This is a genomic window from Staphylococcus pettenkoferi (assembly GCF_002902685.1).
GTDB lineage: Bacteria > Bacillota > Bacilli > Staphylococcales > Staphylococcaceae > Staphylococcus > Staphylococcus pettenkoferi.
Genome location: NZ_PPRN01000033.1, coordinates 1 through 56414, shown reverse-complemented (window position 1 = coordinate 56414; position 56414 = coordinate 1). Strand labels below are relative to the sequence as shown.

The 56414-nt window shown below is 39.5% G+C and carries 73 protein-coding genes (1 of these 73 running past the window's edge); 14 read left to right on the top strand and 59 right to left on the bottom strand.

The genetic code is table 11. From position 1 onward, the window contains the following. From CD126_RS06765 to rpsJ, 30 genes are all read right to left on the bottom strand, one after another. Window positions 1-377, bottom strand: partial view of an energy-coupling factor transporter ATPase gene (locus CD126_RS06765; RefSeq protein ID WP_103370226.1) — the beginning only. It extends 433 nt beyond the left edge of the window; the window shows 377 of its 810 coding nt (coding positions 1-377); its start codon is at window positions 375-377; its stop codon lies off the left edge, out of view. 480 nt (window positions 378-857) lie between these two features. Then, window positions 858-1226, bottom strand: a complete 369-nt coding sequence (rplQ, locus tag CD126_RS06760; protein ID WP_002471309.1) for a 50S ribosomal protein L17 — start codon at window positions 1224-1226, stop codon at window positions 858-860. 23 nt (window positions 1227-1249) lie between these two features. Further along, complete coding sequence (locus CD126_RS06755; RefSeq protein ID WP_049407669.1) at window positions 1250-2194, bottom strand: DNA-directed RNA polymerase subunit alpha; 945 nt, start codon at window positions 2192-2194, stop codon at window positions 1250-1252. 76 nt (window positions 2195-2270) lie between these two features. Then, the gene (gene rpsK / locus CD126_RS06750) at window positions 2271-2660 is read right to left on the bottom strand and encodes a 30S ribosomal protein S11 (protein ID WP_002471279.1); all 390 of its coding nucleotides are present in this window, start codon (window positions 2658-2660) and stop codon (window positions 2271-2273) included. Window positions 2661-2683: 23 nt separating this feature from the next. Then, window positions 2684-3049 carry a 30S ribosomal protein S13 gene (rpsM, locus tag CD126_RS06745; protein ID WP_002471272.1) on the bottom strand — a complete coding sequence of 122 codons (366 nt, stop codon included), beginning with the start codon at window positions 3047-3049 and terminating at the stop codon, window positions 2684-2686. A 22-nt stretch (window positions 3050-3071) separates the two neighbouring features. Further along, the gene (rpmJ, locus tag CD126_RS06740) at window positions 3072-3185 is read right to left on the bottom strand and encodes a 50S ribosomal protein L36 (protein WP_002471372.1); all 114 of its coding nucleotides are present in this window, start codon (window positions 3183-3185) and stop codon (window positions 3072-3074) included. A gap of 31 nt (window positions 3186-3216) precedes the next feature. Next, window positions 3217-3435 (bottom strand): translation initiation factor IF-1, encoded by a 219-nt coding sequence (infA, locus tag CD126_RS06735; protein WP_002471350.1) that lies wholly within the window; start codon window positions 3433-3435, stop codon window positions 3217-3219. Window positions 3436-3600: 165 nt separating this feature from the next. Beyond that, window positions 3601-4251, bottom strand: coding sequence for an adenylate kinase (locus CD126_RS06730; RefSeq protein ID WP_002471357.1), 651 nt, complete (start codon window positions 4249-4251; stop codon window positions 3601-3603). A gap of 17 nt (window positions 4252-4268) precedes the next feature. Further along, window positions 4269-5561 carry a preprotein translocase subunit SecY gene (gene secY / locus CD126_RS06725; RefSeq protein ID WP_103370225.1) on the bottom strand — a complete coding sequence of 431 codons (1293 nt, stop codon included), beginning with the start codon at window positions 5559-5561 and terminating at the stop codon, window positions 4269-4271. Continuing rightward, a complete protein-coding gene (gene rplO / locus CD126_RS06720; protein ID WP_002471248.1) occupies window positions 5561-6001 on the bottom strand; it encodes a 50S ribosomal protein L15 in 441 nt (146 codons plus the stop codon). The genes secY and rplO overlap by 1 nt, the downstream gene beginning before the upstream one ends. Before the next feature lie 16 nt (window positions 6002-6017). Next, window positions 6018-6197, bottom strand: a complete 180-nt coding sequence (gene rpmD, locus CD126_RS06715) for a 50S ribosomal protein L30 (protein ID WP_002471339.1) — start codon at window positions 6195-6197, stop codon at window positions 6018-6020. Window positions 6198-6213: 16 nt separating this feature from the next. After that, window positions 6214-6714 (bottom strand): 30S ribosomal protein S5, encoded by a 501-nt coding sequence (rpsE, locus tag CD126_RS06710; protein WP_002471257.1) that lies wholly within the window; start codon window positions 6712-6714, stop codon window positions 6214-6216. 21 nt (window positions 6715-6735) lie between these two features. Then, a complete protein-coding gene (rplR, locus tag CD126_RS06705) occupies window positions 6736-7098 on the bottom strand; it encodes a 50S ribosomal protein L18 (protein ID WP_002471319.1) in 363 nt (120 codons plus the stop codon). 31 nt (window positions 7099-7129) lie between these two features. Continuing rightward, on the bottom strand, window positions 7130-7666 hold the full coding sequence (gene rplF, locus CD126_RS06700) for a 50S ribosomal protein L6 (protein ID WP_002471299.1): 537 nt from the start codon (window positions 7664-7666) through the stop codon (window positions 7130-7132). 24 nt (window positions 7667-7690) lie between these two features. Further along, the gene (gene rpsH, locus CD126_RS06695; RefSeq protein ID WP_002471330.1) at window positions 7691-8089 is read right to left on the bottom strand and encodes a 30S ribosomal protein S8; all 399 of its coding nucleotides are present in this window, start codon (window positions 8087-8089) and stop codon (window positions 7691-7693) included. A gap of 31 nt (window positions 8090-8120) precedes the next feature. Continuing rightward, window positions 8121-8306: a type Z 30S ribosomal protein S14 gene (locus tag CD126_RS06690; protein ID WP_002471303.1), complete on the bottom strand. Its 186-nt coding sequence runs from the start codon at window positions 8304-8306 to the stop codon at window positions 8121-8123. A 20-nt stretch (window positions 8307-8326) separates the two neighbouring features. After that, window positions 8327-8866, bottom strand: a complete 540-nt coding sequence (gene rplE / locus CD126_RS06685; RefSeq protein ID WP_002471285.1) for a 50S ribosomal protein L5 — start codon at window positions 8864-8866, stop codon at window positions 8327-8329. A gap of 24 nt (window positions 8867-8890) precedes the next feature. Next, window positions 8891-9208 carry a 50S ribosomal protein L24 gene (rplX, locus tag CD126_RS06680; protein ID WP_002471259.1) on the bottom strand — a complete coding sequence of 106 codons (318 nt, stop codon included), beginning with the start codon at window positions 9206-9208 and terminating at the stop codon, window positions 8891-8893. Window positions 9209-9245: 37 nt separating this feature from the next. Beyond that, window positions 9246-9614, bottom strand: a complete 369-nt coding sequence (gene rplN, locus CD126_RS06675; protein WP_002471341.1) for a 50S ribosomal protein L14 — start codon at window positions 9612-9614, stop codon at window positions 9246-9248. 29 nt (window positions 9615-9643) lie between these two features. Further along, window positions 9644-9907, bottom strand: coding sequence for a 30S ribosomal protein S17 (rpsQ, locus tag CD126_RS06670; protein WP_002471371.1), 264 nt, complete (start codon window positions 9905-9907; stop codon window positions 9644-9646). Between the two features lie 25 nt (window positions 9908-9932). Beyond that, complete coding sequence (gene rpmC, locus CD126_RS06665) at window positions 9933-10142, bottom strand: 50S ribosomal protein L29 (protein ID WP_000644737.1); 210 nt, start codon at window positions 10140-10142, stop codon at window positions 9933-9935. Beyond that, window positions 10132-10566 (bottom strand): 50S ribosomal protein L16, encoded by a 435-nt coding sequence (gene rplP, locus CD126_RS06660; protein ID WP_049407661.1) that lies wholly within the window; start codon window positions 10564-10566, stop codon window positions 10132-10134. The genes rpmC and rplP overlap by 11 nt, the downstream gene beginning before the upstream one ends. A 2-nt stretch (window positions 10567-10568) precedes the next feature. Next, window positions 10569-11222 (bottom strand): 30S ribosomal protein S3, encoded by a 654-nt coding sequence (rpsC, locus tag CD126_RS06655; RefSeq protein WP_002471267.1) that lies wholly within the window; start codon window positions 11220-11222, stop codon window positions 10569-10571. Between the two features lie 23 nt (window positions 11223-11245). Then, on the bottom strand, window positions 11246-11599 hold the full coding sequence (gene rplV, locus CD126_RS06650) for a 50S ribosomal protein L22 (protein WP_002471313.1): 354 nt from the start codon (window positions 11597-11599) through the stop codon (window positions 11246-11248). 28 nt (window positions 11600-11627) lie between these two features. After that, complete coding sequence (gene rpsS, locus CD126_RS06645) at window positions 11628-11906, bottom strand: 30S ribosomal protein S19 (RefSeq protein ID WP_002471283.1); 279 nt, start codon at window positions 11904-11906, stop codon at window positions 11628-11630. A 66-nt stretch (window positions 11907-11972) separates the two neighbouring features. After that, entirely contained in the window at window positions 11973-12812 is an 840-nt protein-coding gene (gene rplB, locus CD126_RS06640; RefSeq protein ID WP_103370224.1) for a 50S ribosomal protein L2, read from the bottom strand. Between the two features lie 31 nt (window positions 12813-12843). Further along, window positions 12844-13119, bottom strand: a complete 276-nt coding sequence (gene rplW, locus CD126_RS06635) for a 50S ribosomal protein L23 (protein WP_002471342.1) — start codon at window positions 13117-13119, stop codon at window positions 12844-12846. After that, entirely contained in the window at window positions 13119-13742 is a 624-nt protein-coding gene (gene rplD, locus CD126_RS06630) for a 50S ribosomal protein L4 (RefSeq protein ID WP_049407657.1), read from the bottom strand. Before rplD ends, rplW begins: the two co-directional genes overlap by 1 nt. Window positions 13743-13768: 26 nt before the next feature. After that, on the bottom strand, window positions 13769-14431 hold the full coding sequence (gene rplC, locus CD126_RS06625) for a 50S ribosomal protein L3 (RefSeq protein WP_049407656.1): 663 nt from the start codon (window positions 14429-14431) through the stop codon (window positions 13769-13771). Window positions 14432-14458: 27 nt separating this feature from the next. After that, window positions 14459-14767, bottom strand: a complete 309-nt coding sequence (gene rpsJ, locus CD126_RS06620; protein ID WP_002471362.1) for a 30S ribosomal protein S10 — start codon at window positions 14765-14767, stop codon at window positions 14459-14461. A 359-nt stretch (window positions 14768-15126) separates the two neighbouring features. Between rpsJ and CD126_RS06615 the strand changes: the two genes are divergently transcribed. Beyond that, entirely contained in the window at window positions 15127-15507 is a 381-nt protein-coding gene (locus CD126_RS06615) for a hypothetical protein (RefSeq protein WP_049407654.1), read from the top strand. A gap of 189 nt (window positions 15508-15696) precedes the next feature. Here the strand turns inward: CD126_RS06615 and CD126_RS06610 are convergent, their stop codons facing one another. Together CD126_RS06610 and CD126_RS06605 are read right to left on the bottom strand one after the other, a co-directional pair. Beyond that, window positions 15697-17031 carry an NCS2 family permease gene (locus CD126_RS06610; protein WP_049407652.1) on the bottom strand — a complete coding sequence of 445 codons (1335 nt, stop codon included), beginning with the start codon at window positions 17029-17031 and terminating at the stop codon, window positions 15697-15699. Window positions 17032-17136: 105 nt separating this feature from the next. Beyond that, window positions 17137-19275: a DNA topoisomerase III gene (locus CD126_RS06605; protein WP_103370223.1), complete on the bottom strand. Its 2139-nt coding sequence runs from the start codon at window positions 19273-19275 to the stop codon at window positions 17137-17139. Between the two features lie 131 nt (window positions 19276-19406). Between CD126_RS06605 and CD126_RS06600 the strand changes: the two genes are divergently transcribed. Continuing rightward, window positions 19407-20282, top strand: coding sequence for a GNAT family N-acetyltransferase (locus CD126_RS06600; protein WP_049407649.1), 876 nt, complete (start codon window positions 19407-19409; stop codon window positions 20280-20282). Window positions 20283-20345: 63 nt separating this feature from the next. Here the strand turns inward: CD126_RS06600 and CD126_RS06595 are convergent, their stop codons facing one another. After that, the gene (locus CD126_RS06595) at window positions 20346-21254 is read right to left on the bottom strand and encodes an AEC family transporter (RefSeq protein WP_002471359.1); all 909 of its coding nucleotides are present in this window, start codon (window positions 21252-21254) and stop codon (window positions 20346-20348) included. Between the two features lie 185 nt (window positions 21255-21439). On the opposite strand from CD126_RS06595, the gene CD126_RS12125 reads away from it, so the two are divergent. Together CD126_RS12125 and mspA are read left to right on the top strand one after the other, a co-directional pair. After that, the gene (locus CD126_RS12125; protein ID WP_002471302.1) at window positions 21440-21610 is read left to right on the top strand and encodes an SE1832 family protein; all 171 of its coding nucleotides are present in this window, start codon (window positions 21440-21442) and stop codon (window positions 21608-21610) included. A gap of 52 nt (window positions 21611-21662) precedes the next feature. Continuing rightward, on the top strand, window positions 21663-21980 hold the full coding sequence (mspA, locus tag CD126_RS06590; protein WP_049407648.1) for a membrane stabilizing protein MspA: 318 nt from the start codon (window positions 21663-21665) through the stop codon (window positions 21978-21980). 769 nt (window positions 21981-22749) lie between these two features. Here mspA and CD126_RS06585 read toward each other — a convergent pair. Both CD126_RS06585 and CD126_RS06580 read right to left on the bottom strand, forming a co-directional pair. Further along, window positions 22750-25845: an efflux RND transporter permease subunit gene (locus CD126_RS06585; protein ID WP_103370222.1), complete on the bottom strand. Its 3096-nt coding sequence runs from the start codon at window positions 25843-25845 to the stop codon at window positions 22750-22752. Window positions 25846-26187: 342 nt separating this feature from the next. Beyond that, on the bottom strand, window positions 26188-27441 hold the full coding sequence (locus tag CD126_RS06580) for a lipid II:glycine glycyltransferase FemX (protein ID WP_049407644.1): 1254 nt from the start codon (window positions 27439-27441) through the stop codon (window positions 26188-26190). A gap of 125 nt (window positions 27442-27566) precedes the next feature. Between CD126_RS06580 and CD126_RS06575 the strand changes: the two genes are divergently transcribed. Next, complete coding sequence (locus CD126_RS06575; RefSeq protein ID WP_049407642.1) at window positions 27567-27818, top strand: hypothetical protein; 252 nt, start codon at window positions 27567-27569, stop codon at window positions 27816-27818. Between the two features lie 3 nt (window positions 27819-27821). Here the strand turns inward: CD126_RS06575 and CD126_RS06570 are convergent, their stop codons facing one another. Next, window positions 27822-28574, bottom strand: a complete 753-nt coding sequence (locus CD126_RS06570; RefSeq protein WP_103370221.1) for a VOC family protein — start codon at window positions 28572-28574, stop codon at window positions 27822-27824. Between the two features lie 212 nt (window positions 28575-28786). Here CD126_RS06570 and CD126_RS06565 point away from each other — a divergent pair, with 212 nt between their 5' ends. Together CD126_RS06565 and CD126_RS06560 are read left to right on the top strand one after the other, a co-directional pair. Further along, window positions 28787-29224 carry a MarR family winged helix-turn-helix transcriptional regulator gene (locus CD126_RS06565; RefSeq protein WP_049407638.1) on the top strand — a complete coding sequence of 146 codons (438 nt, stop codon included), beginning with the start codon at window positions 28787-28789 and terminating at the stop codon, window positions 29222-29224. Then, a complete protein-coding gene (locus CD126_RS06560; protein WP_049407637.1) occupies window positions 29225-30439 on the top strand; it encodes an MFS transporter in 1215 nt (404 codons plus the stop codon). 320 nt (window positions 30440-30759) lie between these two features. Here the strand turns inward: CD126_RS06560 and moaA are convergent, their stop codons facing one another. The 6 genes from moaA to CD126_RS06530 are packed head-to-tail and all read right to left on the bottom strand — an operon-like array spanning window position 30760 to window position 34815. Further along, a complete protein-coding gene (moaA, locus tag CD126_RS06555) occupies window positions 30760-31782 on the bottom strand; it encodes a GTP 3',8-cyclase MoaA (protein WP_103370220.1) in 1023 nt (340 codons plus the stop codon). A 17-nt stretch (window positions 31783-31799) separates the two neighbouring features. After that, window positions 31800-32402 carry a molybdenum cofactor guanylyltransferase MobA gene (gene mobA, locus CD126_RS06550; protein WP_103370219.1) on the bottom strand — a complete coding sequence of 201 codons (603 nt, stop codon included), beginning with the start codon at window positions 32400-32402 and terminating at the stop codon, window positions 31800-31802. A gap of 3 nt (window positions 32403-32405) precedes the next feature. Next, complete coding sequence (gene moaD / locus CD126_RS06545) at window positions 32406-32639, bottom strand: molybdopterin converting factor subunit 1 (protein WP_002471294.1); 234 nt, start codon at window positions 32637-32639, stop codon at window positions 32406-32408. Beyond that, complete coding sequence (locus tag CD126_RS06540; protein WP_049407632.1) at window positions 32639-33088, bottom strand: molybdenum cofactor biosynthesis protein MoaE; 450 nt, start codon at window positions 33086-33088, stop codon at window positions 32639-32641. The genes moaD and CD126_RS06540 overlap by 1 nt, the downstream gene beginning before the upstream one ends. Beyond that, the gene (gene mobB, locus CD126_RS06535) at window positions 33089-33559 is read right to left on the bottom strand and encodes a molybdopterin-guanine dinucleotide biosynthesis protein B (RefSeq protein WP_049407631.1); all 471 of its coding nucleotides are present in this window, start codon (window positions 33557-33559) and stop codon (window positions 33089-33091) included. Further along, window positions 33556-34815 carry a molybdopterin molybdotransferase MoeA gene (locus tag CD126_RS06530; RefSeq protein WP_049407629.1) on the bottom strand — a complete coding sequence of 420 codons (1260 nt, stop codon included), beginning with the start codon at window positions 34813-34815 and terminating at the stop codon, window positions 33556-33558. The genes mobB and CD126_RS06530 overlap by 4 nt, the downstream gene beginning before the upstream one ends. A 61-nt stretch (window positions 34816-34876) precedes the next feature. On the opposite strand from CD126_RS06530, the gene moaC reads away from it, so the two are divergent. Continuing rightward, complete coding sequence (gene moaC, locus CD126_RS06525; protein WP_049407627.1) at window positions 34877-35365, top strand: cyclic pyranopterin monophosphate synthase MoaC; 489 nt, start codon at window positions 34877-34879, stop codon at window positions 35363-35365. Window positions 35366-35430: 65 nt separating this feature from the next. Here moaC and CD126_RS06520 read toward each other — a convergent pair whose 3' ends face one another. Beyond that, window positions 35431-35946, bottom strand: coding sequence for a MogA/MoaB family molybdenum cofactor biosynthesis protein (locus tag CD126_RS06520; protein ID WP_103370218.1), 516 nt, complete (start codon window positions 35944-35946; stop codon window positions 35431-35433). A gap of 22 nt (window positions 35947-35968) precedes the next feature. Further along, window positions 35969-36970 carry a ThiF family adenylyltransferase gene (locus CD126_RS06515; protein WP_049407623.1) on the bottom strand — a complete coding sequence of 334 codons (1002 nt, stop codon included), beginning with the start codon at window positions 36968-36970 and terminating at the stop codon, window positions 35969-35971. A gap of 209 nt (window positions 36971-37179) precedes the next feature. Here CD126_RS06515 and cudC point away from each other — a divergent pair, with 209 nt between their 5' ends. Next, complete coding sequence (cudC, locus tag CD126_RS06510; protein ID WP_049407622.1) at window positions 37180-37743, top strand: choline uptake/conversion transcriptional regulator CudC; 564 nt, start codon at window positions 37180-37182, stop codon at window positions 37741-37743. A 78-nt stretch (window positions 37744-37821) separates the two neighbouring features. Here cudC and CD126_RS06505 read toward each other — a convergent pair whose 3' ends face one another. The 8 genes from CD126_RS06505 to CD126_RS06470 all read right to left on the bottom strand — a co-directional run bounded on the left by CD126_RS06505 (window position 37822) and on the right by CD126_RS06470 (window position 45270). Continuing rightward, complete coding sequence (locus tag CD126_RS06505; RefSeq protein WP_049407620.1) at window positions 37822-38460, bottom strand: ATP-binding cassette domain-containing protein; 639 nt, start codon at window positions 38458-38460, stop codon at window positions 37822-37824. Beyond that, window positions 38461-39132: a molybdate ABC transporter permease subunit gene (gene modB, locus CD126_RS06500; RefSeq protein ID WP_103370217.1), complete on the bottom strand. Its 672-nt coding sequence runs from the start codon at window positions 39130-39132 to the stop codon at window positions 38461-38463. 12 nt (window positions 39133-39144) lie between these two features. After that, window positions 39145-39984 carry a molybdate ABC transporter substrate-binding protein gene (gene modA / locus CD126_RS06495; RefSeq protein ID WP_049407616.1) on the bottom strand — a complete coding sequence of 280 codons (840 nt, stop codon included), beginning with the start codon at window positions 39982-39984 and terminating at the stop codon, window positions 39145-39147. A gap of 230 nt (window positions 39985-40214) precedes the next feature. Next, window positions 40215-40856, bottom strand: a complete 642-nt coding sequence (locus CD126_RS06490) for a hypothetical protein (RefSeq protein WP_049407614.1) — start codon at window positions 40854-40856, stop codon at window positions 40215-40217. A 69-nt stretch (window positions 40857-40925) separates the two neighbouring features. After that, window positions 40926-41315, bottom strand: coding sequence for a helix-turn-helix domain-containing protein (locus tag CD126_RS06485; RefSeq protein WP_049407612.1), 390 nt, complete (start codon window positions 41313-41315; stop codon window positions 40926-40928). Window positions 41316-41509: 194 nt separating this feature from the next. After that, window positions 41510-43003 carry a UDP-glucose--hexose-1-phosphate uridylyltransferase gene (gene galT, locus CD126_RS06480; RefSeq protein ID WP_049407610.1) on the bottom strand — a complete coding sequence of 498 codons (1494 nt, stop codon included), beginning with the start codon at window positions 43001-43003 and terminating at the stop codon, window positions 41510-41512. Beyond that, window positions 43003-44010: a UDP-glucose 4-epimerase GalE gene (gene galE, locus CD126_RS06475; protein ID WP_049407608.1), complete on the bottom strand. Its 1008-nt coding sequence runs from the start codon at window positions 44008-44010 to the stop codon at window positions 43003-43005. Before galE ends, galT begins: the two co-directional genes overlap by 1 nt. 99 nt (window positions 44011-44109) lie before the next feature. After that, window positions 44110-45270: a galactokinase gene (locus CD126_RS06470; RefSeq protein ID WP_049407606.1), complete on the bottom strand. Its 1161-nt coding sequence runs from the start codon at window positions 45268-45270 to the stop codon at window positions 44110-44112. Window positions 45271-45521: 251 nt separating this feature from the next. Between CD126_RS06470 and fdhD the strand changes: the two genes are divergently transcribed. Further along, entirely contained in the window at window positions 45522-46319 is a 798-nt protein-coding gene (gene fdhD / locus CD126_RS06465; protein ID WP_049407604.1) for a formate dehydrogenase accessory sulfurtransferase FdhD, read from the top strand. 191 nt (window positions 46320-46510) lie between these two features. Here the strand turns inward: fdhD and CD126_RS06460 are convergent, their stop codons facing one another. The 4 genes from CD126_RS06460 to CD126_RS06445 all read right to left on the bottom strand — a co-directional run bounded on the left by CD126_RS06460 (window position 46511) and on the right by CD126_RS06445 (window position 50500). Next, window positions 46511-47275, bottom strand: a complete 765-nt coding sequence (locus CD126_RS06460; RefSeq protein WP_049407602.1) for a GNAT family N-acetyltransferase — start codon at window positions 47273-47275, stop codon at window positions 46511-46513. Window positions 47276-47295: 20 nt separating this feature from the next. After that, window positions 47296-47850, bottom strand: a complete 555-nt coding sequence (locus CD126_RS06455; RefSeq protein ID WP_049407601.1) for a biotin transporter BioY — start codon at window positions 47848-47850, stop codon at window positions 47296-47298. A gap of 161 nt (window positions 47851-48011) precedes the next feature. Beyond that, the gene (locus CD126_RS06450) at window positions 48012-48923 is read right to left on the bottom strand and encodes an ABC transporter substrate-binding protein (RefSeq protein ID WP_049407600.1); all 912 of its coding nucleotides are present in this window, start codon (window positions 48921-48923) and stop codon (window positions 48012-48014) included. 428 nt (window positions 48924-49351) lie between these two features. Beyond that, window positions 49352-50500 (bottom strand): acyl-CoA dehydrogenase family protein, encoded by a 1149-nt coding sequence (locus CD126_RS06445; RefSeq protein WP_049407598.1) that lies wholly within the window; start codon window positions 50498-50500, stop codon window positions 49352-49354. Between the two features lie 147 nt (window positions 50501-50647). On the opposite strand from CD126_RS06445, the gene CD126_RS06440 reads away from it, so the two are divergent. Genes CD126_RS06440 through CD126_RS06425 form a run of 4 tightly spaced genes read left to right on the top strand, consistent with a single transcriptional unit; the run spans window position 50648 to window position 53642 of the window. Further along, window positions 50648-51394, top strand: a complete 747-nt coding sequence (locus tag CD126_RS06440; protein ID WP_049407596.1) for an amino acid ABC transporter ATP-binding protein — start codon at window positions 50648-50650, stop codon at window positions 51392-51394. Window positions 51395-51438: 44 nt separating this feature from the next. Then, window positions 51439-52254 carry an amino acid ABC transporter substrate-binding protein gene (locus CD126_RS06435; protein WP_411912608.1) on the top strand — a complete coding sequence of 272 codons (816 nt, stop codon included), beginning with the start codon at window positions 51439-51441 and terminating at the stop codon, window positions 52252-52254. Further along, a complete protein-coding gene (locus CD126_RS06430; protein ID WP_103370216.1) occupies window positions 52254-52934 on the top strand; it encodes an amino acid ABC transporter permease in 681 nt (226 codons plus the stop codon). The genes CD126_RS06435 and CD126_RS06430 overlap by 1 nt, the downstream gene beginning before the upstream one ends. Window positions 52935-52946: 12 nt before the next feature. Beyond that, window positions 52947-53642, top strand: a complete 696-nt coding sequence (locus tag CD126_RS06425) for an amino acid ABC transporter permease (protein WP_049407590.1) — start codon at window positions 52947-52949, stop codon at window positions 53640-53642. 118 nt (window positions 53643-53760) lie between these two features. On the opposite strand, the gene CD126_RS06420 is transcribed toward CD126_RS06425, so the two are convergent. From CD126_RS06420 to CD126_RS06410, 3 genes are all read right to left on the bottom strand, one after another. Further along, window positions 53761-54111 carry a transcriptional regulator, SarA/Rot family gene (locus CD126_RS06420; RefSeq protein ID WP_049407589.1) on the bottom strand — a complete coding sequence of 117 codons (351 nt, stop codon included), beginning with the start codon at window positions 54109-54111 and terminating at the stop codon, window positions 53761-53763. Window positions 54112-54921: 810 nt separating this feature from the next. After that, a complete protein-coding gene (locus CD126_RS06415) occupies window positions 54922-55284 on the bottom strand; it encodes a DoxX family protein (protein WP_049407587.1) in 363 nt (120 codons plus the stop codon). Window positions 55285-55301: 17 nt separating this feature from the next. Beyond that, window positions 55302-56354, bottom strand: a complete 1053-nt coding sequence (locus CD126_RS06410) for an LLM class flavin-dependent oxidoreductase (protein ID WP_049407585.1) — start codon at window positions 56352-56354, stop codon at window positions 55302-55304. Window positions 56355-56414: the final 60 nt, after the last annotated feature.

The following is a 56414-nucleotide window of genomic DNA, read 5'->3' as shown; positions in this document are numbered from 1 at the left end:
ACCTGTGGAACGATTCGGTGCATCGTTTCGTAATCTGTCGAATGATTCTCCAAACCAAACGCAACATCAAATTCAACAGTGGAACCGACAAATTGGTTCTCAGGGTTCTGAAAGACAATTCCAATATGTTTACGCAACGTTTCTAATTCCATATCGGATATCGGTTGTTGATTGAAATAGATCTGTCCTTCTTGAGGATGTTCTATTCCCATCATTAGTTTAGTCAAAGTTGACTTGCCTGATCCATTATGTCCCACTATGGATGTCCATTTGCCACGTGGGATATCAAAGTTAATATATTCTAATATTGCGGGTCCTTCCTCTTGATATCGAAAGGAAATATCTTCAAACGTGATTACCGAATCGAAGCTTTCCATGCTTTGAACCTCCGTTTATCTTGCACTTGCTATATATTGTACACGAATTACCCTTTAGTGTATATGACTAGACGATGGACGAGTCTGTGTACGAACATGATGGGCTACATTCTGTCAGACTAGTTCACTTCCACTATCTTTAAAGTTTCCCAGTTTGAAACGATTTAACCCGCAGATGATGTTGTGAGTCATCCACGGGTTATGTCGATATGTTTCACTATGCCTAAATTATGTATGAATAAGCTCATTAAATAGATTGATGAGCTCATTACCTGACTGCTCTATAACGATAAAAGGGTTTCGTTATATATTGCTGAATATAAAAAAGCGCGCACCCCATCATGAGTTCACGCTTAGTTCAAATTTAGTTGGATGAGGTGCTCTGAGCTAGACAATATTTGTATGTGGCAAACATTATCATTGCACTCATTTGCTTTAAATATAGTAGTTAGTGTATTTAAAGAATCGTTTCTATCTTAATTATACGAGTTCGATGATTACTGATTCAGCACCATCACCACGACGAGGACCAACTTTAAGGATACGAGTGTACCCGCCTTGACGTTCAGTGTAACGTTCAGCGATTTCGCCGAATAATTTTTGAAGTGCAGTTTGAGTTGTTTCATCTTCGTTTAAGATTTTAACGTTGCGTAATGTTTTAGCAGCGTTACGACGAGATGCTAAATCACCTTTTTTACCTAAAGTGATTAATTTTTCTACGATTTTGCGTAATTCTTTTGCGCGAGCTTCTGTAGTTTCAACACGCTCACTTACGATTAATGAAGTCGCTAAGTCGCGAAGCATTGCTTTACGTTGATCAGAAGTGCGTCCTAGTTTTCTGTAAGCCATGAGTTAACCTCCTTTATTCTATATTAATCTTCTTTTCTGAGTCCAAGTCCTAAATCTTCGAGTTTGTATTTAACTTCTTCTAGAGATTTACGACCTAAGTTACGTACTTTCATCATATCTGCTTCAGATTTATCTGCTAACTCTTGAACAGTATTGATGCCTGCACGTTTAAGACAGTTATAAGAACGTACTGATAAGTCTAATTCTTCGATAGACATTTCAAGTACTTTTTCTTTTTGGTCTTCTTCTTTTTCAATCATGATTTCAGCATTTTGTGCTTCATCAGTTAATCCTACAAAGATGTTCAAGTGTTCAGTCATAATTTTTGCTGCTAATGAAACTGACTCTTGTGGCGTAATAGAACCGTTAGTCCAAACATCTAGTGTGAGTTTGTCGAAATCACTGCTTTGTCCAACACGTGTATTCTCTACTGTGTAGTTTACACGTTCAACTGGAGAATAAAGTGAATCAACAGGAATAACTCCAATTGGTAAATCACTAGTGTTGTTTTGTTCTGCTAATGCGTAACCTCTACCCTTGTTTGCAACTAGACGGATTTTTAAATGACCACCGTTAGAAACCGTTGCAATCTTAAGATCAGGATTTAGTATTTCAACATCACTATCGTGTGTAATGTCGCTTGCAGTTACTTCGCCTTCATTTTTAACATCGATTTCTAGCGTCTTATCTTCTTCAGAATAGATTTTTAAAGCTAGTTTCTTGATGTTCATAATAATTGTTGAAACATCTTCAACTACATTATCGATTGCTGAGAACTCGTGTAATACGCCTTCGATTTCGATATATTTAACGGCTGCACCTGGTAATGAAGATAGTAGGATACGACGTAAGGAGTTTCCTAGTGTAGTACCGTAGCCACGTTCAAGTGGTTCAACAACGAACTTACCGAATTTAGCATCTTCACTAATTTCAATTGTTTCAATTCTAGGTTTTTCGATTTCTATCATTTAATAATATCCTCCTCGAATACGTCGACTTATTATTTACTGTTGCTCAGTGCCCTCGGACAATAACAATCAAAAATTATACGCGACGACGTTTTGGTGGACGACAACCGTTATGTGGAACTGGAGTTACGTCACGGATAGCAGTAACTTCTAAACCAGCTGATTGTAACGCACGGATAGCTGATTCACGACCAGGTCCAGGACCTTTAACAGTTACTTCTACAGTTTTTAGACCATGTTCCATTGCAGATTTTGAAGCTGTTTCTGAAGCCATTTGTGCAGCAAATGGTGTTGATTTTTTAGAACCTTTGAAACCAAGTGCACCTGCTGATGACCATGATAATGCATTACCGAATTCGTCAGTAATAGTTACGATTGTGTTATTGAATGTTGAACGGATGTGCGCTACACCGTTCTCAATATTCTTTTTGACTTTACGTTTACGAGATACTTGTTTACGTGCCATTTATATTCTGCCTCCTTTACCTATTATTTTTTCTTATTAGCTACAGTCTTAACTGGGCCTTTACGTGTACGAGCATTGTTTTTAGTCTTTTGACCACGAACTGGTAAGCCACGACGGTGACGGATACCACGGTAAGAAGAGATTTCCATTAAACGTTTAATGTTTAAGTTTTTCTCACGACGTAAGTCACCTTCAACTTTGTAACCGTCTACTACTTCACGGATACGACCTAATTCGTCATCTGTTAAATCTTTTACACGAGTATCTGCTGAAACGTTAGCTTCTTCAACAATTTTGTTAGCAGTTGAAGTACCGATACCGTATATATAAGTTAATGAAATAACAACTCGTTTTTCACGAGGAATATCGATTCCTGCAATACGTGCCATATTTGATTACACCTCTCTTTTATTATCCTTGTTTTTGTTTGTGCTTAGGATTGCTACAAATTACCATTACTTTACCTTTACGTTTAATGACTTTACATTTTTCGCAAATTGGTTTTACTGATGGTCTTACTTTCATTTTTATACCTCCCTATATTATGGAGTGACGATTATTTATAACGGTAAGTGATTCTACCTTTAGATAAATCGTACGGAGACATTTCAACAGTTACTTTGTCACCAGGTAGAATACGAATATAATTCATTCTAATTTTACCACTCACATGTGCTAAAATTTCATGACCATTTTCTAATTCTACTTTAAACATTGCATTTGGTAAAGTATCTAATACTGTACCTTCAAGTTCGATTACATCTTGTTTTGCCATCGGTTACTTCCTCCTTTTGCAATAGTTCATGATCTTGGATGGATAATACTGTGTTAATGAAATTTCTTTCATTTTAAAAGTGCTAAGTGTCAGCACTTAAACATCAAGAATGTACATATCGTCACTCTCGTAATGATTAAATGAGTCTAACTTAACTTTCACACATTATTTTAAATCATCTAAGATTTGAATCACATCTGAAGTGACATCATCGATATCTTTAGCTCCGTCAATATTTTTCAATACACCTTTTTGATCATAGTACTCTAAGATCGGTTTAGATTGTTTAATATTGACTTTCAGACGATTTGAAACAGTTTCAGGGTTGTCATCTTCACGTTGATATAATTTACCGCCATCAAGATCACATACACCTTCAACTTTCGGAGGATTGAACACAAGATGATACGTAGTACCACATTTTTCACAAATTCTGCGACCAGTTAGGCGATTCATCAATTCCTCTTCTGGAACTTCAATATTGATCACAGCTTCGATTTCACGATTTAAGTCACTCATAATGTCGTTGAGTGCTTCTGCTTGATCAATTGTACGAGGAAATCCATCGAGTAAGAATCCTTTCTTAGCATCGTCTTCAGAAAGTCTTTCTTTAACGATACCAACAGTCACCTCATCTGGTACTAATTCGCCACGATCCATGAATGACTTCGCTTTCTTACCAAGCTCAGTTTCTTCACGAATCGCTTTACGGAACATATCACCAGTAGATATATGAGGGATTGGGTATTTCTTTACGATTTCACTCGCTTGAGTTCCTTTTCCTGCACCAGGTAAACCCATTAAAATGATATTCATAAGTGCCCTCCTACAGATTATCTACGACCAAAGCCTCGATATTCTTTCTGACTCACTTGCGCTTCTAAGCTCTTCATCGTTTCAATGGCAACACCGATAACGATGAGTAAGCTTGTACCACCGACCTGGATGGATTGTGGTAAGCCCATAAGCTTCGTAGCTAGGATTGGTAATATCGCTACAACTGCTAAGAAGATAGAGCCAACGAAAGTTAAACGATACAAGACTTTAGTAATATATTTTTTAGTTTGTTCACCAGGACGAATTCCTGGAACATAACTTCCTTGTTTCTTAAGGTTGTCAGCCATCTTTTCAGGGTTAACTTGAACGAAAGCATAGAAATAAGTGAATGCGATGATCAAGATAATATAAACTATCATTCCGATATTATTTGATGGATTGGCTACACTAGAAACTTTCTGTGCCCAATCTGCATCAGGGAAGAAGAGCGTTAACGTTCTTGGAAGTAAGAAGAACGCCATCGCAAAGATTACCGGAATAACCCCTGCAGAGTTGACCTTTAAAGGTAAATACGTTGCTTGTGAACCTATTCTTTGTGCTGATTGTTTCTTCGCATACTGAATTGGCACTTTACGTAGCGCTTGTAGTACGTAAATCGCACCAATAGTTAAAAGTATCAAACCGACGACAAGACCAATAACTTTCAACCATGCCATTGAGACATCTTCAGCGCCTACAAAGGCTTGTTGATAGAATTGGTTGATTGACGACGGTAATGTTGACAGGATACCGGCGAAGATAATAATTGAAATACCGTTACCAACACCAAATTGAGTGATTTGTTCACCCAACCACATAAGAAATGCAGTTCCAGTCGTTAACACTACTGCGATGAGTAGATAACTCATGATGCTTTGATCAATGAGCAAAGCACCTTTCAAATAGTTGTTGAACTGGAATGCCATACCAATAGATTGAACGAAAGCAAGTATAACGGCGAAATAACGAGTTACGTTCGTTAATTTCTTCCGCCCTACATCACCTTGTTTTGCCCACTCTGAGAACTTAGGAACAATGTCCATTTGTAATAACTGCATAACGATAGAAGCAGTGATATATGGCATAATTCCCATCGCAAAGATTGAAAAGTTCTTCAAGGCGCCGCCACCGAATGTATTTAACAGATCAGTGACACCTTGAGAACCTTGTTGCTGATCAAAGGCATTAGGGTTTACGCCCGGTGCTGGTATATAAGTACCAATTTTGAAAATAACTAACATCGCGAGAGTAAAAAATATTTTATTACGAACTTCTTTAGTCTTGAAGAAGTTCACGAGCGTTTGAAACATTAAATCACCTCGTGTACTCCGCCTTTAGCATCAATTGCTTCTGCTGCAGAAGCAGAGAATTTATGAGCTTTCACTGTTAATTTTTTCTCTAGTGAACCTTTTCCTAGGATTTTAACACCTGATTTCTCGTTCTTCACTACACCAGATTCAACTAAAAGAGCAGGAGTTACTTCAGTACCATCTTCAAATTTATTGAGTTGGTCTAAGTTAACAATAGCATACTCTTTACGGTTGATGTTAGTGAAACCACGTTTAGGTAAACGACGGAATAGAGGTAATTGGCCACCTTCGAAGCCTGGTTTGATATTACCGCCTGAACGTGCTTTTTGACCTTTTTGTCCACGACCACTTGTCTTACCATTACCTGTAGCTGCACCACGACCTACGCGGTTGCGTTCTTTACGAGAACCTTCTGCTGGTTTTAACTCATGTAATTTCATTTCGGCACCTCCTTAATTATTTTTCTTCAACAGTCAATAAGTGACTTACTTTGTCGATTTGACCACGAATTGCTGGGTTGTCTTCAACAACTACTGTAGAGTTAGTCTTTTTTAATCCAAGTGCTTCAACTGTTTTGCGTTGAGTTTCTGGACGACCAATCACACTACGACTGAGGGTAATTTGTAATTTAGCCATAACTTATATTCCCTCCTTAATTGTAAAGTTCTTCAACTGATTTGCCGCGTAATTTAGCAACATCTTCAGCGTTTTTAAGATTTTGTAAACCGTTAATTGTTGCACGCACCATGTTGATAGGTGTGTTTGAACCTAATGATTTACTTAAAATGTCAGTGATACCTGCTAATTCAAGTACGGCACGAACTGGACCACCAGCGATTACACCAGTACCAGGAGCAGCTGGTTTCATGAAGACATTTCCTGAACCGTAGCGTCCTGTGATTGTGTGAGGTGTAGTACCTTCAACACGAGGAACTTCGATAAGTTCTTTCTTAGCATCTTCAACAGCTTTTTTGATCGCTTCAGGTACCTCTTTAGATTTACCAGTACCGAAACCTACGCGACCATTCTTGTCTCCGACTACAACTAATGCAGTGAAACGGAAATTACGTCCACCTTTTACAACTTTAGCAACACGGTTAATCGTTACAACGCGTTCTTCAAATTCTTTAGTTTCTTCATCTCTGCGAGCCATTTAAGTGTCCCTCCTTTTAAATTAAAATTCTAATCCGTTTTCACGTGCAGCTTCTGCTAAAGCTTTCACGCGACCGTGATATAAGTAACCTCCACGGTCAAATACAATTGTAGAGATTCCTTTGTCTTGAGCTCTTTTAGCGACTGCTGCGCCTACTTTAGAAGCCATTTCAACTTTAGAACCTGATTCGTTAGCAAGTTCTTTATCTTTAGTTGAAGCTTGTGCTAAAGTTTCGCCTTTCACATCATCGATAACTTGAGCATAGATGTGTTTGTTTGAACGATAAACGTTTAAACGAGGCTTCTCAGCTGTACCAGATAATTTAGTACGAACACGAGCATGTCTTTTTAAACGTACTTTGTTTTTATCAATTTTGCTGATCATGTCAATACTCCTTTCTATAGAGTGTTATTTATTATTTACCAGTCTTACCTTCTTTGCGGCGAACGTATTCATCTTTGTAGCGAATACCTTTACCTTTGTAAGGTTCTGGAGGTCTTACTGAACGGATGTTTGAAGCAGTAGCTCCAACTAATTCTTTAGAAATACCAGATACCGTCACGTTTGTGTTCTTTTCAACTGAGAAGCTGATACCGTCTTCAGCTTTGATTTCTACTGGGTGAGAGTAACCAACGTTAAGTACTAAGTTCTCACCTTGCATTTGAGCACGGTAACCTACACCAACAAGTTCAAGAGACTTGCTGAAACCTTGTGATACACCAAGTACCATATTGTTGATTAAAGCACGAGTTGTACCGTGTACTGTTCTGTCTTCTTGAGAATCAGTAGGTCGGATAACTTCTAATGCGTTATCTTCTTGTTTGTAAGTCATTCTCTCACTTAATGTTTTTGATAATTCGCCTTTAGGACCTTTAACAGTCACTGTATTGTTGTCGATAGAAACTGTTACGTCATTAGGGATTTCGATTACTTTTTTACCAACACGACTCATGTTATCGCACCTCCTTGTTAATTATTACCAAACGTAAGCTAGGATTTCTCCGCCGATATTACGTTTTCTAGCTTCTTTATCTGTGATAACACCTTCTGATGTTGATACTAATGCAATACCTAAACCGTTTAATACTTTAGGAACTTCATCAGCTTTAGCGTAAACACGTAAACCAGGTTTAGAAATACGTTTTAAACCAGTGATTACACGTTCGTTGTTTTGACCATATTTTAAGAATAAACGAATAACACCTTGTTTATCGTCTTCTACAAATTCAACATTTTTGATGAAACCTTCATTTTTTAAGATTTCAGCGATTTCTTTTTTGATATTTGATGCAGGTAACTCTAATTTGTCGTGACGTACCATGTTAGCGTTACGCACGCGAGTGAGCATATCTGCAATTGGATCTTGCATTGTCATTGATTGTTGCCTCCTTTCAGACTTGTTTGTATTACCAGCTTGCTTTACGAACGCCAGGGATTTGGCCTTTGTAAGCTAATTCACGGAAACAAATACGGCATAATTTGAATTTACGATATACAGAATGTGGGCGTCCACAACGTTCACAACGTGTGTATTCACGTACTGAGAACTTCTGTTTTTTCTTTTGTTTAGCTACCATTGAACTTTTAGCCATTTAATTAGCCTCCTTTAGAGTTATTTTTGAAATGGCATACCGAATTGAGTTAATAACTCACGAGCTTCTTCGTCAGTGTTAGCAGTAGTAACGATGACGATATCCATTCCACGTACTTTGCTTACTCTATCATAATCAATCTCAGGGAAGATAAGTTGTTCTTTAACACCTAATGTGTAGTTTCCACGACCATCAAATGATTTTTTAGAAACACCGTGGAAGTCACGTACACGTGGTAATGAAACTGAGATAAGTTTATCTAGGAATTCGTACATTCTTTCACCGCGAAGTGTAACTTTCGCACCGATTGGCATACCTTCACGTAAACGGAATGTAGCGACTGATTTTTTCGCTTTAGTTACTAATGGTTTTTGACCAGTGATTTGTTCTAACTCTTCAACAGCATTGTCTAATACTTTAGAGTTTTGAACAGCGTCACCTACACCCATGTTCACTACAATTTTATCAATTTTAGGTACTTGCATTACTGAACTATAGTCGAATTTTTTCACTAAGTTCTCAGTAACTTCTGAGTTAAATTTTTCTTTTAAACGGTTCAAAGTGGATCCTCCTTTCACTAATTATTAATTATTAGATTTGATTTCTTCGCCAGATTTCTTAGCTACTCTGACTTTTTTACCATCTACAAATTTGTAACCAACACGTGTAGGTTCATTTGTTTTAGGGTCTAATAATTGTACGTTAGAAACATGGATTGCTGCCTCTGTTTCTAAGATTCCACCTTCAGGATTGAATTGAGTTGGTTTTTGGTGTTTCTTGATTACGTTCACACCTTCAACTACGACACGGTCATGTTTAGGTTGAGTTTCAAGTACTTGACCTTCTTTACCTTTGTCCTTACCTGCGATAACTTTTACGTTGTCACCTTTTTTGATATGCATGTGGGCACCTCCTTAGTGTTAATTGATTAAGTTAAAATTATAGTACTTCTGGAGCTAATGAAACGATTTTCATGAAGCTACCTTCACGTAATTCACGTGCAACAGGTCCGAAGATACGAGTACCACGTGGGCCTTTGTCGTCACGAATGATGACACATGCATTTTCATCAAATTTGATATAAGAACCGTCTTTACGACGAACGCCTGATTTAGTACGAACTACAACCGCTTTAACAACGTCACCTTTTTTGACAACGCCACCTGGTGTAGCATTTTTAACAGTTGCAACGATAATATCGCCGATGTTCGCAGTTTTACGACCAGATCCACCTAATACTTTGATAGTTAGTACTTCACGCGCACCAGAGTTGTCTGCAACCTTTAAGCGACTCTCTTGTTGGATCATAGTTAAACCTCCTTTATCTCAATGTTTTATTAAATAATTACTGATTCTTCAATAATTTCTACTAAACGGAAACGTTTTGAAGCTGATAAAGGACGAGTTTCTTGGATTTTAACAGTGTCCCCTAATTTAGCTGAATTGTTTTCGTCATGTGTTTTATATTTTTTAGAGTATTTTACACGTTTGCCGTATAATTTGTGTGTTTTGTAAGTTTCAACAAGAACTGTGATTGTTTTATCCATTTTGTCAGAAACGACTCTTCCAACATAAACTTTACGATCATTTCTTTCGCTCACTTTTGTAACCTCCTCTTTCATTTAATTATTGATTAGCCTTACTTTGTTCAATCTCTCTTTCACGAGCGACAGTTTTTAAACGCGCAATAGTTTTTCTAACTGTGCGGATACGTGCAGTTTCTTCTAATTGACCTGTAGCTAACTGAAAGCGTAGGTTAAAAAGCTCTTCTTTGGAAGATTTGATTTGTTCTTCGATTTCTGAAGTGGTTAAGTCTCTAATTTCCTTAGCTTTCATTTGTTTCACCACCCAATTCTTCACGTTTTACAAACTTAGTTTTAACTGGAAGTTTGTGACTTGCTAAACGTAATGCTTCGCGTGCTACTTCTTCGCTAACACCTGCTACTTCGAATAAGATACGACCTGGTTTTGCAACAGCGATCCAGCCATCTACTGAACCTTTACCAGCACCCATACGTACTTCTAATGGTTTAGCAGTGTATGGTGTATGAGGGAAGATTTTGATCCAAACTTTCCCGCCACGTTTCATGTAACGTGTCATAGCAATACGAGCTGATTCGATTTGACGAGAAGTAATCCAAGATGTTGTTGTCGCTTGGATACCGTACTCACCAAATGTTACATAGTTACCGCCTTTAGAACGTCCAGTTGTTTTCGGACGATGTTGACGACGATATTTTACACGTTTTGGTAGTAACATTATTATTTTCCTCCTTCACTAGTGTTCTTAGTAGGAAGAACTTCTCCACGATAGATCCATACTTTGACACCTAACTTACCGTAAGTTGTGTCTGCTTCAGCATGTGCGTAACCGATGTCAGCACGTAGTGTATGAAGTGGAACAGTTCCTTCTGAGTATTGTTCTGCACGAGCGATGTCAGCTCCGCCTAAACGACCTGAAACTTGAGTCTTAATACCTTTAGCTCCTTGTTTCATAGCTCTTGAAATCGCTTGTTTTTGTACACGACGGAATGAAGCACGATTTTCTAATTGGCGAGCGATGTTTTCAGCTACCAATTTAGCATCTAAATCGATTTTCTTAATTTCAACTACGTTGATGTGTACTTTTTTATCAGTTAAACCATTGATTTGGTTACGTAATTTTTCAATTTCTGAACCGCCTTTACCGATTACCATACCTGGTTTACCTGTATGGATAGCAATGTTAATACGGTTCGCAGCACGTTCAATATCCACGTGAGATACTGAAGCCTCTTTTAATGCTTTATCAATAAATTTACGGATTCTTAAGTCTTCATGTAATAATGAAGCAAAATCTTTCTCTGCGTACCATTTTGCTTCCCAGTCACGGATGACACCGACACGAAGTCCGATTGGATTAATTTTTTGACCCACAGTGTTCCCTCCTTAAAGTATTATTAAGCTTCTTTCGCTTCTTCTTTACCGTCACTTACGACGATTGTAATATGGCTTGTACGTTTGTTGATCGCACTTGCACGACCTTGTGCACGTGGACGGAAACGTTTAAGCGTTGGTCCTTCGTTAGCATATGCTTCTTTAACTACTAATTCGTCTGTGTTCATGTCATAGTTATGCTCAGCATTTGCTAAAGCGGAATTTAATAATTTTTCTACGACTGGTGATGAAGCTTTGTTTGTTAGCTTTAAGATAGCAAGAGCTTCCCCAGCACTTTTTCCTCTAATTAGATCTAATACAAGTCTAACTTTACGAGGTGCGATTCTAATTGTTCTTGCAACCGCTTTTGCTTCCATTGGATTGTCCTCCTCTACTTGTTAGATATTATCTTCTTGTTTTTTTATCGTCTGCTGCGTGACCTTTGAAAGTACGAGTTGGTGCGAATTCACCTAATTTATGACCAACCATGTCTTCGACAACATATACAGGTACGTGTTTACGACCGTCATGTACTGCGAATGTGTGACCGATAAAGTTAGGGAAAATAGTTGAACGACGTGACCAAGTTTTGATTACTTGCTTTTTGTCATTACCGCTTTGCGCTTCAACTTTTTTCATTAAGTGATCATCGACAAAAGGTCCTTTTTTAATACTACGAGCCATTTTGGCGCCTCCCTTCTTATTATGGCGTGCAGCGATTACGCCGCACACACTAATAAGTTTTTAGAATTATTTTTTCTTCTTCTTACGTCTACGAACGATAAATTTATCAGATGATTTTTTACCGCGACGTGTTTTCTTACCAAGCGTTGGTTTACCCCATGGTGACATTGGAGATGGCATACCGATTGGAGCACGGCCTTCACCACCACCGTGAGGGTGATCGTTAGGGTTCATTACAGAACCACGAACTGTTGGACGGATACCTTTCCATCTTGAGCGACCTGCTTTACCAACGTTAACAAGTTCGTGTTGAAGGTTACCAACTTGACCAATCGTAGCACGGCAAGTTGAAAGGATCATGCGTACTTCACCTGATTTTAAGCGGATAAGTACGTATTTACCTTCTTTACCAAGTACTTGTGCGTTTGCACCAGCTGAACGAGCAAGTTGTCCACCTTTACCTGGTTTAAGTTCGATATTGTGAATTACTGTACCTACTGGAGTGAATTGAAGTGGTAATGCGTTACCTACTTTGATATCTGCATTTTCGCCACTTTCTACTTCTTGTCCTACTTTTAAGTTTCTTGGAGCAAGAATGTAGCGTTTTTCACCATCAGCGTAAACAAGTAATGCAATGTTTGCTGAACGGTTTGGATCATATTGAATTGAATCAACTTTAGCAGTGATTCCATCTTTGTTACGTTTAAAATCGATAACACGGTATTGACGTTTATGTCCGCCACCATGATGGCGTACTGTCATTTTACCTTGGTTGTTACGTCCCGCTCTTTTCGGTAGCGGCTGTAATAATGACTTTTCAGGTTTAGTCTTCGTAATTTCAGCGAAGTCTAACGTAGTCATATTACGACGACCATTTGTTATTGGCTTATATTTTTTAAGAGCCATTGTCGCTTACCTCCTTATTGGTAACTTATTTTTAGTTGAATAGATCGATTGATCCTTCTGATAATTTAACGATAGCTACACGGCGTTTGTTTGTGTAACCTTGATAACGTCCCATACGTTTCTTCTTAGGTTTATAGTTAATGATATTAACTTTGTCCACTTTTACATCGAAGATTTCTTCAACTGCAATCTTAACTTGTGTCTTGTTTGCAGTAGTCGCAACATCGAATGTATATTTATCTTCTGCCATTGCTGCAGATGATTTCTCAGTGATTACGGGGCGCTTAATAACATCTCTTGCTTCCATTATCCGAGCACCTCCTCAACTTTTTTCGCAGCTGCTTCAGTAATGATTACACTGTCAGCGCTTGAGATATCTAATACGTTTAAACCTTCAGCTGTAGTAACTTGAACGCCTGGGATGTTGCGTGCTGATAATTCAACGTTTACATCTTCGCCTTCAACTACTACTAATACTTTCTTAGGTTGTTCTAAATTAGTAAGTACGTTTTTGAATTCTTTAGTTTTTGGTGCATCAAAGTTGAATGCATCTACTACTGTGAATCCATTTTCTTGTACTTTGTAAGATAATGCTGAACGTAAAGCTAAACGACGCATTTTCTTAGGCATCTTGTAGCTATAGCTTCTTGGTGTTGGTCCGAATACGATACCACCACCACGCCATTGTGGAGCTCTGATAGTACCTTGACGTGCACGTCCTGTACCTTTTTGTCTCCATGGTTTACGGCCACCGCCTCTTACTTCAGAACGATTCTTTACAGAGTGCGTACCTTGGCGTAATGAAGCGCGTTGTAAATTGATAGCTTCGAAAAGAACATCGTTATTTGGTTCGATTGCAAATACTGCATCATTTAATTCAACTGAACCTGATTTAGATCCGTTTACTTTTACTACATCATAATTAGCCATTATGCATTTCCTCCTTTCGTCCGTTATTATTTATTACCTTTTTTGATTGAAGTTGTGATTTCTACGAATCCTTTTTTAGGGCCTGGTACGTTACCTTTAACTAGGATTACGTTATTGTCAGTATCGACTTGAACTACTTCTAAGTTTTGTACTGTAACTGTGTTACCGCCCATGCGACCTGGCATTTTTTGACCTTTGAATACTTTAGATGCGTCAGATGCCATACCTACTGAACCAGGTGATCTGTGGAAGTGAGAACCGTGTGAACTTGGTCCACGTCCTTGGTTATGGCGTTTGATAGCACCTTGGAAACCTTTACCTTTAGATACGCCTGTTACATCAATTACATCGCCAGTTTCAAATGTATCTACTGAGACTTCTTGACCTACTTCGTATTCATCAACGTTAACGTTTCTGAATTCACGAATGAAGCGCTTAGGTGCTGTGTCAGCTTTTTTAGCATGACCTTCAGCTGGTTTGTTCGCAAATTTGTTTGATTTACGTCCTTTTTTGTATCCTTGTTTATCTTCAAAACCTACTTGGATTGCGTTGTAACCGTCAACCTCTTCAGTTTTCTTTTGAAGGACAACGTTTTGTCCTGCTTCTACTACTGTTACTGGGATTAAGTCACCGTTTTCTCCGAATACTTGTGTCATCCCAATCTTTCTTCCTAAGATTCCTTTGGTCATCGAAAGTCCACCTCCTATAGTTATCTATTATAATTTAATTTCGATGTCTACACCTGATGGTAAGTTTAAGCCCATAAGAGCGTCTACTGTTTTTGGTGTAGGGTTTACAATGTCGATTAAACGTTTGTGTGTACGTTGTTCGAATTGTTCACGAGAATCTTTGTACTTATGCACCGCACGGATAATTGTGTAAACTGATCTTTCAGTTGGTAATGGGATCGGTCCAGAAACATCTGCACCAGAACGTTTAGCTGTTTCAACAATCTTCTCTGCTGATTGATCAATCACTCGGTGATCATAAGCTTTTAATCTGATTCTGATTTTTTGTTTTGCCATAATTTACCCTCCTTATTCGTCTACATTTAAGTGATAGACTTCTCCACGAAAACTATCTCACACAACGCCATGGCAAAGCGGCCGGGTGTGTCAGTAACCTTTCGCTTCATCGCGTTTTCTAAAAGTCCAACATTAGCTATAATACACGAAATGCGTTGATTTATCAACCTTTCGCTTACCTTTAATTAAACTTTTTGTCTAACACATACCCTGTTATTGTACTGTATATTAGAGCGTACTTCAACACCTTTTCCAGGATTTTTTCTAAGATTCATCTTACCAAACTTCGTATCACTCTAATATTCTTTTTTAATATGGTATATTATAGGTAAGAATATTACAAAGGTGGTTAATAATTAATGAGAAATGGTGTGCGATTAACACTAATTATACTCAGTATTATCCTTATTATAGATGAATGCGTGTACGGAATCCCATTTTTAGGTGGACTCATTATCGTTCACGGTGGCTGGTCCCCCCTCTTCTTTAACGCGTTCTTATATGCAGTCGTTCTAATCATATTACTTGCTGATCGTCAGAATTCAATAAAACCTATGGCAATCATTCCATTTATTGGTCTTATCGGTTCGATTATTGCGATTATCCCTATCGTAGGGTTGATAACACACTGGATTCTATTCTTCTTGATGATTTTCTTCCTATTTATTGTGTTCTCAGCACCTGTTTATATTCCGAACCGTCATGCTAAGACAATTTATAATGATGAAAAACGTCATTAATTAAAATTATCAGCTCGTAAGATGTTAACTTTAAGATGAAAGTAACTCATGCGAAACATAAAATTAGAGAATGGGATAATACTAAAGCGATTTTGTGCTCACATATACTATTCTCTTTTTACTATCTCAGACGAATAAAAATAGGGTTTAGGTTCAACAACAACGTTGTTAGACCTAAACCCTTCTTAATTATCCATGCACAAACACGAAATATAGAATAAAGAGAATCATGAGTACATACATAATCGGATGAATTTGCTTATGCTTTTTAGTGATCAACATTGTGATCGGATAGAAGATAAAGCCACATGCAATCCCTGTCGCAATGGAATATGAGAGTGGCATCATGATAATCGTCACAAATGCTGGCACTGCAATCTCAAACTGTTTCCAATTGATTTCAGCAAAGTTTGCCGCCATAAGCACACCGACCACCACAAGTGCAGGTGTCGTCACTGCACTCGTAACGACGGCCATTAATGGACTAAAGAAGATTGCTAACAAGAAACAGAATCCCGTAACTACACTAGCGAAACCTGTACGCGCACCTACTGCTACGCCTGAACTTGACTCGATATAAGAAGTAGTCGTTGTAGTACCAAAGATCGCACCTACGATTGTCGCTAATGAGTCAGAGAACAATGCACGTCCTGCACGTGGCAGTTTGTTGTCTTTCATGATGCCTGCTTGCGTTGCCACTGCTACGAGCGTACCTGCTGTATCAAAGAAATCAATAAATAAGAACGTCAGGATGACTATTAAGAATTGGACTGAGAACAATTGTCCAGGATCCTTAAAGGCATCAAATGCCGCACCAAAGGTAGGTTCGATACTAGGAATTTTACCTACGATACTCGTTGGTGTATGTATCTGACCTGTAATCATACCTGCAATTGATGTAATAACCATACCGATGAATATCGCACCAGGTACTTTCAAGGCATATAGAATGACCGTAATGATAATCCCAAAGATGGCTAGTAATACAGCCCCATCTGTAAGTTGTCCTAAAGTGACGAGTGTGGAATCGTTCTTAGTGATAATCCCGGAACTTTGTAAGCCGACGAAAGTAATAAATAAACCTATGCCTGCCGATACCGCCATCTTCATCTGATAAGGAATGGCATTGATGATAACCTCACGCAAACCTGTCACTGTCAGTATCGCAAAGAAGATACCGGAGCAAAGCACGCCCGTCAAGCCGACTTGCCACGGAATGCCCATCGTTAGTACTACGGTAAAAGCAAAAAAGGCGTTCAGCCCCATGCCAGGAGCTAGACCGATTGGATACCTAGCAATCAGCCCCATAAATAAAGAACCGACGAAGGCAGCTAAGGCTGTCGCCACGAAAATAGCGCCTTGGTCCATCTTCATGCTATCAGATACACCTTTAACACCAGCAAGGCTCAACACTTGTGGGTTGACCGCTAAGATGTAAGCCATGCTGAGAAAGGTCGTTAATCCACCGAGAATTTCTCTTTTGAAGTTCGTCTCATGTTCTTGAAAACCAAAGTATTTTTTCACTGTAAGTTCTCCTTTTATTACACAAATACTCTAACAGTTTAATACTAAAACGTTGATATTACAATAACCGTCAGCAATTTTTCTAAGATTTTAAACCGTCTCAAACTATAATTTCAAATCTTTGAGCGCATCTGCGAACGGGTTATTCTGCATCGATTCGTCTTTCCCCATGTATTTCTTCATATCTTTCTTAGATACTCGATCTGTCTTTTTATTTTTATGACGTTGATCCATCTGTGCTTGCGTTTCACTATGGCCACAGACACAACGATAAACGGCTTGTTTCCCTTTACCAAAGCGCGTCAATTTCTTCTTACAGTTCGGACAACGCGCATTTGTCTTCTGTTGTACATTCTTCTTCGTCTTACAAGCCGGATCTGGGCACGCTAACATCTGGCCATGTTTCGTCTTCACTTTAATCATAAACTTCCCACATGTTGGACATTCAGTGGTAGTTAGATTATCGTGTTTATATTTTTGCTCGCTGGCCTTAATCTCAGCTACGATCTCTTGAGTGAAAGCTTTCATCTCTTTCATGAACTGACCTGCATTGTAATGACCACGTTCAATTTGGCTCAACTTATCTTCCCACTCCGCTGTCATAATCGGAGAAGTTAACTGTTGAGGTGCCAATTCAAGAATTTGTCTTCCTTTGCTAGTAACTTTAATTTTTCCATTATTTTGCGTAATCGCATTCATGTTAAATAATTTCTCTATAATATCTGCACGCGTAGCTACTGTACCGATACCTCCCGTAGACTTCAACGTTTCAGCATACTTCTTGTTCTGCACCTCAATATATTTCTGAGGATTCTCCATCGCTTTTAACAAACTACCTTCGTTAAAGTATTCAGGCGGCTCAGTATGATGGCTGTGAATATTAAAGTTTGTGACAGCATAATCTTTCCCTTGAGTAAAATGCACAGTGGACGACGCAACCGCTTTATCTCCCTGACTCACTGATTTATACCCTAACTCCTGAGTCACACGCTCTTTGAAAACGAAAGGATGCTCACCAATTTGTGCAGTAACTGTAAGCTGGCTATAGCGCTCTGGTGGAAGTAAGTTCTCAACGAAACGTTCAGCCACGAGCATATAAAGCTTCTGTTCTCTCGCCGACAAAGCATTCAGATCTACACGCACCTCAGTTGGAATGATGGCGTGGTGATCTGACACCTTACTATTATTAATAAAACGGCTCTTCTGAGTGTAATGCGTCTGACGACAAACTTTCGCAAGCGGTTTCAGTGACGTTGGCATCACCGCTTCTAAACGTTCCTTTAACGTGCCTAGCATATCATCCGTTAAATAATTTGAATCTGAACGAGGGTACGTGACTAGTTTGTGACGCTCATAGAGATTCTGAAGTGTATTCAATGTTTCTTTAGCAGTGAAACGATAGCGTTTGTACGCTGCTTCTTGTAAATCCGTTAAACTAAATAAATGTTGCGGATAAGATTTCTTCTGTTTCTCATTCACTTTGACAACCTTCGCCTGCTGCCCTTTCAATTGTTGAATGAGTGATTGCAACTGCTCTTTATCAGAAACGTTGCGCGGTTGTTCACATTTGAAGTCTGCTCCGTTAATGCGCGCACTTAACGTGAAATATTCTTGAGGTTGAAAGTGATTAATCTGTTCTTGTCGCGTTTGAATAAGTTGAATCGTAGGTGTCTGTACACGACCGAGTGAAAGTTGTGCATCGTATTTCGTAGTCAGTGCACGTGTCGCATTGATACCTACAATCCAATCCGCTTCGCTACGAGCAAGTGCCGCTCGATACAGTGAATTATATTTGCGCCCATCCTGTAAATGCTTGAAACCTTCTTGAATAGCTTTACGCGTCACAGAACTTACCCATAAACGCTTGATTGGCTTTTTATTGTTAACTTTATCCAGTATCAAACGTGCGACAAGTTCTCCTTCACGTCCTGCATCTGTAGCGATAATAATCTCCTTAACATCTTTACGCGTCAGCAAAGATTTCACCGTGTTAAATTGGTGTTTCGTCTTCGGTATAACGACAGATTTCATATATTTAGGAATGATAGGTAGATCTTGTAAACGCCATTCTTTCCAGCTTTTATCGTACTGTTCTGGTGTAGCATTCGTCACAAGATGTCCCAACGCCCACGTAACGATATATTTTTTATTCTCGAAGTAACCTTTACGTTGTTGATCGATATGTAAAGCCTGTGCAATATCTTTACCTACAGAAGGCTTCTCTGCTAATATTAATGATTTCATAACTCTTTCCTTTCTCCTCTAGTTAGTCTATTGTAACACGTCGATTTGATACGTTAGCCGTTTCTACATATAATAAGGTTAAGTAAGAACCCAAGATTACGCAATATCAAACTCATACGGAGGCCATTGATATGAATATAATTCAACTCACTGATACTCAGACCATACTCAACTTTGTCGAACATGCAGATTATAACAAGACGTCATACCTTTATAAACTTCCTCAAGAACATGCACATATCAATCAAATGCTTGAACAAGCGATAGACAATCCAGGTGTCTTTGCGTTAGTCGAAGATGATGACATCAAAGCCGTCCTCTTTGCTTTTACATATGATACCCAACGCTTTAAAGTCATCGGCCCTATCGTTCAAACAGGTTACACTTTGTCGATTGAAGATCAAGATGCTCTGTTTAAGCACATGTATCAAGCGCAACCACCAGAAGCGAATTTCAATTTCTCTTATGAAGCACAAACTCAAACGTATGCACGTGAGATGAAAGCGCTGGACGTCGCTTACAACTTTACAGATTATTACTTAGAAGCTTACCCTGAACAATCCGAAGCACTCGCATCATCCCATCCTACAATTACTGAATATCACAAGGCTTACTTTAGAGCGTTTCGCAAACTACATGACAAAGCCTTTAAGCGAGCAGAAATGAGTGCAGAAGACATTGTAGACGCATTGGATGAGTATAACCGTTTGTTTATTTATATGTCTGAAGGTTTATTAAAAGGGTACGTTTATCTTCAAGTGAACCCTAACAATCGCATCGCAGAGATCAAATATTTCACGAGTCATCGTGATTATCGCTTTAAAGGTATTGCGTTTGACTTATTGAAATATGTCCTACATTTTGCTTTTACACACTATGAGCTGAAAAAAGTCTACTTTAAAATTCGGAGTAAAAATAGTAAGCTGGTCGAACGCTTTAACGAACTTGGTTTCGTGGTTAATAACGAGTATAAGAAATTTAAATTCGTCGCTAACAATCTTCAATAACAACGTAGAAAAGGTCGGAAGCAGGACGCATACACCTGTACTTCCGACCTTTATTTTTAACCGTCAAACTGCGATGGCCTGATAGAGATAGAGGATAATAATGCTGATTAATATCGTACTATTCGACGCCATACCGATTAACGGCAAGGTCTTGTATCTAAACTGAAGTGCATATGGGATAATTGCTACGCCAACAGGTAACAACCAAGCCACTTGTAGTGTGGATTTAATCATCGGATCGCTCACTGGTAAGAAGAAGTGAATGAGCAGTCCTGCGATAACACCGAGTGCATAATGGCAAAGAATATATTTCCAGGCAAGCGGTAAGAAATGTTTCTCGATATTAAAGTTCAACATTAAGCCTAATAATATCATTGAAAGTGGCATATTGGCCTTTCCTAGTACATCGAAGAACTGAATCATCGCGGAAGGCAAATGGATGTTACACATATTTAAGATAAACATCACCACGTAAGTTACGAGTGGAACAGATTTAACTAAGCTGATCACGAGTTGTTTAAAGCTAAACGGCTGACCATTGCTGCTGTAATGACTGCCCACGAGATACGTGATACCAAACATCACAATGGCGCCACCAATATCAGCCATACCGAAGTAAATGAGCCCTTTGTCAGGCCAAATCGCTTCCACTAATGGATAAGCAAAGATACCAATGTTAAGTGATGCTATCATCATACCCATCGTTCCTCGTACCTGCTTATTGTGTTTCATGAACAACCAGAGCATAATTCCTTTCGCGATCACACCATAAAGAATCATCATGATAGGCAGAATAGATAAGGAAATATCTAAATCGGCGCTATTCAGATTAACGATTACGAGTGAAGGCAAGGTCACATTAATCACGAGTGTGGCAAGTACTTGACTATCGTTCGCTTTAAAGAAATTCATACGTTTCAAGAAATAGCCGAGTGCAATTAAGACGATGATTATAATAAACTGAAGCGTCACACTATCCCTTCTTTCAAACATCAGAAATTACCATACTGATTTACTTTAACACAGATGACAGTTAGTTTAGAAGCAATCTATTTCATGTTATAATCATGGAGAAATGCTTAGTCTCAAATGATTAGCAATTAGCGTTACAAGTTATATGAGAATGTTTTATTATCACTGAGTAAAGGAGTATCTTTATGGATTTAAATTCACAATTAGAAGAATTGAAATACGACTACGTTCGTTTGCAGAACGATTTAGATAAACGTGAATCTGTCGGACTTGAAACAGATCCACTCATCAAACAGTTAGAGGACATTGAGCAACAAATTTCAGACGTACGTGCTAAGATGAGAGAAGAACAATAATCTTCAAACGTCGATTCTAACGTTTTCATCACTTAAGAAAGGATATCATCCCATGCAACTTTACTTGATTCTATTACCTATTTTATATTTAATCGTTGCTTACATTAGCATCTTTAAGATGAAGACCATCTTCACTACAATATTGCGCATTATTATGGCTTTATTATTACTATTTGTCGTTGCGCTAACGACGGTTTCATTCCCAGCAGCCAACTGGTGGGTCTTCGTCGTCTTATTCTTACTAGTGGCGAATGTGGAAATCACTGGTTTCAAACATAGTAAACACGATAAAAAGGGTGTGCGTTTACTCAATATTCTTACTGTCATCCTATTCGTGATTTACTTGATTTTAACGATTGTAATGTATTAAAAATGAGTGACAGCAATTGGACTCACTCGTGCTTAGTGAAATCACATTCAACAAGAGCCTGGAACTAAATTAAAACTTATTAATTTTCAATGTTATAACTCTCGCTTGCTTATGGGACCACACTCAACTAATTCTTTTCGCTCAAAGAGCTCTAAGAATGGATTTTCGTTGTGGTCTAGTTCCATCAAGCGTCTCGAGTACACATTGAAAATCTATTCAAGAATTGAAATCAAACGTGCTTATCATTTACCTCAGAAGTTAATTTATATAATTATTCCAGGCTCACATTTTTATTGTGACCTAATACTCTCAATCGTTACGAGTCGACATTGAAAACACTATAAATTAAAATAAACGTTAAATTTTTAACCTCTCTTCTATTACTACTGATTAACTTCCATACAATATTAAAACTCAAATCAAATAGATAAATCACTAAGAAACCCATTAGCTACTATATACTTTTACAATAAATCTTACTATATTATTTCATTAGCTTCTTGTTAGCTTCGAAATTGTGGGTGATTTTTAGTTCAATCACTCACAATTCGTTCTAGCAAGGAGCTTTTTTTAGTCCTCTTTTTTAAAGCCTCAAATTCAACCTCAATCTGTCAATCCATAAAAAAACCGCCCACCACTCGGACAGTGGGTTCTCAACGTCATAACGGCTGTTGATAATAACCGCTGGCGTCACACACTAGTCCGAGCAATGAACGGTAAAAGTTTGTCATATGAAATTGTTCTTCAACTAGTTCGTGGCCACAATCACTTATTTATCACGAGGTTTCACTATCTTGTCTTTTAACGTGAACAGAATTTCATAAATTACTGGTACTACTATTAAAGTTAATAGTGTAGATGAAATGAGTCCACCAACGACCGCAGCTGCTAAGCCCTTAGAAATCAATACAGAACTGTCTTGGCCGAATAATAGTGGTACTAACGCTCCGATTGTGGCTAAAGCAGTCATTAAGATTGGACGAATACGTGTGCCACCCGCTTCTAATAACGCTTCTTCTGTCGTCATACCTCGTTGTTGATTGTTCACTACACGATCGATTAAGACAATCGCATTAGTCACAACAATACCAATCATCATCAACATACCAATCATCGTAGATACTGAGAATGTCTCTCCTGTAATGAGCAACGCGATAATCACACCGATAATTGTATATGGTAATGAGAAGAGAATCGTAAACGGTGCAAGTGCCCCTTTAAATGTGAGGACGAGCACGAGATAAACGATGATAATTGCTGCAATCATTGCAATAGAAAGTTGCGTAATCGCATCTGTAATATCATCCGTGGCCCCACCAACGTCTATGCTGACATCTTTCGGCTTATCAATCTTATTAACTTTTTGAATGATCTCATTCGATACGCCACCCACGTCTTTATTCGTTATCTTACCAGTCACAGAAGTCATGTAATCGCCTGATTCTGTTTCAAGTTTATTTGGTGTCTTGCCTTTTTCTAACGTCGCAATATCACTCAATTTCACGACTTTACCTGTAGGTGTAGGAAGACTGATGTTCTCAAGTTTCTCTTTAGTCCAATGTGTTTCTTTGTCTTGTTTGACTTTGACATTGATAGATTTGCCACCATCTTTAACAGTCGTTAGCGTCTCTTCTGGTGCATTCTCGTTCAGTGCGAGCGCAAGTTGTTTCGCTTTGATGCCGTTATCAGCTGCTCTGTTGTGATCCACCTTCACTTGATACTGTTCGTACGTTTGAGATAAGTCTGATTTCACATTAGCGAGCGATTTCTGCTGTTTCATCAATTTCTCAACTTTAGCTGAAGTCGCTTTAATTTTATCAAGCGATTCACCTTTAACTTTAACCTCTAAACTGTTGTTGTCGCCGCCAGTTCCTAAATCTTGGTTCTTCCATGTACCTGGTTGTTTAAAATGGTCAATGCGTTTCAACACTTTATCTGGTTCTTCATCAAAGTGAGGAGTATTCTTATCATACTCAACCATGATCGCTAAGCTGTTGGTACTTCCCGTCGGATCAGTTGGTGTTGCTCCTCCTACTGAGTACTGTACCGTCTTCACTTTATCTTTGTTATTTAAGTATTTCTGAACTTGTTCTGCATGATCAAGCACACCCTCTTCGGTTTCACCGGGTTCAGGAGTATAAGTTAAAGCAAGGTATTTATCTTCGCCTGTAGAAATAAAGCTCGTTCCGATCCGTGTGCCACCGAATGCAATTGTTAATACTAATACAAGTGTACTTACAATAATCACAATCCATTTATGGCTGAGAGACCAAGAAAGCACTCGACGATAACCTTTACTTACTGAGCCTAGTGAAGATTCAAATGCTTGCTTACGCACACCTTTTTTAAATAAAGTCGCACCTAAAGCTGGCACAATCGTAATTGATACGAGAAGTGACGCCAATAAACTAAACGCGATCGCAATCGCAAACGGTCGGAACATTTCTCCAACTGATCCCGTTACAAAGGCTAAAGGTAAGAACACGACAATCGTCACGAATGTTGACGACATAATCGGTTTAAATACTTGTCGTGTCGCATCAATTATCAGATGCTCTCCACGTGCTTCCTCATCTGGTTTCGTCAACCGTCGATAAATATTCTCGACAACCACGATAGAGTCATCTATCACACGACCAATTGCGACCGTTAAGGCACCGAGTGTAAGGATGTTGAGCGAAATATTACATAATTTCATCGCTACAAGTGCTATAAGCAAGGACATCGGAATAGACACGATAGAGATGGCTGTCGTACGAATATTTCTCAAGAATAAGAGAATAACGATAATCGCGACAATTGTACCGATCGCAGCCTTTTCAACCATCGTATAGATAGAATCTTGAATCGGTTTCGCTGTGTCCATGACTTTCGTTGCTTTCAAGCCAGGATTATCTTTCGTAAATTGTTCAATCTTCGCTCTGACATCGGACGCGACTTGTACAGTATTCGCATCTTGTGCTTTCGTTACTTGAACGTTCACCGCATCTTTACCATTCGTTCGAGAAATGGAATCACGCACGTCGCCCTCTTTGACATCCGCTATTTCAGACAACGGCACAGTTGAAGTCTCACTCTTCTTAGAAGCGCTAGAGCTTTGATCGTCAGAACTTTGTCCTACATCTAAAGGGATCTTCAATTGCTTGAGATCATCGACTGAACGGAACTGACCGTCGACTACGATGGACTTCTCTTTCTTATCAAACTGGAAGAGTCCAAGAGGCGTCTCATCGGACGAATCTTTGATATAGTCTTGAACGCTTTGTGCATCGAGCCCTTTCTCTTGAAGTGCTTTATTTTTAAATTTAATCGCAACTTCGCGCTGAGTTTGTCCATTCGTTTGTGCGTTCTGAACGCCACTCACAGTCTGTAACTTCGGAATCAAATTCTCTTTCACTTTCTTAGTCACATCGTTGAGATCATTATCTTTATTTGTAAAAGAGTAAGCCACAACCGGGAATGTATCCATATTGTTACGAACGAGCTCAGGTTCTTTGACCTCGTCTTTAAATTTAATCTTATCTATTTCTTTCTTGAGATCATTCTCTGCCTTATCCATATCAGTGCCATTCTCATATTCTACCGTAACCATTGAGGCATTGGCTGTTGACTGTGCACTGACGTTAGATACTTTCGACATTGACCTCACTTGTTCATCAATCTTATCACTGATATCTGTCTTAATCGTCTCTGGCGTTGCACCTGGTTCCGTCGTTTGAACTGTGATCATCGGTTGTTCAACGTCTGGAATCAGCTCTAGTTTCATCTTCACACTAGCGTACACGCCGGCTAATATGACGAGCAACACCATTAGGAAGATTGCAAATTTGTTTCCTAATGAGAACTGCAGTAATTTCTTGATCATCCGTTATGTAACCTCCAACTTCTATGTATTACTTTAAATTTACCACAACTCTGCGTTAAAGAGTATAGCGGTTATACAATTGCATCCGCGTGTTCATATTTATTAATGTTAAGGGCTCCTTTTGTGTGAAAGTGCTATGACCTAGCTTTTCTTACATATTAAAAAGAGCTAGCTAAGAGATGGCTAAGTCGATCTCTTGGCTAGCTCTAATCTTATAAAAATATATGACTGCATCCTTACTTCAGTAACATGGGTGATGACTCTTGATCCTTGAAAATGAAAGCATCTTATTATTCAATATCTCATTCCAACTAAAAAGCCACTCCCTATTATCAACCGCAATTATTTCTTACGTTTTAATTTACGTGATAATTTAATCTTCGCATTCGTGAGTTTCGGTTTAAGGTTCTCAATTGCAAGATATAACGGTTTATTTAAGACGTAGTCAAATTCACCAATCTTCTCGCTTAAGTACGTACCCCAAACCTTTTTAAACGCCCATAGACCATAATGATCTGAATCTTTATCAGGATTGTTGTCTGTACCGCCGAAATCATACGTTGTTGCACCATGTTCACGCGCATATTGCATCATCGCGAACTGCATGTGATGATTCGGCAAGAAATCGCGATAGTCGTTGGAAGAAGCGCCGTAAAGATAGTAAGATTTCTCACCACAAAACATGAGTAGCGCACCAGAAAGGTAAACACCTTCAGGGTGTTGCACCTCTAGCTCTTGCATATCTTTATACAAGTCTTCTGTCTTCGCAGTCTTGTTCTGATTGTCGTTCAATTTATTCTGCGTCTTCTTGTCTTGTTTCTTGTTCTGTAACTTCTCGCGCTCTTGACGAAGTTTCTCTAACTCCTCACCTAACTCTTGCAATACAGGCTTCGGTTCAAGCTTAACGAGGAACAGTTCTGCATCGCCATCTGGGTGTAAGGCATCATAGATATTCTCGAAATAACTGACATCACGAGTAAGGAAACCATCACGTTCACCCGTAATCTTCATCAATTCAGCGAACGTCTTTAAGCCGTCGCGACTCGCACGTTCTACTTTCGTACCGCGTTTCAATGACGTACGCACTTTAGAACGGTTACGACGTTCAAAGCTTTGGATAAGCTCTTTGTCAGACTTGTCAATCGGCGTAATCATCGTCATGCGCGGTTGAATATAGTCTTTAGATAAACCTTCTTTAAAGCCTTTATGTTTAAAACCAAGTGCTCTCAGATGACGCAAAGCTTCAATGCCATTATTGACCTCTACATCTGGGTCAATCTTAATCGCGTACGCTTTCTCACGTTTCGCAACTTTAATCGCTTCATCACGGAGCGCTTGTAGAGCTGATTTATTCGTATAGTCTGTTACGAAACCACGAGAAACGTAACATAATGTATAGGGCAGTTTAGGTATCTTTTTAAACAATAGTTGACCTACACCTTTAACTTCTCCATTCTCACCTACAGCGATACGTTTCGAATACCAACCTGTTAACTTCTTCGTCTCGCCCCATTGCGTGAGCTGTAGTAAGTCGCCATTGGGATGAGATTTCACGAACGCATCATGTTCTTGATTTGTGATATTCATTCTTTCCATCAATTTAAATGTCTCCTTTGTATCTGAACCAGTAACTATTATTATACTTAAAAAAGCCTGCGCTTTCACGTACGAGGTTGTGATTTGTTATTCTAAATATAACATGTTAGACAGAGGAGTAAATTATGCGAATTATCATACTTTCTATCTTAGCCATCATTAATTTGATCTTCGTTGTGCAAGCTTTCACGCATCCATTGACGATTAATAACTTTAGTTTAAAAGTCATGCTCGTCGTCTTCTCGCTCGTCATGACCATCGTCTTTCTCCTTATTCGCACAACGCGATTGACGACATGGTTGAGCGTCATCACACTCATCATCGCATTAGTTCATGCTGGTATCATCGCTCACACAGCTTATACCTATATCTATTGACGACTAGACGAAGCGATACTCTCCACCTCGAATGATAAAGGAATACGGTGAAGTCGTCTCTTCATCACGTATCACTATGGATTTGTATGACGAATGCCCTCCATCAAAGATACGATAGACGACTTCATCGCCTCCTATCTTCAATTCAGTGAAGTCCTCATTATCTTCTGAGACCTCCATCTGGTACCATTTTTGCCAACGTGCCACTGTCATAGCTCGATCCGTACTTTCAATATTAATGGACTCGATAGTAAAATGATTCTGTCTTAACGGCGCGAGTTGTTCTGCTCGCTTATCCGCATCTTGATCCCACTGAATAAAGAACGGTGGTTTAACCAAGTAATCATTGTCAGCAATATACAATAACCGCCAAGTCTTCTTATCACCTTTCTTATTCTCTCTGTCCATCTTGATAGGACCAATCACTTCAACACTATTCGCTTCCAAGCGTTGCTTTTCTTTCTCGATATCATCCGTTTCAAATGCGAGTGTTTTAAAGCCTTGTCTAAACCCATCTTGTACAATCTTAGACGGGAAAGACACACGTCCTTCTTCAGATTTCACGATTTTTTGTAACTGTTCAATTTTATAAATATCTAACAGCTCAATATAAGCATTTGATAAGTAAACCAAGCGATTGTGTGTACCTAGTCGTTCGTGTTTACCCCCTGAATGAATCTTCAATACATCTCCAGGGAAATTAAAGTCTTTCAAACGTTGTACATAGTGGATCATGTGATCTAACTTTAAAGTCATCCTACCCCTCCGTCCTATTTCCTGCTCTCTTAACTTTATAGTACGCTAACTTGTCATCTAGCATAACAGAAACCGCTCTACATTGCTTTCTAGATGGTGTTATATTAAAAAATTACTATTAGCCTATTGAAATTCCTCTTTTTACGTCGTATACTATATAAGTCGAATTTAGTTAGCAAGGCTAACCATTTTAAAAATATAAGGAGTGCGTTATGAACAATTCAGACTTATTTAATAGCATCACGTCAATCTATCGTCCGTATGTTAAATTCTGTCGCCCTATCTTTGAAAAACATGAGCTCTATAACGGGCAATGGCTCGTCCTTAAAGATATTGCATTGCATGCGCCGACAACACTCGTACAAATTTCTCAGCGGAGAGCAATTGAAAAGCCAACTGCGCGTAAGATTCTGAAGGTATTAGCAGAAAAATCCTTGCTCGAAGTTACGCCAGGTACCGATCGTCGTCAAAAATGGCTGACACTTTCTGACAAAGGTCAGGCACTCTTTGATGAAATTTATGGCGAAATTGCCCAAATACAAGAGCGTCTCATTAAAGAGACAAATTTACCGACAGAAGATATCGAAACGACGATGCGCACGTTAATTACGATATACGAACAAATCCATTCAATAGAGGAGGAATCTTAATTGCAACCAACCGATCAACTCAAGACACCTATTTGGACTAAGAGTTTCAACATTAACTTCTTAACTAACTTCTTAGTCTATCTCAGTATGTATTTACTCATCGTTATCGTCGCAAGCTATACAGTTGATGTTTATCACGCCTCAACGAGTATCGCTGGACTGGTAACTGGACTCTTTATCATCGGTTCACTTATCGGCCGATTCGCAACAGGTAAATACGTTAATCAATTAGGGCCGAAGAAGACACTCTTAATCGGTCTAGGATTCTTGCTCATTACGCAACTCTGTTACTTTATTGAGGGTTCACTCACTTTCCTTATGTTCACCCGTCTTATCAACGGTATCGCTACCGGTGTAACAACGACAGCGACAGGTACAATTGCTGCTTACGTGACTCCGCCTGAGCGTAAAAGTGAAGGTATCAGCATGTTCTCTCTAAGTTTAGTTATCGGAACTGCTGTCGGACCATTCTGTGGACTCTTCTTATCTAATCTTTATCCAATCGAAGTCTTATTTGGTCTCTGTCTTGCATGTGGTATCGTAAGTTTCGTCACTTCATTCTTTATTAAAGTTGAATTCGATACGACATCTAAAGAAGAAGACAAAGAGGACAAACAACCAGCTAAGAAAGGCTTTAGCTTAAGTCACTTTATTGCGAAAGAAGCAGTGCCAGTGGCGATTTTAATGGTACTTTCAGGTTTGACTTACTCATCTATTTTATCTTTCATCAAAGATTACGCGCAGGAAATTAACCTTGTAACAATTTCAAGTTACTTCTTTATCTTCTACGCAATTTCATCTCTTGTTACTCGTCCTCTTGCTGGCCGTATGATGGACGAATATAACGAGAATGTCGTGGCTTATCCGTCATTCATCTGCTTGATCTTAACGTATGTATGTCTGTACTTTACTTCAAGCAGTTGGTTACTCGTAGTAGCTGGCCTGCTGTTAGGTGCTGGTTACGGAACTATTTCTTCTATTATGCAAGCTGTAGCAATCAAAGTGTCACCACCTGAGAAATACGGTGTAGCGACATCCACTTACTTTATCGGCTTGGACCTTGGTTTAGGTATTGGACCTTACTTGCTTGGTTTCTTAATCAACGTTATGTCCTATGCACAACTATACGGTCTTATGGCTATCGTCGCACTATTCACTACTGTGCTTTATTTCGTCTTACATGGCCGTAAAGCTAAACAATATGAGGTTGAATAAGCTTTCGCTTTAGTTAAAATGAAAAAACAACCCGCGAATGATTGAGATATAATCTTTCTTCTCATAATCATTCGCGGGTTATTTTATTTATATTATAAGTTATGTTCCATTAAGGTCCCAGTCTCGTTGAATGCAGCCCCCTAGGCAAACGAAAGTTGTTCAAATAAAACAAAGGTATAACCACTTTTTTATCTTATTCATATATCATAATTTAATCAACTGCCGGTAGCTATCTGAATTCATAAAGGTTTTCGCTTTTATGAACTCTAGCCAGCCTCGCGGTGGTAGAACAACGAAATCATAGATTTCTGTTCTGCTCCCTAACCACCTATATAATTCATATTAATCTTCTTACGTTTACGGTTCGCAACAGTCTGTTCTGTCCGCTCATCAGAATAACGATTATCACGAATATGCCACAACGCTTTAAACTGATCCTCCAACTCTTGATCAGTTGCGCCATTACGCATCAATGCTTTCACATTAAAGCCATCGACTTCACTAAAGAGACAACCATAGAATTTACCGTCAGAAGACAAGCGAGCACGCGTACAAGTTGAACAGAAAGATTCAGAAACACTTGTAATCAATCCAAATTTCGCTCCATTATCATTATGACGATAATATTTCGCAACTTCGCCATAATACTTCGGTGGAACAGGTGAGATATCAAACTCAGACTTAATCATCTGCAGCATTTCATCTTTAGAAACGACTTTACTAAAGTCCCAGCCGTTATCATTGCCGACGTCCATAAACTCAATAAAGCGAATCTCAATATCTTTATCTTTAAAATATTGCACCATTGGCAAGATTTGATCATCGTTCACACCTTTTTGAATGACCACATTGACTTTTACATGGAAACCAATACTTACTGCATAGTCAATTTGTTGTAATATAGTAGACGCTTTAATGTTACGATTATTAATCGCTTGAAAGACCTCATCTTCAATAGCATCTAAACTAACGTTAATTCGACGTAAACCAGCGTCATACAGTTTTTGTCCATGTTTTTTCAATAATAAACCATTGGTCGTTAAACCAATATCTTCTATCCCATCAATATGATTTAACCGCTCAATTAGTTGATACAGATTCCGTCTGAGTAAAGGCTCGCCGCCTGTAATGCGGACTTTCTTCACACCTAACTTAGTATAAATCCGTGTGATTCGTTCCATCTCTTCAAACGTGAGAAGCTCATTCTTAGGTAGAAAGACATAGTCATCACCAAATATTTCTTTTGGCATGCAGTAATCACATCGGAAATTACACCGATCCGTTACTGATAATCTCAAATCTCGTATCGGTCTGCCTAACTTATCTGTGATTTGTGCTACCATGCGTCTCCCTCCTCTTCTTAATCTAATGCTTCTCGCAACTGTTCCAAATCTTGTTGATAATTAATATTCCAATACCAATACGGTGGTTGAGGTATCTCTCCAACATCAATCCATGCCGTTGAGACCTGTTGGTATAGATGTTTCATACTGAAATCATCTGACTCCAATACCTCTTGCAACTGCGGCTGCACACTAGAATGATAGAACGCCAGTGTAGGAATCGCGTACTTATCATCCTGATATCCGACTATGTCAACGCCATCATTTTTAACACGCTGTTCAAACGCCTCGTATAGATGCTGAATCGCTTCTACTGTCACCATAGGCGTATCGACAGACACTACAAACAACGCATCAGACTGTTGACCATAATGAAACGCTGTGTAGATACCGGCTAACGGACCTTTATCTTTGTGCTCATCTATATCTGTCACCACATGTTCCGCCTCAAACTCATGAGCTAACTGCGCGTTCGTACTGATAAGGATATCATCAAAGCATTCCGTCTTCGTCAACGATTGTATGAGCCTTTGGTAAAATGTCTCTCCATTAATCTTCGCAAAGGCTTTAGGCGAACCGAAACGCTCTGAATGTCCTCCTGCTAGAATGACTGCTCGCATACATCAACCTCCACTTACTGGTGGTATTAGTGCCACTGTATCATTCGGTTGTACCACATCATCATCTCGTACAAATTCTTCATTCACCGCAATTTGAAAGGCTTTATCTTGAATTTCAGGATGACGGTCACTTAAATCCTTTTTAAAATCACTTACCGTTAAGTCATAACTTAAATCGATATCTTCATGATCCATATTTAATATTTCTTTAATTTCAGCAAAGTATAAGATTCTCATTATTGATCACCCCTCGTCGCGTCATCATGATAACCCCGTTGGTGCCCTTGCCATTCTGCACCGTCTTCCCAAATCTCTTTTTTCCATATCGGTACAACTTCTTTGATACGATCGATGGCATATTCATTTGCCGCATACGCATCTTTACGATGTGGCGAAGAAACACTGATTAATACTGCAATATCTGAGATTTGTAATGGACCTATACGATGAACGATGGCTGTAATCGTTCCTGGCCAACGTTCTTCGATTTCTTTTCCAACTTGCGCGAGTTTCTTCTCTGCCATCGGAACGTAAGCTTCGTATTCTAAATACTCCGTCTTGACTCCTTTCGTCCACTCGCGAACATGGCCTGTAAAGACCACTACTGCACCTTGGTGTGGTGTCACTACGAAATCGCGATATTGTTCTGTTTGAATAGGCTCAGTCACCACTTCATATTGTTTCATTTACTTCAATCCCTCTAATTCCTTTAATAACCATTGGTCAAAGTGTTGTAATTCTGGATCTGTATCCCAATTGAGTTGATATTTCACTTCTGTTAGTTGACTCAATTCTTCCATCTCTGCCGCTTCACGTGCGACGATAATCTTTGGATACGCTGCTTGTTTAAATCCTTCGACTAGGATGAGTTGACAATCTATTGTAACAGATTGATTGATGATTTCTGAAAGATTTTGTTTCGTACTGCGCGTAACTGTTTGTTGATAATCGTTACCTTGTACGATGCTTTGATCTGCGCCTGCATTAAAATGTTTCATGTGATCTACATTCGCTTCTTGAAGTGCTATATCTTCTCCTTGGTGACCATGATGTTTAACCGTTGCGACAGCTAGCCCTAATGCCTTAGCTTGTTTCACGATATGTTGCATCAAAGTCGTTTTCCCAGAATTTTTATAGCCAACGACTTGCAGAATCATAAATTAAGATCCTCTTCATAAGCATGCGACTCAGTTAAAATAACATTAACTGTATAACCTTTCTTGAAACCTCTCGTACCTTTCGGCAAGACGATCATCGCATTGCTATGCGCGATAGATACAACCGCACCTGATTTATTGAAACCAGCAGGAGTGACTGTCATCTGTTGACCATCAAGTGTTGCTTCTGCTCGGATAAAGCGTGTAAATGGATTCGGTTTACCAAAGTCTTCCATCAATGTTGCCTGAATCACTTGAGGATAATACGCTTTCGCACCCATCATCTTATTCACAGCAGGTTTGACGTAAAGTTGGAAACCAGTGAAGCATGCAGACGGATTACCTGAAAGCCCAAAGAGATATTGACCGTTCGCCACAGCGACCGTCGTTACACTTCCGGGACGCATGGCAATTTTATTAAATAAGACCTCTGCGTCAATCGCTTTATAAATTTCTGGTAGGTAATCGAAATCGCCGACAGATACGCCTCCAGTCGTGATGATAATATTGTGCTGTTTCATCGCATCTTTCACCGCTTCAATACTACTTTCGAGATCATCCTCTTGAATTTGATACGTCTCGACTTCCAAACCGAGTTGCTGACTCAGTGAGGCAATCATCGGTCCATTAGAGTTACGAATCTTACCTTCTTCAAGTTCATCATCTACATTAAGCAATTCACTACCTGTCGCTATCACACCAACGCTCGGTTTCTCATAGACAGGCACTTCACTATAGCCATACGTAGCAAGTACTGCAATCGCACCTGGATTAATACGTTGACCACGTTCGAGCACTACGTCACCAATTTGAGTTTCCTCACCTTTGCGCGCGATATTGTCTCCTGCTTGGAATGATTTACGAATGGTGAAACTTCCTTCACTTTCCACTGTTTGTTCCAGCATGACGATAGCGTCCGCACCTTCAGGAACTTGCGCGCCCGTCATGATACGCACCGCTTCTCGTTCTCCAACGACTTTCGAAGATACTGAGCCGGCGCCGATGTGATCGATAACTTTAAATTCAAGGCGGTTATCTCCGCTCGCGCCTTCTGTATCTTGTGCTCGCAATGCATAACCATCATACGGCGATTTATCGAAGCGCGGAATTTCATATGTGGCTACGATATCCTCTGCTAAAATGTACCCCGTGCTATCTGCTAATTTCACTTGTCGTGTCGGCATCGTGATATCTTGTTGAACGACACGGTGAATCGCTTCGCTTACTGGAATCGGTGTTCTTTTTTCTACTGACATTTGAATCAGCTCCTTCTCTTTTCAATTCGTGATATACTAAACTCGCATAAGGAGGTATAACATGTCTGATTTTACACATCTTAATGACCAAGGACGTGCAAAGATGGTCGACGTCTCACAGAAAGACGTGACGAAACGCACAGCAACTGCACACTCAAGTATTACAGTGAATCATGAAATTTATCATCAAATCGTTAACAATACTGCTAGCAAAGGAAATGTGCTCAATACCGCACAAATCGCGGGTATCATGGCTGCCAAGAATACAGCAGATATCATTCCGATGTGCCACCCGCTACCACTCACTGGCATCGACATTCACTTCAACTGGCTTACAGATAACGATCAATATATCTTAAATATTGAAGCTACCGTTAAGACGACAGGTAAGACGGGTGTTGAAATGGAAGCACTCACTGCCGCTTCGGTTACAGCACTCACCATTTATGATATGACGAAAGCCGTCGATAAAGGAATGATTATCGGCGAAACCTATCTTGAAGCTAAATCTGGCGGTAAAAGTGGAGACTACACACGCTCAGATTCATAATATAGATCGAAAGCCCAGCTTGCATGAAGCGATGTCACTCATGAGCTGGGCTTAACTTATACATGCTAAGATTTCGTAGCTTCAGATACGAAATGATTCAATTCAGGTTTAATAAGTCTGTCCATAGCTAATTTCACTGCCCCAGTAGAACCAGGCAAACTGAAGATAAGTTGGTGTCCACGTTCACCAATTGTACCTGCTAACGCTCGAGATAACATCGCGCGCGTACCTACATCTTCTGTGTAACTCAAGTATCTAAAGAGCTCTCCAAAGCCTTCAATTTCTTTGTGTAACAACGGTCGAACCGCTTCAATCGTCACATCACGTTTAGCTATACCTGTACCTCCTGTAACGATGATGGCATCGATATCCGTATCTTCCCATGCTTTAATTTGTGCTGGAATTTCTTCAATATCATCTTTCACGATTTGATAATTCTTTTTAACTACACGTACATCACTCGTACCCAACGCCTCAAGGACTTGTTTACCGCCCTTGTCTGTCTCAAAATCACGTGTATCTGAAACTGTGAGTACTGCACATTCAATCGTGCGCTCGAGTTGTTCATGTTGATGTGTCATATCAATCACTCCCCTTTGTTGATTAACCAAACAACTGTCCAATCAGTGTCGCTGCTTGGTTTGGATCTCTCATGCCATGTATGAGCATACGGCCACCTGTAAAACTAATGATGCGATGACCTTTAAACTCAAACATGAGCATGTAATCATTCTGTTTATATTTCATACCTTTGGTTCCCAGAAATTGCGCAATCATTTCCTGGGAAATATGTTGATTGTAGTATTGGACGGTATCTCTACCGCAAAGGACTGCATATTGACGTTCAGCTTGTTTGAGATAAGGGTACGTAGGGTTGGAACCACACGTTTCACAATTCTCGCGATGCATTCGGCTGAAACCAATCGTATGATGACTGCCTTCCCAGATATCTCCAAAGGTCAATTGTGGTGCTACTTCTTTATTTGTGAGCAACTTCAATGCGTCACGAATCTGTAGACTCGTCGTCATCGTCACAGCAGGTTGAATCACTCCTACCGTGTCACATGTCATGCTGATCGAAGGAAGGTTCGGCATGACACAGTTAAAACATGGTGTCTGGCCTGGAATAAACGCTGCTTCCGTGTAAGTGCTTTGCACTACTGCACCATAAATCCATGGTATGGATTGTTGATAAGCAAAGTCGTTCAAGCGCTGTCTCGTTTCAAAGTTATCTGTCGCATCAATAATCAAATCCACATCTTTGCCATGCTTATCTAAGAAGATTTGATCTACATGAGCGATATAACTATGAATATAGATATCACTTCGAATTGCTTCTAATGCTTTCTGAGCCGCAACAACTTTTGGCAGTGCAGACTGAGCGTCCAATTCAGTGAACAGCGTTTGTCTTTGCAAATTACTATATTCGATATAGTCTCTGTCCACTATCGTTAGCTCACCCACACCTGAACGAGTTAAACCTTCAGCAACATGTGTGCCTAAAGCCCCCATACCTACGATGAGCACATGCGATTGAACCAGTTGTTCTTGACCCTCGCTCCCTATATTTTTATACAAGATTTGTCTAGAATAACGCGTCTCCATTACTCCTTACCCTTTCTACATCACTTACTGTTCTTATTATAGGTGTTCAAACGTGAACTCACAAAGGATTGACTTACCTTTCTCATTGTAAAATGATTCAGTTAATATTGTTAGGTTTGTTCAATAAAAATTTAATTAATTTTACAAATGGATATATAATCGTGCGTGTTCATGGTACAATGAAAGTAATCGTATTTGGAGGTGTAGGTATGCCACGTTCTACAAATTATCAACAAAAGCTGGCCCATGCGAAAGATCATGTCATTAACTCAATCGGTGAGACGATGGACCTTTACGGAATGAACCGCAGTGTCGGTAATCTCTACGGTACTATGGTGTTTGGTCAACAAGCCATGACGCTCGACGAAATGCGTACTGAGTTACAAATGAGCAAGCCAAGTATGAGTACCGGTGTAAAGAAACTACAAGAGTTTGATGCTGTGAAACAACAATTTATACGTGGTAGTCGTAAACAACACTTTGTAGCTGAGAAGGACTTCTTTACTTTCTTCGCTAACTATTTCTCTATGAAATGGAATCGTGAAATCAAGCTTAATATGGAAGCGATACGTAAATCTGAAGATGAAATCGAGACGATTCTCGAAGCAAATAATGTCGATGAAGACACGAAAGAACAAGCGCAAATCATCTATGACCAAATGGAACATTCGAAGCGCTACTATGAGTGGTTAGGCGACTTAAGTGAAGCGCTCACTTCAGGTAAGATCTTTGACTACTTCCCTATTCCTGAAGAGGAAGAGCACGATAAATAAGCGACGTTTAAATTAATAGATAATCCTAATGACCTACAGATGAACAAACCGTTCATCTGTAGGTTTTCTAATGATCAATTAATTCCTTTTGATACTTGATTTATCGTTCATTGCGCTTATTGTTAGCACTTCATCTGCTAGGCTTTCTGCTTCGTAATTGGAATGTGTCACGAAGATAATTGGGATATGCCACTCATGAAAGATACGTTTCACTAGTGCGATGCCTTCTTCTTTCGTCTGATCATCTAGACTGGAAAAGGGTTCATCTAACAAGATAAGATCTGGTTTCGTACTCAAGGCACGAGCCAAGGCTACACGTTGAGATTCCCCACCTGATAAGGTCATGGGATATTTATCTTTTAAATGGTGAATATTTAACTCTTTCATCAACTTACGTATGTGAGCATTCATTTCAGACATAAAGGTCAAATTACGATGTACCGTCATATTAGGAAATAATTGATAGTCTTGGAAGAGATAACCTAAATTACGCTTTTGAATCTTCACATTCACACCTTGTTCAGTATCTGTGAGCACGCGGTTATTAATTTGTATCTTCGCTTTGTCAGGATGTTTCAAACCTGCAATAAAGTTAAGTGCAGTCGTCTTCCCTATTCCTGACGGCCCTTTTAACGCATAGATCTTGGGTTCTTCATCATCAATATTAATATCGATGAAAGCGCGATCAAGTTGGTGTTGTAATTGAATCTTCAGCATCTAGTCCACCTCCCGGTAACGGTCGCGATTGAGTAAGTTGATAGTACTGATGACCACTATAGCAAAGGCGACTAAAACGAGTACCCATAACCATGCTTGATTCTCCTTGCCCTGTTCAACGAGGAAATATATTTCGAGTGGTAACGTATTCGTTTTATTAGGGATATAACCTGCAACCATTAATGTTGCACCAAACTCACCAATCGCTCTCGCGAAACTCATCATAATCCCAGAGAGAATAGAGCGTTTAGATAACGGTACAACGAGACGATAGAATATCTTACGTTCGCTTGCTCCCATCGTACGTGCAGTGTTCAACATCTTGCTATCTATACCTCGAAAGCCTTGCACCGTATGTTGGTACATAAGCGGAAAACTAACAATGACAGATGCAATTACTGCACCTGTCATCGTGAATACTACCGGGATGTGTAAGACATTCGAGAAGAATCGTCCCACTACGCTATGAGGCGAGAAGATGATAAGTAAGATGAAACCCATAACAGTAGGGGGTAACACAATAGGTAGTACAATAATACTTTCGAGAATTCTAGCAATGATGCCCTTTCTTTCATATAACCATTTAGAAACGAGGACACCGATAATCGTTACGATAACTGTACTGATTAACGCAACTTTAATCGAAATCCAGAATGGTGTGAAGTCAGGCATTGCTACAACCTCCTAAGCTTCAAATTCGTATTTTTTCAAGATTTCTTTTGCTTTGTCTGATTTTAAGAAGTCCATCCACTCTTTCGCAAGTTTCTTATCAGAAGTTGCACCTGCTTCATAAGTGATTGGTTTGTCTAGTTTCGCTTCGTTAATTTCTTTAACGTTGCTATTACCATTTTTTTGATCTTGCGCTAAGTCTGTTTTGTAAACATAACCGAGTTGCGCATTACCTTTTTTCACGTAATTTAATACTTGGCGCACATCTTTCGCATACACTAAGTTAGATTTAACATCGTCGTATAAGTTGTTCGCTTTTAAGTATTTTTCTGCATATTTACCAGCTGGTACAGATTTCGCTTCACCAACCGCTAATTTGTCATCTCTTTTAAGATCCTTAACTGATTTGTAGTTACTATCTTTGTCTCCGATTAAGACAAGTTTATTCTTCGCATAATTGTATGTATCATGCGCTTTGTCTTTATCTTTCAACATATCTACGTCTTTCGTGTTCGCTGACATGATAACGTCAGTTGGCGCACCTTTTTCAATTTGTTGTCTTAAGGCACCTGAACCACCATAGTTAAACGTGATGTTAGCGTCTTTGTGATCTTTCTTGAATTCTTTCTCTAAATCTTTAGACGCGTCAGTTAAACTAGCTGCAGCTGCAATTTGCAATGCATTTTCGTCATTTTTGTCTTTCTTGTCTTTATCATCTTTCTTATCTTTATGTGATGATGTTTGGTGTGAGTCATTTGAACTCTTTGAATCTTTTGAGCTATCGCCTGAGCCAGAACAGCCCGCAAGTACTAGGCATAGCGCAAGTAGTGAAACTACTAGAAATCTTAGTTTCATGAATATCCCTCCTCGCAAGCTATTATATACTTATTTGACACAAGATAAAAGTGCTTTCGCACAATATTTTCTGAAAATAGACTATATTAGGATAATGGATTATAAAACGCTATCAAATCCCCTTATATCAATAGTTAAGAGACCTTAAGTTACTCCTCTTTAATTAGGGAGATGACTAATATATTAAGTATATTTAACATATTTCTCACATGATTAACTACACATGAATATCACTCTGATTGCTTACTTTTACGATAAATCTGCTTTAATTGACTCACTATCTCTTCGTAATTCTTAAGACCTTGAAATTGAGGACAGTCAATAATTATATTCATATAATGTTCTATCGTCTCCTCATAATCTAAAGATAACTGTCGCCCCACAGGAAAATGCTCAAACCAAGGTCCAACAGCATCGAAAAACGAATCCGTTCGAAAAGCGAAATGTTCAACTAATTGCTCGTAACAATTGATATAGCACTCTAAAAAGCGTTGCGCTTCTTTCGGATTAGTGTCTACATAATATCGTGCAAAGTGATGATATAGTGGCATGGCAAAAAATGGAAATAGTTTATCGATATTGAAGGCGATATTTAAATGCTCATATTTGCGCGCTAACTCCTCGACTGATAAATGATGTAATTCTTGTGTCACAAGTAGTAGAAATTCTTGTACCATCAAATTTAAATTCTGATACATATCCGATTCAAGTACACTTGTCGCTTTCTCTTTATTTCCTTTGGCTAAATAAGACATCCCTAATATCAAGTTCTCCCCCAAGTTCACTTCATAATCAGAAAGATGCTTGACGATTTGATTAAACGCTCCATTCGCATACCAAAAAATGGCTTTATAACCATACGCTTTACGCATTAGAGCAGTGCTTGTGCAGTTACTTTCAATTATATGTATGATTTCAAAAGCGAGCGCTATCGCTTTCTTTCATATCGTTCCCTCTTTAAATAGCTGTATATTACTACTCATCACACCTAATAACGCAACGAGAAAGTCATAATCGTGACTCCCGGTATGAAAGTGTGCTTCAATCGTTGCTACAAAGTCTTCTTTACTACGGCTCAATTTATCTATCAAATCAGAAATAATCGCTTTCGTTTCCTCACGTGAGTGCTTGGATGTGACATTAAGCATCTCATCCACACTCGTGTTAAAAAGTCTTGCGAGAATAGGTAATTGCGTAATATCAGGTAGTAAGTGACCTGTTTCCCACTTTGAAATTGTCGTTTTCGTTGTCTTTAAATGATGCGCTAATTGTGTTTGATTCCAACCTAGTCGCCGTCTTTCTTGTCTAATTCGGTTCGCAAGGTGTTGCACGTCTATCCCTCCTCAAACACCATATTAACTCACTCTAACGATTAAGCGAAGTTCTTATTCAGCAATTTCAAGAAACAAAGTTTCCGAAAGAGAAACATATGCTAACCTTATTTTTCAACATGCCCCTTTTAACATAAAACAAGCTCCCCACGCACAGTTGTTAAACCACACGTGAGGAGCTCTACTCACTCAACCTATAATTGATCGATAAAACGTTGAAAGGCCGCTTGTCCTTCTTTCGTATTTTTAAACACACCCGCGTCTTCTAACACACGCGTGAATTTACGCCCTACCTCATCGCGAATAATCTCATCTACATTCGCCTCACTAATATCATAATGCTGAGCCATGTCAAGCGCCCAAGTTTCATGAACACCTAAGTCTTGCTGCACTGAAGTATCGCCTAACAAATAGCGTTTCACGACTTGCAGTTCCTCTTTCAATCTCGCTGGAAGAATGGCCGTCCCCATCACTTCGATGAGCCCGATATTCTCTTTCTTAATATGTTGCACATCCGGGTGTGGATGGAAGATACCGTCTGGATAACGTTCAGAAGTTTGATTATCGCGCAAGACGACGTCCATCTCATATTGCCCATTGCGATAACGTGCAATCGGTGTCACTGTATGGTGGCGTTCGCCTGAATCGCTATACGCACGAATACTTACCGCTTCATCTGAATACACATTCCACTCATTAAGAATGTGTGTCGCCGCTTCAACGACCTCATCTGACGACTGGCTACGTAGGCGAATGACACTCATCGGCCAGAACACTCGACTACAAGCGACATTAGGATACCCTTGCATAGTAAAAGGTTGGCGCTCTTCAGCATGATCCATAGGAAACGAATGTCGCCCTGCTTGATAATGATTGTGAGATAGAATAGATCCGCCTACCAATGGAATATCAGCATTCGAACCGATAAAGTAATGAGGCAACAAATCAATAAACGCAAAGAGATTGCGAAACGTTTGACGATTCATCATCATAGGCGTATGTGTTTCTGAGAGTACAATGCTATGTTCTCTAAAGTACGCATACGGTGAATATTGAAAGCCCCAAGTCGCACCGTCTAAATCCATTCTTACAACACGATGATTCGTTCTCGCCGCTTGTGTGGCGGAACCTAGGTAACCTTCATTCTCTATACAAAGTGCACATTTCGGATAAGACGTTGCCATCGCTTGTTTCGCCAAAGCAATATCTTTCGCACTCTTTTCCGGTTTAGACAAATTAATCGTCACTTCTATCGATCCATACGGAGTTGGACTCGTATATGCAATATTTTTACGCATCGCATCTTCTTTAACGTAGTGACTACGCTTCGACAATGCGTAGAAGTAATCTGTAGCCGCAACAGGATCTTCTGCTAACTTATCATGAAAGGTACGATTGACGAGTGACGGGCGTGGCGTAATCAAATCGAGTAGTTGCGCTTCGAGAATTTCTCTTGCGGCCAAAGTATCTTCAATTTGACCTTCAGCGACTGCCTCATTTATCCAATGCTGGACATAGTCGTTTGGTTCCCACTGTGCATCATCCTGCTCACCTTCAGCCGTTACATCTGCAGCTTGTAGTAATCGTAATAACTGATTCTGTAGATATAGCCTATCGAGTTCTTCGTATTCATTATATTGAATAATATAGTCTATATAATGATTGACTAACGTTTGATTAAGTAACACTATAATTCACGCTCCGATTGATCTTGATAACCATGTGGGTGTTGTCTGTGCCAGTTCCATGCTGAACGAATAATCTCGTGGATATCGTCATGTTGCGGTTGCCAACCCAACATTGATTTCGCCTTATCACTAGCAGCGACTAACTTACTTGGATCTCCAGCACGTCTTGGCCCAACTTGTGCAGGGATGTCTTTACCTGTCACTTTACGCGCTGCTTCGAGAATTTCAAATACAGAATAACCTTGACTACTTCCGAGATTAAATGCGCCTGATTCTCCACCGTTACGTAAGTATTGATATGCTAAAATGTGCGCATCGATTAGATCGACTACATGTAAGTAGTCACGAATACATGAACCGTCTTCTGTATCATAGTCATCACCGAAGATTGTCAGTGTATCTCTTTGACCTAGCGCAACTTCTAACACGATAGGAATAAGATGTGTTTCTGGATGATGATCTTCACCAATTGAACCTTCAACATGCGCGCCTGCCACGTTAAAATAACGTAACGCCGTATAGTTCACACCATAGGCTTCGTGACACCATTTCATCATTTTCTCCATCATCAATTTACTTTCGCCATACGGATTCGTTGGTGCTTGTGTATCTGTCTCCTGAATCGGTACAGTATCAGGCTCACCATACACTGCTGCCGTAGAAGAGAAGACGATATGATTCACATCATGGTCTTTCATCACTTCGAGTAAGACTTGTAAACCATAGACATTGTTATTAAAGTACTGTAACGGAATTCCTACTGACTCTCCCACGAGCGAGAATGCACAGAAATGAAAGACTCCCTCTACATCTTCTTGTTCGAAGACGCGATTGAGAAATGCTTTATCACGAATATCCCCTTCGTAGAATTTCGCTTGGGAATGTACTGCTTCACGATGCCCTTTTACTAAATTATCTACGACAACGACATCGTAATTTGCGTCGATGAGTTGAGCAACTGCGTGACTTCCAATATATCCTGCGCCACCTAAGACGAGTACTGACATAGTTATACTTCCTTTCTTTATCTAGCTATTGTAGTTCACTTTTTCAGATAAAAGTCATTTAACACAATCTCTAAAAATGTGCGATTTCCAACCTATACTTTAAAGACTTTTAACACCATCACCAATTGAGACATGGTAGAATGACGGCTCGTAACCGATACGCTCGACATAAGCTGTAGTCACGTCACTTTCAAGCTGTTCAATACTATCTTTATGAACGAGCGCGATAGCACAACCTGCAAAACCGGCTCCAGTCATGCGTGCACCTAAAACGCCGTCAACTTGTTGCGCTGTTTCTGCTAACGTATCGAGTTCTTGCCCCGTCACTTCGTAATCTTCTTTGAGCGACTGATGAGAAGCGTTAAGTAACTGACCAAATGCGACGAAATCATCTTGCTGTAACGCTTGGTAAGCATCTTTCGTGCGTTGATTCTCAGTCACAGCATGACGTGCACGACGTCGATTTGTCTCATTCTTAATGTAGTACGCGTTAGCTTCAAACGTATCGACACTTAATTCACCGAGTGATTGGATGTCTAAATGTTGCTGAAGTTCTTCAAGTGCCGTTTCGCACTCTGTACGTCGTTCATTGTATTTGGATTCTGTTAATGATCTACGCTTATTCGTATTCATAATTGAAATGACGTAGTCGCCAAATTGTGCTGGAACTTCGTGATACTCTAACGTCGCTGTATCAAGAAGTAACGCATGATCTTTCGCGCCCATCCCTACGATAAACTGATCCATAATACCTGAGTTCACGCCGATAAAGTGGTTCTCTACGCGTTGACCTAGGTGGATTAACTGTAAACGATCCACAGATAAGTCAAAGAGTGATTTTACTAACCAACCACTTAACATCTCGAGTGAAGCTGAAGATGACAAGCTGGCACCATTCGGAATATTACCTTCAATCAATATGTTCATCCCTGTATTGATATCAGGATAGTCCTCCATTAAATAGGCAATCATACCTTTAACATAGTTACCCCAATCATGATCAGCATTGAAACTCAAATCATCAAGTGAGAAGACAAGTTCTCCTACTGATTCGAAATTATTGGAATATAAATGTACCTCTTTATCTTGACGTTTGCTTGCCACACCATACGTTCCTAAAGCAATTGCTGCTGGAAATACGTAACCCCCATTGTAATCAGTATGTTCTCCGATTAAATTGATACGTCCGGGCGCGAAGGCACGCGCTTCTGGCTGAGTGTCATAGCGTTCTTTAAATTGTGCTGTTAATTGATTAATCATCGTCTCACACCTTCGTCAGTCTTTGTTGTCGAGAAAATATCTACGACGAGTTATTCCATCCGCAACAAAGTCCACTTTTTCTTTACTTATCTTTAGTGTACTCCATTATCTTAACGAAATAAATCATCTCTCTTACATTTTACCTATGTGGGTGGAAAAACCCTTCAAGTTATACTCTAGATCAACGTGGATATTTCAATTCACGAACTAAATAGTATACAATAGACGTTAAGTGTAAATGGGGGGTTACTATGGACAAAGATGTACTCAATAACCAGAAGATCGTGCGCTATCAATCTGGCAAGCTTTATGAAACCAAAGATAGTTATGCCACAGAATTTCCATTGACGATCATGGTTAACAACGAAGAATTTGCAACGGTAATATGTAGTCCGAATCATCTTAAAGAGTTAACGATTGGTTTCTTAGCTTCAGAAGGCGCGATTTATAAGTTAGCAGAGGTGGACTCTGTTGAGCTCGACGATAGTAAAGGGTTCGCACATGTCCAATTGAACAAGCCTTTAAGTGACCGCTTCCAATATTCTACCAAGCGTATGGTGGCTTCCTGCTGTGGTAAAAGTCGTGAATTCTACTTTCAAAATGACGCAGCTGTCGCGAAAACGTCGATGTCACACATTCGCCTGCACCCTGAACAAATCCTCACGATGATGGATAATCTGCAAAGCGCTAGTGAGGTCTTCAAACAAACGGGTGGCTTACACAATGCGGCGATTAGCGATGGGAATGATTTCTTTGAACATCGCCAAGACATCGGCAGACACAATGCCTTAGACAAATTATATGGTTATTGCCTCCAACAACATATCCCCGTTCGTGACAAAGTATTAATCTTTAGTGGACGCATCTCGTCTGAAATCCTAATTAAAGCAGCTAAAATTGGTGTAGGTGTAATCCTGTCTAAGTCGGCACCGACCACTCTAGCAGTACAATTAGCACAAGATCTCAATATCACTGCAGTCGGCTTCATTCGTGATGGCAACTTTAATATTTATAGTCATCCCGAGCGTATTGAAATGCCAGAAGAGTGATTGGGCGCAAGGTGGAACTTTATAGATTTCGCCTTTTTTCTCGTGAGAAGAGGTAGAGTTTGAGAAAGCTCGCCGCGAGCGCTCATTCAACTCGCTCGTACGGTTACCTTTTAATTACCTCAATAAAATAAGCAGCTCGTTGATGCTAATCATTCATCTACGAGCTGCTTAATTTTACTCTATTCAATTTCTTATTCATCCATAGATTCTTTCAAAGCTTGAAACATATAACTTAGAAAGACATAGCCTTGCTTCACATACATATCTTTCGCTGTGTCCTCACCATCTGCAACGAGTATCATCGTGCGCCCCTCTGCTAAACGTGCAATTTCTCGTTGGATGGCGCGCCCTATCCCTTGACATTGATGAGACGCAAGCACCCCGAAACCGTCTAATTCCACTGTTGAATGAGTGAAGATTAAATCCACAATACCGAGGGGTTGCTGCTCGACATACGCCACAAACCGAGAAGGCGGCTCCTCTTCGTAATGCTCTCTCAGCTCCCGAATACTTTCTACAGTGAATTCGTGACCAAACGGTACTAAGAATTCACGATAAACTTCGATATAATCCTCTAGCGTCGTTTTATCCACTTGCATCAAGTGAACTTTCTTTTGAGAAGGATTAAGCTCTAGAAACGTTTCAGGTTCGACTGCATAAAGTTCCAGAATTCCGAGCTGAAACCCTTCTTTCTGCAATACTTCTTTCCATGTAGCATCGAGCTCACAATTTTCAGGAAAGCTAAAGCTGAGATGTGACGAGCCTTGCCGTTGATGCACGCGCTGTTGCTCATCTCGATCCCTTGTCCACGTATCAAGGTCAGGCATTTCATGATAGACCCAAGTATTTTTATAAAATGTATGCGGCGTACTAGGCGTTAAATAAATTGTTCTACGCGCATCTTGATCAACAATCGTCCCATTGTTAAAGATGTCGCGCATCGTAATCGTCGACATATCGTTCACGTCTCCTCATATCATTGACGTTTAATGAGTTGTTGGAAACGACTATGGTTGAGTAGTATGTTACCGATTAAGGCAGCGAGTATCGCTTTAATAATGTCCCCTGGCATAAATGTCAGTGATAGATAAATCGCTTTGCCTACAGGAATGTGAGTAATGATACCCATCACAATCGCTCCTACTAAGTCCAATAATACAACACCAAATAGGAGGATGGTAATCAATAACACCAAGAAATTGATACGCGTTAAGAACATATCACGGATAAGACCGATAAGATATGCGCAGACTGGGTACATAATCAAGAAACCAACGGATGGTCCTTGGAAGACGCCAATACCGCCACGTCCTCCTGATAACAGTGGCATGCCAGCTGCTACAAGAAGTAAGAAAACGATAACACTAAGTGTGCCGTATTTACGTCCAAGTAGTACAGCGGCTAAGAAGATACCTAAATTCTGTAACACAATCGGTACAGGAATAAAGGCTAGTGGAATGGGGGGCACCATTCCTAACACAGCAATGACCGCAGTCATCAATGCTGTATACACTAAAAATTTCGTAGACATATGTAGTTCCTCCTCAATCTCAATACTGGTATTATAGCACAATTGTAAACCTGTAAAAATATCTAGTTTACAATACATCCAAGAAAAAGCTGAAATGTGAGCGTGCTAATCACTTTCTGCACATTTCAGCTACTGATAACATCATTTTCATACTCAATTTATTATTTTAAGAATTTCTCTTTTAAGTCTTTACGCATGTAATCTAGTGTATACGGATCGTTGTACCAATAAGTTTCAGCTTGAACTTTAATCACGTGGTTGTCTTTAACAGCTGGTAAGTTGTTCCAAATATTCGTTTTTTCATATCCTGGCGCTGCTTTACCTTCACTTGTAGACACGATGTAGTCGCCAGCGAAGTCAGAGATTTTCTCCTGTTTCACTTCAGTCCAGCCTTCTTTTTTCACTGCTTTTTCTAATTCAGTTGGCATTTTCAATCCGAATGCTTGGTAAAGGACTTCGCCACCACGACCCCAGTTTGGTCCGTAAGTGTAAAGTTTTTTGTCGAACTCGTCAAAGATTGAAACAGTTTTGTCTGCACCAATTTTATCTTTGATTTCTTTACCATCTTTTTCAGTTTGTGCTTTCCATTCTTTTTCCCATTTTTTCTCTTGATCTTCTTTACCTACGATTTTAGCCAATTCGCGTTGTTGCTCGAGGTATTTATGTTTACCATAATCGAAGACGATCGTTGGCGCGATTTTTTCGTATTTTTTGATGTTTTTATCTGTTGAGTAAACGATGATTAAGTCTGGTTTCGCTTTTGTGACTTTTTCAACGTCATTATCGCCAATTTTCGTTACGCCTTTGAACTTGTCTTTCAATAATTTGCTTTGATCGACTTGTTTGTTCACAGCTACGATGTTAGCTCCTAAGTATTTTAAACCGCCAGCGTATGTAGGTGCGACAACTGCGATTTTTTGAGGATCTTTAGGAATGTCGATCTTTTTACCACTATCGAGTGTATATGATTTCGTTTCTGCTTTGCCTGACTTGCCAGAACCGTCGTCTGATTTGTTGCCGCAAGCTGCTAAGACAAGCATTAACGCGATGATCGGAATCAATAATTTCTTCATGTCTTTTCTCCTTTGTTGAAAATGATTATCATTATTGCTATTATATTTCGTCCCGCACATTTCTGCAATACTTTTTTGAAGCGATTGTTCAATTTTTTCGAGTAAAATGGTTAAAATCTTAGCAAGGCTTATAACCTACCTGTTTTCAATGTTAATACTTTATTGAGACAGAAATTCCCGATCATTACTTAAATTTTAACAAAGCGAAATCAACTCACATAAAATCAGCTACTACACTATCTATACTTATGAATAACTCCCCTTTACCATATCATTTCACTTGTTCCCTCCTTTAACACGTCATCTTTTAGGATTAAACTCCTTGCAGAAATAAGATAAACACAAAAAAAGCCCTCCCTATCTTTGTACAGATAGGAAGCGCCTTCGCATTATTTCAAGCGGTCTACTATAGACCCAGCAATATTCAACTAAATTCGACCTAATATTGACTTCGCTATATTTGTATAAGCCATGTCTTCCATCGGTGGATTGTGAAGACCCGCACGCATATCGCGATAATAGCGTTGTAATGGACGTTCCATTTCAAGGCTCTTCGCACCGACGATACGCATCGCTAAGTCAATCACTTCAATACCTTGATTCATGACGAGCACTTTGCTTGCTGAAGTTTCATTCCAAAGCAGCGCGTCCTCCACATCTTCATGATACATACGCGCAGTACTCCATAAGAAATGACGTGCAGACAATAGGAGCGATTCCATTTTACCTAAATTCTGTTGCACCGTAGTCAAATCGCCAATGGTACCTTCAATACTGTTCGGACTGTATTCTTTCGCAAAGTCTACAGCGTAATCACGTGCTGCCTGCGCAATTCCTAAATACGTACTTGGAATGTGTAAGATCCAGCCATTTGGTTTCTTACCTCTTGCACCGCGAACCTCTACAAAGTTCTCTTTCGGAATTTGCACGTCGTTAAGTACGAGATCGTGACTTTCTGTCGCTCTCATACCTACCATATTCCAGTTGTCTGCGATTTCGACACCTGGCATATCTCTTTCTACTAAGAAGAAACCAACGTCTTGGTCGCTTTCAGAATAGGCACTCACGATATAATGCGTTAATCCTTTACTCATAGATGTAAAGGTCTTCACGCCATTCAATAGGTAGCCTTCATCATTCTCAACCGCATGGGTACCTGGACGCCCACCACGTGTAGGACTTCCTGTTTCCGCTTCACTTACCGCACGATTGACTAAAGCACCTTGCTTCACTTGTTCTGCAAAGCGGTCAAGCATAGATTGTTCCCACATTTCTTGTTCAAACAATTGACCTACGACACTCAAGTGCCATCCGATAGATAAGGCTGTCGCTCCGTCAATACTTCCAAGATAGGATTGTAGCACGACCATATCTTCAACCGTACAACCTTCGCCACCATATTCTTTCGGCAACGTTAATAATGTGTAACCTTCTTTCACAAGCCAGTCAATATTCTCATACGGAAAACGAGAGTGTAAGTCGTTATATTCCGAATGTGATTGAAATTCGTCTTTCACGCTTTCTAATTTCGCCAACCATTTACGTTGGATATCAGATTGAATTAATCCCGATTTCATTCCTTGGTTCACCTCGTTGTAAATAACTTCATTCTTAGTTTAACACTCAGCTTTAACGAATAAAAGTATCAGCATTGTCTAATCCCTACTTTACCGATAAGAATTATTATGGTAATTTAACCTTAATGAACTTGAGGAGGGACTTCCATGATATCAGTAGAGAATATCATCCATTATTATAGCGACAAACGTATACTCGATAACGTGAGTTTTACGCAGGACACTGGGACAGTCACTGCGATTATCGGGCCAAGCGGATCGGGTAAGACAACATTACTTAGAACGTTGAACGCCTTGACGATGCCAAAGTCAGGCGTAATTCAAATCAATGATCAACGTTTCGATACCGCGCAACATACGAAGAAAGACATCTTGAGATTGCGTCAATCCTCTGCCATGGTCTTTCAGAACTACAATCTTTTTAAAAATAAAACGATTATCGACAATATTACCGAGGGATTGGTGTATGGTCAGAAGAAATCTAAGAAAGAAGCGCGCGACATCGCTCGTGACTATCTTCAACGTGTAGGTATGCTCGAGCACCAAGATAAATACCCTGCGCAACTTTCAGGTGGACAAAGCCAACGTGTCGGTATCGTTCGCGCACTCGCACTAAACCCTGAAGTCTTGCTGCTTGATGAACCCACTTCAGCACTTGACCCAGAATCGATTCAAAGTATCTTAAATCTCATCAAATCGATCGCACAAGAAGGTATGACGATGGTACTCGTCACACACGAAATCAATTTCGCAAAGGCGATTGCAGATCAAATCCTCTTTATGGACGAAGGGCAAATCCTTCATCGCGGTACACCTTCAGAAGTATTAGATCATCCTGATTCTGAGCGTGTGAGCCGCTTCCTCAATAAAGTTGGAACTGAGGTGAAAGAGTGATGCGTTTGAAATCAATCACTTATCTACTCGTGCTTCTCGCAATCATGGTCGTAGTCAGTGGCTGCGGTACATCCTCTACTTCTCAGAAAGCGACCGCGAAACACCCTCGTGAAGTGAAAGTGGCTTTATCTGCAGAAGTGAACCCACCTTATCTTTATACTAATAAAAATAATGATTTCGTCGGTTTAGATATGGATTACATGAAGATGTTAGAGAAGAAATTACCACAATATAAATTTAAATACGAATTGGGTGAAGAAGAATCCAATCTCGTCGGTTTAGGTGCAGGTAAATTTGATATGGCAGTTAACTGGTTCTTCAAAACACCAGAACGCGAAAAACAATTTCTGTATCAAGATGAACCTTATAGTTACGCCTTACCTATGCTCGCCGTCAATGAGCATAATAACGATATTCATGAATTAAGCGATTTACCTGGCAAACGTCTTACACCTATGGCACCAAGTGGTGGTTTGTACTCTATCTTATCTCAATACAACAAGACACATGATCCTAAGATTTCGATAGATAAGATTCAAGAGCCTTCTAATGGTGATAACTTAAAGATGTTAAGTCAGAACCGTCGTGATGCTATGATCATCAACTGGAATACGTATAAAGCAATTCAAGAACAAATTCATACGAAAACTAAAATTAGTGGCATCGTCAAACGCGAACCATTACATGTCGTTTATAACAAGAAGAATAAAAAGTTGCATGACGATATCGATAAAGCGACCAAAGAATTGAAAGAAGAAGGTAAACTTCAAGACTTGTCTAAGAAATATTTCGATATCAACGTCTTTGAAGATATTGATGAATTGAATAAACATAAAGATCGATTGGAGGTTGACCGTTAATGAAGACAGATTGGCCAGATTTATTCCAACAGGTATTACAAGCGCTTCCGTTAACGCTATTAATGATTGTCATTGCGCTCATCTGTGCAATCATCTTAGGACTAGTGCTTGCGATCATTCGTATTCAACGCACACCGATATTGTCACCGATTGTACGCGTGTATCAATCCTTTATTCGTAGTACACCCTTACTATTGCAATTATTCCTGGTTTACTTCGCCTTACCGCAAGTACTGATGTTGATTCATATTGATATCAACCATTTTAGTCGTCTCTTCTTCGTCATCTTAGCATTCACTTTACACACAGGTGCTTATTTGTCAGAAGTCATGCGTGCGGGTTACTTGTCAGTGGATTATGCGCAAATTGAAGCGGGTCTTACAGTTGGCCTCTCTTATCGACATATATTAACGCATATCATTACTCCACAAGCCTTGCGTAATAGCTTGCCGAACTTGACGACACAAATCATTGAACTGGTAAAAGATACATCTTTAGCCTTTACTATTGGCCTCGTCGACATGATGGGTCAAGTTCAACTCATTATCGGTAACAACTATGGTTTAGGTATGCTACAAGTTTATGTTGTTATTTCAATTATTTATTGGATAATCGCACTTATTATTCAAGGTACTTTGGCGCTTGTTGATAAAAAAGCACAAAAACCTTATCAAGCTTAAGGAGGTTTCAGCATGTCATTTATACTGCATACGATATGGGAAGTGCTGAAAGGTGTACCTAACACGATAATCATCTCTATCGTCGCCATGATTATTGGGCTCGTGATAGGTACCATCTTTGCGATGATACGTTTAGCTAAGATTCCTGTATTGTCTCAACTTATCGTTGTTTATAATTCATTTATACGAAGCACGCCATTAATCGTGCAATTATTCGTCTTATATTATGGTTTACCAGCTCTATTAATCTTTTTTAATGATCAATTACACACACATTTTAATCCCGATGCTTTATCGCCTCTAACTATCGCATGTATCGGTTTCTCGCTACATGCTATCGCTTATCTTTCAGAGAGTATGAAAGGTGGCTTGCAGTCTGTTGAATATAGTCAGATTGAAGCGGCAAAGACCATCGGATTGTCGAAATTTGATACGTATCGTCGTATCGTCTTACCTCAAGCATTCGGCTATGCGTTACCGAATATTGAGAACCAATTTATTATGCTCATTAAAGGGACATCGTTAGCCTTTGCAGTACAAGTGACTGAGATCATGTCAGTAAGTCACGTTATCGCTAACGAAGGCTACCGCTTTATTCCTGTATATTCAGTAGCAGCGGTCTTCTATTGGTTATTAGCTATCGTGCTCGAGCTCATCTTTAGTCGATTGCAACACCGTACCGTTCGTTACTTAAAGCCAACTTCATAAGCTATTGATGTTATTGATAAAAAAAGTGTCTCATATCACGTTGCAACTCCCCCACTTACTTTAAGGGGGGGGCGTTACAGTGTGACGAATGAGACACTTTTCTTCTGACTTAGAACAATCAATCTATGAAATATTGTAAATCTGTAAGCAACGATTGAATCATGATGCGTTGTTCGTCTGTCACTTCAATATATATTTGACGTTGATCTATTTGACTTCTCTTTTTATCCAAATAACCTTTATCTTTAAGTTTTTGAACCGCTTTACTTAAAAAGTACGGTTTCAAGAATGATCGTTGTGCAATGTGGCGAACTGGGATGGTATTCTCATCACTTTGTGCAACGTAGTATAAGACGCTGATTTCTTCGTAAGTGAGTTGGCGTTCTTTCTTAACTCTACGGTAGAAATCTTTAATTGTCGGTGTGATATGAATGAGCTCATCCAAGGTATATTCTTCAGTCTTAATCATGTGCATCCTCCTGCTAGTCTAGTCTCGTTGCTTTAATTTAATTATAAACTGTAATGAAAATAATTCAATATCTGAAACGTTAAATTCTCAAAATTTCTTCTTATCAGAAATTTTTACTAGTTAAAATGTCAGTGTTGTTCTACTAAGTAAAAAATCGACAATTAGCAATTAACAAAAAAACTCATTTTCAATGCTTTAACTCTCGCTTGCTTGGGAGAAACACAGAAAGCTTTGATTTCGTAGTACTTCCCCCGTAAAGCTGACTAGAGTTCGAGAAAGCGATAGCCATCTCGAATTCAGACAGCAACTACGTAGGACCACACTCAACTAATTCCTTTCGTTCTACGAGCTCTAGGAATGGATTTTCGTTGTGGTCTAGATCCATCAAGCGTCTCGAGTTAGCATTGAAAACGAATCAATCAAAAGTACTGTAATTCGTATAATATTGAATTTTAAATCTAATCATTTCTTAAAAGTAAAGATAGACAATTTCTGTTTAGAACTTGATAAGTATCATCTTCATTAATAAAGAGAATAAATGTGAGAGGGAATAATTGCATTAACTATTAGAACAAATTGAGTAGATTAAAGAACTATCGCAATACGAGTGAAAAAGAGCTAGTGCGACTATTAAGGAATCTAAGTCACAGTGACAATCTATTTATAGCTTGCAACAAGCGTTATGAATTAATTGAACGTGACTTAATAAAGCACTTAAAAAGCCCGCAGATGAACGTTAATCATTCACCTACGAGCTCCTATTTAAGACGCTATTACGTCCTCATTTTCACACTAAACTCAAGCGTTCTCTTATTTGTCTTTCTTGCAATTTAAAGTATCTAAGAAGCTTAATGCTGCTAGTCCGCTCACGTCCATCGCATGTTTCGCGCCTTCTTTACCGTGACCTGCTTGGAAGTGTTTGAAGATAGCGCCACCGAGCACACCTAAAGTGATAAGTGAAGCTAAACGTGAAATCTTCTTGCTTGCGAAACTGAATACAAATAATACTGAACTGATGGCTTCAGCTGCACCGATGATAGGTACCATTTTAGAAGGTAAACCAAATACATTCTCAAATGTATCTTTCATGTCTTGGTCACCTTTCAATTTAGGTTGTGAAGCGTTAAATAATTCTTTAGCTACCTTTAAGTTTGTTAAATAACGTAAAATCATTCTACATACTCTCCTTACTATTTATCCTCAAAATATTTATCTACTATAGGCTTTACCCGTTTAGCGAAAAGTTTAATACTTCGTAGCGTGCGTTCATGTGGTATCGAACCTACAGGTGTGTGCAACATAAAGCGTGAAAGTCCTAGTGTTTCTACTGTTTCAATAATCTTATTAGCTACAGTTTCAGGACTTCCTACATAAAGCGCACCATGTGGTCCCATTTCGCGATGATAAGCATTTAAGTCGTACGCAGGCCATCTTCGTTCTTTCGCAAGTTGATCATGGCTAACTTTAACGGCGTGATAGAACTCACGCTCTGCCTCTTCATCTGTTTCGGCTACATAACCCCACGAATGTGTTGCCACTGCGAGTTCATTAGAATCGTAACCGTTAGATCGTGCCATCGCACGGTACATTTCAACGTTACGAGCAAAGCGTTTAGGATCACCACCAATTATAGCATACGTAATAGGTAAACCGAGCGCACCTGCTCGCAATGATGATTCTGGCGTACCACCTGTCGCAATCCAAATCGGAAGTGATGTTTGTTCGGCTCGAGGGTATACTGCTCTGCCGTCAATCGAAGGTGTTAATCGTCCTTCCCAATGCACAATTTCATGTTGATTGATACGTAGTAAGAGCTCTAACTTTTCCTCAAAAAGCGCCTCATAATCATTGAGTTGATAACCAAATAATGGGAAAGATTCGATAAATGAACCACGTCCAACCATGATTTCTGCCCGACCATTTGACAGTGCATCTAGCGTCGCAAATCGCTGATAAACACGCACGGGATCATCCGACGACAATACTGTCACTGCACTTGAAAGTTTGATATGCTCTGTCGTTCTTGCTGCTGCTGCGAGTACAGAAACTGTATCTGAAACAGCATAATCTTGACGATGATGCTCGCCTAAGCCATAAATATCCAACCCATATTGGTCTGCTGTTTCAATTTCTTCTACTATATTACGAATACGCTCAGCTTTACTAATGGCTGGTTGAGGGCCGTCTTCTGTTTGTATTGCTGTATTGTCAGCAAAGGAAGTTAACCCTAGCTCTATTTTCATATTTATCACTTCCATTTTTATACTCGGTATAACTTTTATACCTGTCTCTTATACACATCT

Coding starts and splice junctions, on each gene's coding strand:
- CD126_RS06490 (WP_049407614.1), bottom strand. CDS start 40,856: ATGCGTAAAGCGTATGGTTATAAAGCCATTTTTTGGTATGCGAATGGA.
- rpsE (WP_002471257.1), bottom strand. CDS start 6,714: ATGGCTCGCAGAGATGAAGAAACTAAAGAATTTGAAGAACGCGTTGTA.
- fdhD (WP_049407604.1), top strand. CDS start 45,522: ATGGACAAAGATGTACTCAATAACCAGAAGATCGTGCGCTATCAATCT.
- rpsJ (WP_002471362.1), bottom strand. CDS start 14,767: ATGGCAAAACAAAAAATCAGAATCAGATTAAAAGCTTATGATCACCGA.
- CD126_RS06415 (WP_049407587.1), bottom strand. CDS start 55,284: ATGATTTTACGTTATTTAACAAACTTAAAGGTAGCTAAAGAATTATTT.
- CD126_RS06420 (WP_049407589.1), bottom strand. CDS start 54,111: ATGATTAAGACTGAAGAATATACCTTGGATGAGCTCATTCATATCACA.
- moaA (WP_103370220.1), bottom strand. CDS start 31,782: ATGGTAGCACAAATCACAGATAAGTTAGGCAGACCGATACGAGATTTG.
- moaD (WP_002471294.1), bottom strand. CDS start 32,639: ATGAGAATCTTATACTTTGCTGAAATTAAAGAAATATTAAATATGGAT.
- CD126_RS12125 (WP_002471302.1), top strand. CDS start 21,440: ATGGATTTAAATTCACAATTAGAAGAATTGAAATACGACTACGTTCGT.
- rplN (WP_002471341.1), bottom strand. CDS start 9,614: ATGATCCAACAAGAGAGTCGCTTAAAGGTTGCAGACAACTCTGGTGCG.
- mspA (WP_049407648.1), top strand. CDS start 21,663: ATGCAACTTTACTTGATTCTATTACCTATTTTATATTTAATCGTTGCT.
- CD126_RS06605 (WP_103370223.1), bottom strand. CDS start 19,275: ATGAAATCATTAATATTAGCAGAGAAGCCTTCTGTAGGTAAAGATATT.
- CD126_RS06585 (WP_103370222.1), bottom strand. CDS start 25,845: ATGATCAAGAAATTACTGCAGTTCTCATTAGGAAACAAATTTGCAATC.
- CD126_RS06570 (WP_103370221.1), bottom strand. CDS start 28,574: ATGACTTTAAAGTTAGATCACATGATCCACTATGTACAACGTTTGAAA.
- CD126_RS06575 (WP_049407642.1), top strand. CDS start 27,567: ATGCGAATTATCATACTTTCTATCTTAGCCATCATTAATTTGATCTTC.
- CD126_RS06615 (WP_049407654.1), top strand. CDS start 15,127: ATGAGAAATGGTGTGCGATTAACACTAATTATACTCAGTATTATCCTT.
- CD126_RS06470 (WP_049407606.1), bottom strand. CDS start 45,270: ATGATTAATCAATTAACAGCACAATTTAAAGAACGCTATGACACTCAG.
- modA (WP_049407616.1), bottom strand. CDS start 39,984: ATGAAACTAAGATTTCTAGTAGTTTCACTACTTGCGCTATGCCTAGTA.
- CD126_RS06445 (WP_049407598.1), bottom strand. CDS start 50,500: ATGAAATCGGGATTAATTCAATCTGATATCCAACGTAAATGGTTGGCG.
- rplX (WP_002471259.1), bottom strand. CDS start 9,208: ATGCATATCAAAAAAGGTGACAACGTAAAAGTTATCGCAGGTAAGGAC.
- rplV (WP_002471313.1), bottom strand. CDS start 11,599: ATGGAAGCAAAAGCGGTTGCAAGAACAATTAGAATCGCACCTCGTAAA.
- CD126_RS06505 (WP_049407620.1), bottom strand. CDS start 38,460: ATGCTGAAGATTCAATTACAACACCAACTTGATCGCGCTTTCATCGAT.
- CD126_RS06755 (WP_049407669.1), bottom strand. CDS start 2,194: ATGATAGAAATCGAAAAACCTAGAATTGAAACAATTGAAATTAGTGAA.
- CD126_RS06440 (WP_049407596.1), top strand. CDS start 50,648: ATGATATCAGTAGAGAATATCATCCATTATTATAGCGACAAACGTATA.
- CD126_RS06730 (WP_002471357.1), bottom strand. CDS start 4,251: ATGAATATCATTTTAATGGGTTTACCTGGTGCAGGAAAAGGAACTCAA.
- rplC (WP_049407656.1), bottom strand. CDS start 14,431: ATGACCAAAGGAATCTTAGGAAGAAAGATTGGGATGACACAAGTATTC.
- rpmJ (WP_002471372.1), bottom strand. CDS start 3,185: ATGAAAGTAAGACCATCAGTAAAACCAATTTGCGAAAAATGTAAAGTC.
- CD126_RS06565 (WP_049407638.1), top strand. CDS start 28,787: ATGAACAATTCAGACTTATTTAATAGCATCACGTCAATCTATCGTCCG.
- moaC (WP_049407627.1), top strand. CDS start 34,877: ATGTCTGATTTTACACATCTTAATGACCAAGGACGTGCAAAGATGGTC.
- CD126_RS06425 (WP_049407590.1), top strand. CDS start 52,947: ATGTCATTTATACTGCATACGATATGGGAAGTGCTGAAAGGTGTACCT.
- CD126_RS06530 (WP_049407629.1), bottom strand. CDS start 34,815: ATGTCAGTAGAAAAAAGAACACCGATTCCAGTAAGCGAAGCGATTCAC.
- CD126_RS06600 (WP_049407649.1), top strand. CDS start 19,407: ATGAATATAATTCAACTCACTGATACTCAGACCATACTCAACTTTGTC.
- CD126_RS06540 (WP_049407632.1), bottom strand. CDS start 33,088: ATGAAACAATATGAAGTGGTGACTGAGCCTATTCAAACAGAACAATAT.
- infA (WP_002471350.1), bottom strand. CDS start 3,435: ATGGCAAAACAAGATGTAATCGAACTTGAAGGTACAGTATTAGATACT.
- rpmC (WP_000644737.1), bottom strand. CDS start 10,142: ATGAAAGCTAAGGAAATTAGAGACTTAACCACTTCAGAAATCGAAGAA.
- rpsS (WP_002471283.1), bottom strand. CDS start 11,906: ATGGCTCGTAGTATTAAAAAAGGACCTTTTGTCGATGATCACTTAATG.
- CD126_RS06460 (WP_049407602.1), bottom strand. CDS start 47,275: ATGTCGACGATTACGATGCGCGACATCTTTAACAATGGGACGATTGTT.
- rplF (WP_002471299.1), bottom strand. CDS start 7,666: ATGAGTCGTGTTGGTAAAAAAGTAATCGAAATCCCTAATGACGTAACA.
- rpsK (WP_002471279.1), bottom strand. CDS start 2,660: ATGGCACGTAAACAAGTATCTCGTAAACGTAAAGTCAAAAAGAATATT.
- CD126_RS06430 (WP_103370216.1), top strand. CDS start 52,254: ATGAAGACAGATTGGCCAGATTTATTCCAACAGGTATTACAAGCGCTT.
- rplD (WP_049407657.1), bottom strand. CDS start 13,742: ATGGCTAATTATGATGTAGTAAAAGTAAACGGATCTAAATCAGGTTCA.
- CD126_RS06455 (WP_049407601.1), bottom strand. CDS start 47,850: ATGTCTACGAAATTTTTAGTGTATACAGCATTGATGACTGCGGTCATT.
- rplO (WP_002471248.1), bottom strand. CDS start 6,001: ATGAAATTACATGAGTTAAAACCAGCAGAAGGTTCTCGTAAAGAACGC.
- secY (WP_103370225.1), bottom strand. CDS start 5,561: ATGTTTCAAACGCTCGTGAACTTCTTCAAGACTAAAGAAGTTCGTAAT.
- mobB (WP_049407631.1), bottom strand. CDS start 33,559: ATGATTCTGCAAGTCGTTGGCTATAAAAATTCTGGGAAAACGACTTTG.
- CD126_RS06410 (WP_049407585.1), bottom strand. CDS start 56,354: ATGAAAATAGAGCTAGGGTTAACTTCCTTTGCTGACAATACAGCAATA.
- CD126_RS06435 (WP_411912608.1), top strand. CDS start 51,439: ATGGTCGTAGTCAGTGGCTGCGGTACATCCTCTACTTCTCAGAAAGCG.
- cudC (WP_049407622.1), top strand. CDS start 37,180: ATGCCACGTTCTACAAATTATCAACAAAAGCTGGCCCATGCGAAAGAT.
- rplW (WP_002471342.1), bottom strand. CDS start 13,119: ATGGAAGCAAGAGATGTTATTAAGCGCCCCGTAATCACTGAGAAATCA.
- rplB (WP_103370224.1), bottom strand. CDS start 12,812: ATGGCTCTTAAAAAATATAAGCCAATAACAAATGGTCGTCGTAATATG.
- galE (WP_049407608.1), bottom strand. CDS start 44,010: ATGTCAGTACTCGTCTTAGGTGGCGCAGGATATATTGGAAGTCACGCA.
- rplR (WP_002471319.1), bottom strand. CDS start 7,098: ATGATCAGCAAAATTGATAAAAACAAAGTACGTTTAAAAAGACATGCT.
- rpmD (WP_002471339.1), bottom strand. CDS start 6,197: ATGGCTAAATTACAAATTACCCTCAGTCGTAGTGTGATTGGTCGTCCA.
- rplP (WP_049407661.1), bottom strand. CDS start 10,566: ATGTTACTACCAAAACGTGTAAAATATCGTCGTCAACATCGTCCGAAA.
- CD126_RS06690 (WP_002471303.1), bottom strand. CDS start 8,306: ATGGCTAAAAGTTCAATGGTAGCTAAACAAAAGAAAAAACAGAAGTTC.
- rpsM (WP_002471272.1), bottom strand. CDS start 3,049: ATGGCACGTATTGCAGGAATCGATATTCCTCGTGAAAAACGAGTTGTT.
- CD126_RS06580 (WP_049407644.1), bottom strand. CDS start 27,441: ATGGAAAGAATGAATATCACAAATCAAGAACATGATGCGTTCGTGAAA.
- CD126_RS06450 (WP_049407600.1), bottom strand. CDS start 48,923: ATGAAGAAATTATTGATTCCGATCATCGCGTTAATGCTTGTCTTAGCA.
- rpsH (WP_002471330.1), bottom strand. CDS start 8,089: ATGACAATGCAAGATCCAATTGCAGATATGCTCACTCGCGTGCGTAAC.
- CD126_RS06520 (WP_103370218.1), bottom strand. CDS start 35,946: ATGACACATCAACATGAACAACTCGAGCGCACGATTGAATGTGCAGTA.
- modB (WP_103370217.1), bottom strand. CDS start 39,132: ATGCCTGACTTCACACCATTCTGGATTTCGATTAAAGTTGCGTTAATC.
- rplQ (WP_002471309.1), bottom strand. CDS start 1,226: ATGGCTTACAGAAAACTAGGACGCACTTCTGATCAACGTAAAGCAATG.
- mobA (WP_103370219.1), bottom strand. CDS start 32,402: ATGCGAGCAGTCATTCTAGCAGGAGGACATTCAGAGCGTTTCGGTTCG.
- CD126_RS06515 (WP_049407623.1), bottom strand. CDS start 36,970: ATGGAGACGCGTTATTCTAGACAAATCTTGTATAAAAATATAGGGAGC.